Source organism: Methanobrevibacter oralis, from assembly GCF_001639275.1.
In the GTDB taxonomy this organism is placed as follows: domain Archaea; phylum Methanobacteriota; class Methanobacteria; order Methanobacteriales; family Methanobacteriaceae; genus Methanocatella; species Methanocatella oralis.
In genome coordinates this window covers 1-56,167 of sequence record NZ_LWMU01000103.1, presented here as the reverse complement: position 1 = coordinate 56,167, position 56,167 = coordinate 1, and the positions used below count along the sequence as shown (strand labels likewise).

Below are 56,167 nucleotides of genomic sequence, written 5' to 3'. Positions count from 1 at the left end.
TAATTCATTGAAAATATTATTAGCCAAAATATTTTCATTTTGTAAATTTATAGATGAATCGCGAGTAATAGAAATCATATTAAAGATCATCTCACTAGCTTTGTCTAAAATTATTTTAGAAACTTCATCTTTTACAAAATTTTCACAAAGTTGTAGTTCTACAGAACCTTCAAACATGAACCTCATTGAAAAATGTGTGAATGATTTTATTGTACAAACAAAATCAAATACTTCACTATCAGTATTTCGAAAATCTATCGCCCAATCAAAATCAAGTTGAACTTCCTGATTTTTTAGATTTTCTTTCTGTCTAATCATATCAATTTTTTCAATAAACAACCTCATGATATCACAATTTTTTATAAAGTTATCTCTTATAACACATTACCATCTATGAATATTAAGTAATAATAATATAAATCTTTTTCAAAATATTATTAAAAAAAAATTCTTTAAAAGAAACATAACTATTAATTAATGTTTAATAATAAAAATAAAGATATATTAATAATTATTAAGCCAATAAACTAATTTAAAACTCTTGATTAACTATAAGTATTAATAAAATTAAATCAAAGTTTTTTTAAACTTAAGATAAAAAATCTTAAAATACTTTATTTATAATATCATCGACAATAACATCTTAGATTATAAAAAATAAGTTTTATATCTAAATTTAATAAAAAAGAAGTTATTAGAAAAATAAAATAAAAAGTATTACTTTTTTATAAATTAATACTAACTAATTATTATAAATTTAGTAAAAAATAATAAAAAAAATAAAAAAAATAAGACATTTAAGAATGCCTTTCTAAAACAAAATTTGCAATGTCTGCAAGTGTTTGTTTACTTGAAGAATCAGGCAATATTTCAAGCACTTGCTTAGCCTTCATCACATTTTCTTGAGCAAGATTTCTTGCATATTCAATGGATCCACAGTCATTTAAAATACCAATAGCTTCTAGTACATCATCTTGTGAATTATTGCTATCTTTTAATATTTCAAGTAATCTATCAGAATTATCACAATTAGCTAAACCATTAATTGCAATAATAGTCATTTTACCCTTAGCAATATCAGAACCAATAGGTTTACCTAAAGTTTCTTCATCACTTACTAAATCAAGATAATCATCTTGAATTTGGAAAGCAAGACCAATTAACCTTCCATATTCATACATAGCATCAATGACTTCACTAGATGCTCCACCAATAATAGCTCCAGCTTTAGTAGCAGCAGCAATTAATGCGCCTGTTTTCTTGAAAATCATAGCCATATACTCATCTTCTGAAACATCAAATCTGTCTTCAAAACTCATATCAAAAGCTTGACCTTCACAAATTTTAACGCAAGCATCAGCAAGAGTAGCTAATGTTTGGTTAATTTGATTAGGAGTATTTGTTTGTTGATTTGAAGACATGATTATTTCAAAAGCTTTTGAAAATAATGTATCTCCAGCTAAAATAGCTACATCCTCACCCCATACTTTATGAACAGAAGGCATGCCTCTTCTCATGTCATCATCATCCATGATATCATCATGAATAAGTGAAAAAGTATGGATTAATTCAATAGCTGCAGCAGATTTTAATGCATTTTCACTAGAACCTCCAATTGCTTCGGATGTAATTAAAGTTAAAGCTGGCCTAAGCATTTTACCTCCAGCTTTAGTTAAATACAGAGAAGCTTCACAAAGATTATTTGGAGTAATAGTAGATAATTCTTCTTCAATTGTTTTAATAATATCAGTTGAATAACTCCCTAATACCGCTTTAACATCACTCATAAAATCATCTCCTTAATTTTTAAAAACTTGTGCTTGTGCATTTCTTAAAATATGAACATCATATCCAATTCTGTAACCTTCTTCTTCAGCTAATTCACCGTAAGCAGAAAGCATGGATAAATCTCCATGTGCTGGAATAATATGTTGCGGTTTTAACATGCGTAAGAATTCTCTATGATCTTCTCTTCCTGCATGTCCTGAAACGTGCGCATTAGGATAAATTCTTGCACCTTTTATTTTCAATCTTCTTTCCATAATATGCCTATTAGCAGCATTAGTTGGGTTAGGAATAATAGGCGCTGAAATAATTACATTATCTCCTTTTTTAATATTAAATGGAGTTTTACCACTAGCTATCCTTGGAAGCAACGCATCAGGTTCACCTTGGTGTCCAGTAGTTACAAGTAAATAGTTAGCTCTATCTTCATCAGCCTTCATTAAAGCCCTATTAATTGATTTTGGACTTCCATAAATAGTTGCATTTTTTGGCAATTTTAAAATACCTTGTTTTTGTGCAATACCGCAGAATCTTTCCATAGACCTTCCAAGGAAAAATATTTCCCTGTGACTTTTCTTAGCAATATCAGCAATAGCTTGAACCCTTTCAACATGAGACGAAAAGGTTGTAACAATCATACCAGTTTTTTCATATAAAGGTCCTTCCATAACATCTTCAAGAATGTTGCGTGCAACTCTTTCTGAATGAGTTTTTACTTCGTCAAAGTTTTTAGCATTTGTTGTCTCAACAATTAATGCAAGTACTCCTTTTCTTCCTAATTCCCTTAAACGTTTATAATCCGGTGGTGGAGATACTTTTTGATGGTTATCAAATTTAAAGTCAAGTGCATAAACAATAATTCCCTCAGAAGTATGTAAAACAGGAAATACTGCTTGAGGAATACTGTGAGTAGATTGGACAAATTCTAAAGTAATATCTTTAGAAAGTTTCAATTTACTTCCAGGATTTAAAGCCCTAATTGGATTGTTAACTTTAAATTTACGTTCTCCTTTAATTTGTTTTTCAATTAATGCAGCAGTATAAGGTGTCCCTATTAATGGTGCATCATATCTGTGAGCTAATTTAGCTACAGCACCTATATGATCTAAGTGTCCATGAGAAAATATTATTCCTTTAACTTTACCATCAACATCTTTCATTAATGTATCGTCTGGAATAACTCCCCTTTCAATCAAATCTAAGCTATGCATACGATCAATATCTGTATCTTCGTGCATGCTAATCCTATCAAGATGGATACCCATATCAAATATGATGACATCTTCACCAATACAAATAGCAGTCATGTTTTTCCCGACTTCTTCATATCCACCTATTGCAATTACTTCAACGCTCATATAATATTATCTCCTTGAATAATTTTGTGTGTTAATTCCTCTTTCATTAAGCCACTCCCTTGTTTTTCCACATATCACTATTTTTGATTGTTTAAGTTCTTCAATGCTATTTGCACCAACTAAAAACATTGCAAGTCTTAATGAATCATTGAATTTATTAATAAAATCTATTAAATGATCTTGAGAATTTGAATTCTTTAAAAATGGTAATGCCATACCCACAGCATCAGCTCCAAGAGCAATAGCTTTAGCAGCTTCAAGACCTGAACGAATACCTCCAGATGAAATAACAGGAACATTAACAGCATTAGTAACTTCTACCGTACTAACAGCTGTTGGAATTCCCCAATCCCAAAACAATTCGCCTAAATATTTATCTTCTGCCCTATAAGTTTCAACAGCGGCCCAACTAGTACCACCAGCTCCTTCAATATCAATAAAATCAATTCCAGATTTAACTAACATCTCAGCTGATTCGGCTGATATTCCACAACCAGTTTCTTTTGCAAGTACTGGAATATTTACAGCATCTGTTATTTGGCTAATTAAACCATTATATCCTCTTGCATCTAAGTCTCCTTCAGGTTGAATAGATTCTTGAAGAGGATTTAAGTGAATAGCTAAAATATCAGCATCTAAAATTTCAATAGCCTTTTCGGCTAAATTAAGTTGAGGTGCTCCAATATTTCCAACTAACAAACAATCTGGAGCATTATCACGAACAACAGTATAAGTATCCTCAAGTTCAGGATATTCACAAGCTGCACGCTGAGAACCTACTCCTAAAGCAATATTTTTTTCATCAGCCACAATAGCTAATTGTTTATTGATATTTTTTGCAACTGGATGACCACCGGTAATAGCTGTTATAAATAAAGGTGAGTCTAATTTTTTACCAAAAACTGATGTGGATAAATCAATTTCATTTTTATCAATTTCTGGAAGAACATTATGAATTAACTCCACATCTTCAAATCCAGTAGTTTTATTCTTAAACTCGACATCATAATTTTCACAAATTAATAAATGCTCTAATTTTCTATCTGAAATCATGTTAATTTCCCCTTGAAATTACAGTTCCTTTAACTTCCATATCTTCTAACGCTTTGAAAATATTATCTTCAACTTCAGCATTTATTATTTTAGATTCGATTCCTAAATCTGCTAAATATAAAAGTTCTTTAATTTTTCCAATCATCCCACCAGTTACATCAACATTAGTAGTTCCTTCTAAAGTATCCAAATCTTTAAGTGATGTGAATTTTTCAAAAAACATTGCATCATCATGTGTTTTAGGATTCTTATTATAAACACCATCTACATCTGTTGCTAAAATCACTTTATTAGGATTAAGATTTAAAGCTAAATATTGTACTAATTGATCTCCTGAAATTACACATATTTCTAAATCATTATCTAAAACAACATCCCCATAAATTATGGGAATAAATCCTTTATTTAAATATTTGTTAAACATTTCTAACTTACCATCAGTGATTCTTTTATTAGTAGCTGTCATGAAACTTGAAGCAGGAATAGCTACTACAGGTAATCCTTCTTTAATAAATTCATCACAAACATGCATATTTAACTTTTTAACAGAATTTTGTGTTTCACAAAATCCTATTCTTTTTTGGGGATACTCACAAGTGTCAAATTTTTCCCCAATTTTATATCTTTTAGCTGGAGGGTGTCCAAATGATCCTGCACCATGAACTATTATTAAATCTTTACAAGAATTGTCTAGTGAAGATTTAATCTCACGAGCAATTCTTAAAAGACCAGTGGTATTAACTTCACTTTTTTTTGAATCTTTAATAGTTAAGCTACTTCCTCCAATTTTTAAAATAATCATTTAAATCACTCATAAACCCTTGATGAAACTCCTTTACGAGTAAATCTAATTTTTAAAACATTGTCTGATTTATTTATTGCACGGGCCACTTCATTAACTTTATCTGGACAGAGTGCAATAATGCTTCCACCACCACCAGCTCCAGTAATTTTAGAACCAATGGCTCCTGCACCTCTTGCAACATAGACCATTCTAGATAATTCTAAAGTATTAACACCTAAAACATCTAAAAATCCATGATTAATGTTCATTAATTCACCAACTTTTTTAAAATCTCCTTTTAAAATAGCTTGTTTAGCATAATTAGTTAAATTACCCATTGAAGTAATAACTGGATTAATTATTTTAGGATTATTATTCTTTAGATTTCTAACATCTTTAACAATTTTACCTGTGTTTCCATGCTTATGGGTGTATCCTACAACAAAAGGAACATTAAAATTAACTTTAAAATGTTCAACTTTTTTATTTCTAGATAAATAAACAAGACCACCATAAGTAGAAACTAAAGTATCTAAAGGACTTGCAACTCCTTGAACTGCTTGTTCAACCATATGAGCATCATGAGCCAAAGATTTTTTATTAAAACGAATATTATGATATCTATATAATGCAGCAAGAGTAGCTACTGTAACAGCTGCAGAAGAACCTAAACCAGAACCAATAGGAACACTAGATGATAATGTCATCTCAATTGGTGTGTGATCGTGAACTCTATTAAGAGCTTCTAAAATGTATCTAATAATACCTGGTTTTCCTTTTTTTAAAATGTATTTTTTATGCTTAGTATCCAATTCTACTTCAAAATTTAAATCATAAGATCTTAAAATAGACTTATCTCTATCTGATTTAGTAATTTCAACATAAGCTCTTTTATTAACAGCACCAGCAATAGCAGGTTCATCATAAACAACTGAATGTTCACCAAATAAAATCGTTTTCGCTGGAGCAGAAGCAATAGCTTTCATAAAAACACCTTACTTAAAAATACCTGAAGCATATCCTACAACAGAGCTAAAATCTCCAGAAACATCCCCACTGGTCCCATATTTCAATATTTCTGAATTATTCTTTCCAGACATCTTAGAAAGAGACATAGTAGTGATAACTGGACCATAACCACACATTGTAATATTATATTGAATAATTTCCTCAAAGAGTTTGAATTCATCCATATTATCAATATCTTCCAATACAAAATTATCTAACTTATTAGCCATATCTTGAGTATTATAATGAGATAAATCTGTACTTGCAATAACACAGTAAGATTTATTTAATTTATTACCTGCTTCATAAATAGCTCTTGCTAAATCACTTGAAGCTGAAAAAGACTGAGAAGCCATAGTTATAGGTACAATTTTAAAATCATTAGAAAAATATTGTAAAAAAGGCAACTGAACTTCAATACTGTGTTCTCGAATATGAGCAGAAAAATCAGAAGAAGCAGTGTCTGAATTTGATATAATAGATTCAGCAAATTCATTGTCAACTTCAAGATTACCTAATGGTGTAATCCATTGCCCATCATCAAAAACGGAAATTTCACTGCCTAAACCTGTGTGATTAGGACTCAAAATAATAAAAACTTCAGGAAAACCAATTTTAACAATTTCACAGTAGCTATGAGAAGCTACTGCACCTGAATAATAATAACCTGCATGAGGAACCATAATATTTATAGGATAATCTGAAGAATCAAAATCATTGAGTATTGGAATTTCACCAACGCCCATTTTACTTAAAAAAGCATCTTCAACAGATTTTTTTAAATCTTCAGGATTATCTGGATAAAATATTCCAGCCACAGCAGGTTTTCTTAACATTTAAACCACTTAAAATTTAAGTTCGAAATCAGTTGCATCATAAACTAACTCGCCATCTTCAGGAATTTCTCCTCTTTCTCTTAAAATTTGTCTTGCAAGTAACCAATAAATTAAAGCAATGGCTTTTCTACCTTTGTTGTTTACAGGTACTGCAATATCAACAAAACTTAATAAGTTCTCTGTATCGCATAAAGCAACAACAGGAATACCATTTTGTTTTGATTCGATAACAGCTTGTGCATCAGATCTTGGGTCAGTTACAACAATAATTTTAGGTTCGATGAATTTAGCATAATTTGGATTAGTTAAAGTTCCAGGAATGAATCTACCTGGAATAGTTTTTGCACCAATAATCTCTCCGAATTTTTTAACAGGAGCTTGACCATATTGTCTTGTAGCTACTACTAAAATATCTTCTGGATCATACTTTGCTAAAAGTTTTGCAATATGTCTAATCCTTTCATCAGTTTTTTGAATATCTAATACATATAGACCATCAGATCTTACTCTGAATATGTATTTTTCCATATCGCTTGTTTTTTGTTGGGTTCCGATATGTAAACCTGCTGCTAAATAATTATCTAAATCAATTAAAAGTTCATTTGCCATAATAATCACCATTTATCTTTATTTTTAAAAATCATCTTCAATATGTATACAGTCGTTTGGACAAACATCCATACAAACTTCACAATAACTACATTCATCTGGGTCAACAATTTCAATTTTGTCCCCTTTAAGTACTAAAACTTCCATTGGGCAAACATCAGAACATTCTGCACAGTCTGCACCATCACATTTATCATATTCAATGATAACTTTTGCCATTACAATCCCCTCACAAAATTTAGAATACATTCATCTTTGGATTTGGAAGTTCTTCCTCAATACGTACTAATTCATTTAATTTAGCTATTCTTTCCCCGCCAATAGCTCCTGTTTTAATCATAGGAGAACCAAATGCAACAGCTAAATGTGCAATAGTATCATCAGTAGTTTCACCAGATCTATGTGAAACAACAGGCACAATATCATTTTCTTTAGCTAATTTTACAGTAGCATAAGTTTCAGATAAAGAACCAATTTGATTAGGTTTAATGATAATTGCATTAGCTGCATTCATCTTAATACCTTTAGCTAATATTTCTTTATTAGTTACGAATAAATCATCACCACAAATAAGACAGTCATCTTTAACTTTTGAGGTTAATTGTGAGAAACCATCAAAATCAGATTCATCAAATGGATCTTCTACATAGAACATGTTATAAGTTTCAATAATGTCTTTCACAAATTCTAACTGATCACCTGTATCTCTCTTAATACCATCTTGACCATAAACATATTTTTCTTCATCATCCCTCCAAAATTCAGAAGCAGCCATGTCTAAAGCTGGTCTAATTTCAATACCTAATTCATCACCCACTTCCTCACATGCTTGAGCTTGAATTTCAAGTGCAATATCATTTGTGATATTTGGAATCCATCCGCCTTCGTCTCCTTTTCCACCAGTGAAATTAGAGTCTTTGGTTTGGATTAATTCTTTTAATTTTTTATGGATTGCTGCATTAGCAAAAATACCTTCAACAATATTATTTGCTCCAATAGGAACAACTAAAAACTCTTGAATATCAGGTGCATTAATACCTGCATGAGCCCCGCCATTCATCATATTTCCTAATGGGAATGGCATCTCATTTACTAAATTACCTCCAAGATATTTGTATAAAGGCATATTATAAGAGGCGGCAGCTGCTTTAGCTACAGCCATGGAAACTGCTACAGTAGTATTACCACCAATAGCTGATAAATTATCTGTTCCATCTACTTCTCTTAAAACTTCATCAATAGTAGCAATATCTTCAGCATCCATACCAATGAGTTCACAAGCTAGTACTTCTTCAACTTCACTTACTATTACATCTACTCCACCTTCAGGAAAAGAAACTACTTCTCTTGAACCAGTACTTGCTCCACTTGGTGCAGCAGCTCTACCAAAACCGTTCCAAGTAATTACATCTACTTCTACAGTTGGATTTCCTCTACTGTCCAAAATTTTACGAACTTGGACATCTTCAATTATACTATCCAAAAAAAACACCTCAGTGTCATTTAATTTATTACCATATAATCTATACTCTTTAAAAAATCAGTAAGTTTCTTTATAGAGTTATGTTGGTATTTTTTATTTTTTTTAAATAAATTAATAGAAAAAATAGATAAAATCTATTCATTTCTAATAACATCTAATGGTAAAACTCCAGCTTCAAACTCTTCGTAAGCTATATCAATCGGATCTAAAGAAGCATCTAATTCAATTAATGGTTTAGCCCCCATAGATATTTGAATTGCTCTAGCTCCAATGAGTCTAGCTCTTTCAAACCTTGTTAAATTTTTTGTATTCATGAATATTACTTCCATTAGGCATATATTTTACCAAGATTAAATATTATAATAATAAATTTCTCCCAATTACAAGATCTATTCCCATGTTTCAACATGAGAAATTAACATTCTTCTACAACAATATCTAGTTAAACCTAAGTCATCTAAGACATCTTTTGACTTTTCACCAGCTGCCACTCTTTTGTTATATTCATCAAAATATGCAGATACTGGTTTTCCACAACTTAAGCATCTAATAGGAATCATTTATATCATCTTTTTTAATTTAAATAAAATTTAAAATTACAGAAGTATCTATCTGTAACTTTTTTGTTTACGTGCTCTTGCTCCAGGACCACCATATTTTTTAGGTTCAGAACGTCTTGGGTCACCTACTAACATAGTTCTGTCGTAATGAATGAATTTTTCCTTCAAATCCATATCTTGTGACCATTGTACAAGCCCCTTAGCAATAACCATACGTGCAGCTTCAGCTTGACCCATTACTCCTCCACCAACAACATGAATATTAATATCCACTTCATTAGCTAAATCACCAGCAATAGTCAATGGTTCTTGTAATTTTAAGTTAGCAAGCTCTGGAGAGTAAAGTTCTAAAGGAACTCTATTAATTCTAACTTTACCAGTTCCTTCTTTAACAGTACCTCTTGCAATAGCTGTTTTACGTTTTCCACTTGTATGAATAACTTTAACCATAATCACACATCCATTTATCTAAAAGGTAGCTCCTAAAAGTTTAGAGATTTCTCCTAACTCAACACCTTTTTTAATATTTTTGTATTCAGCTTCAGGAATTTTATCAAATTCAACATCAGCATATTCTGCTGGAACTCCAACAAATGCTTTTAAGCCTTTGTATGCGGTTTTACCTTTAGATTTTCTATAAGGTAACATTCCTCTTACAGTTCTTCTAAATATATCATCTGGTCTTCTAGGATATTTAGGACCTAAATCACGAGGGTTAGAGATACTAGCCCTGTCCACTCTTTGTTTATATTTAGCATAAGCCCAATCCCTGTTTCCAGTTAACATAATCTTTTCAGCATTAAGAATTACAACTTCTTCGCCTTCTAAAAGATTTTTACTAGTTACACTAGCTAATCTTCCTAAAACGCATCCTTCTCCATTAATAATCATCATAACACACATCCCTATTTATTCCATGATTCTAATGTTGCTTCCTTTAGGATTAGCTTCAAGTACTTCATCAATTGAGATGCATTCTCCACCAGCACTTTCAATTTTCTCTTGTGCTTTAGTTGAGAATTTAAATGCTACAACATCAACTTTTTCTGTTAAATCACCATTAGATAAAACTTTACCAGGTACTAAAACAGTTTCACCAGCTTCAGCATATCTGTTAATATCAGATAAATTTACTTCTGCGGTTCTTCTGTTGGACCTTGAAAGCCTATTAGCAACATCTTTCCAAATAGCTGCATTTTCACTTTTTGATTGTTTATTAAGTTTGTTAATAAGTTCAATAAGGTTAGGATTTGTTTTGTTAATTTTCTTAACCATTATTTACTTCCTCCTTCTTCACTAAATCTGATAAATTTATCTGTTTTATTCCCTAATTCTTCACAAGCTTTTAATAAAACTTCTTTAGGAGACATTGATCCATCAGTTTCAATTCTAAATATGAAATCATTCTTATGATACCCTACATTAATATATCCATTAGCAGAAGCTCTAACACAACTTTTACACATGCTACAATTTTCAATATCTAAAATTTTAATCTTTTTAGATCTTCTATCTGATTTTAAAACACCTCTAGGACATGCCAAAGCACAATCATAGTCAATGTCCACATCATCATTAAAAGTAATTTCAGGATACTGTTTATAAGCACAAACTGTGGTTGGTATCCATTTAGCATGCTCTTTTCCATAACCTAATTTTGCACTAGCTTCAATATTAATTTTTTCCCCTTCATTAAGTTTTACAAGAGGAATTGTATCATATACTGGTTTAATAATTGAGTCTGAAGATATTAAATCCTTAGAGTAAACTACTTTAGGCCCTTCTTCTTGTAAAGAAAACATAACACCTGGATGATCTTCATAGTCATCATCTTCAGGCAAAGGTAATCCTCCAATTGCATTAATATTAGAAACTAAAGGAGTTAAACCAAGTCTATGTGCAAGTACCTCATTAAACATTGCAGAATCATTTCTAATAATATTCACATCTTCAATAGCTAATTTAGAAACATTTACTATGGCACATCTTCTAATAGCATTGATAAAAGGCACTTCTGCATCGCGGACAATGAAAACCATTTCATCATCAGTTTTGCTTTTAATTTCTATCTCCATATTAAACCCTTCTTAGACTCTTCTTCCTCTTTTACCACCAGGTCTTCCAGTACCGTCGTGAGGAATAGGAGTAATATCTTCAATTTTACCTATTTTAATTCCAGCTCTTGCTAAAGCACGAATAGTAGCTTGTGCACCAGGTCCAGGGCTTCTAGGCCCATTTCCACCAGGAGCTCTTACTTTAATATGTAATCCAATGAATCCTTTTTCTTTAGCATCGTCAGCTATTCTAGTTGCAGCAGCCATAGCTGCAAATGGTGAAGCCTGTTGTCTGTCAGCACGAACAACTTTTCCACCAGACCATTGAGAAATAGTCTCAGCACCAGTAATATCTGTTACAGTAATAATAGTGTTGTTGAATGATGAGTAAATATTAGCTATACCCCATTTTTCATCTTTTGCCATAATTACACCCTTTATTCTTCTGTATTAGCTTTGTTGTACTCTTCAATTTGTTTAGCTACAGGTGAAGAACGGTAGAAACCAATTTCGTCTTCTTGACCTCTTAATACTACATAACTTGGTGAATTAATCTTTTTACCATTTAAAGTTATGTGACCATGTACAACAAACATTCTAGCTTCTTTAGGAGTACGAGCTAAACCTTTTTTATATACAATAGTTTGTAATCTTCTTCTTAAGATATCTTCAACATTTAAATCTAAAATATCCTCAAGTGCAGCACTTTCAGGCAAAATACCGGTTCTAGCTAAGTGTCCTAATAATTCTAATTTTTCTTCTTGCATTTGATCTTGAGAGAAACCAAGTAAATATCTTGCTTCCCTACTGTATCTTCTAACTAAAGTATCAGCTTTCCAAATTTCTTTTTTATTTTTTAAACCGTATTTAGTCATTAATTTGTTTTCATCTTTAATTCTTTCTGCATTCCAAGGATGAGGTGGTGTATTATACTTTTTCCTTGATTTTCTAGGTTGTCCCATTAAAATATCTCCTTATAAAATTGATTAAATTATTATAAAAAAAGTTCTGATTATCTTGAACGTTTTACACCAACTGAAGAACTTTTTCTGAAAGTAGATTTAGTTCTTTGACCTCTAACAGGTAAACCAACTTCGTGCCTTCTACCTTTATAACTTCTGGTTTTCTTCATCCTGTTTAAATCATCTCTTAAAATCATGTCAAGATCAGATTCAATTAAATGAATATTATCTCCAGTTTCATAATCTTCTCTACGATTTAACATCCAAGTTGGAATGTCAAATTTTTGAGGATTTTCTAAAATTTCTTCAATTTTTAAAACATCTTCATCAGCAATGTATCCAATTTTAGCATCTAAATCTAAGTCTAATGTACGACACATGGATTTAGATAAAGATATTCCAACACCTTTAATTTCGGTTAAAGCTTGTTCGATGGTTTTATTACCATTTACATCCTTTCTTGAAATACGCACCAAGTGCTTAAAGTCGTCTTCCATTAAATAACCTCCGTTTATAGAGCGAACCTACGAGACGTAAAATATAGATTCGAATGTTTTAGATTTTCTAAAACACAGTTCTCTCAACAATATAAAACTTAGTATAAAAACTAAGAGTGCAATAAAAATATCAGTTTAACAAATAATTTAATAATCATGAAAAAATTATAAAATCTATGTTAAAAACTAATAAACGCCGAGACTGGGATTTGAACCCAGGAGGGCTGAACGCCCACGAGATTTCCAGTCTCGCGCCTTACCAGGCTAGACTATCTCGGCAGAAAATATAGTTAATATATTTTAAAAATTATTTGCACGCATATCAATCAATATTAATATGATAAATAAATATCTAAAACTTAACATATATAAATGTATTGTTTTCTAAAATTTTTTTAAAAAGCAAATTAATAATTAATTTAGAAATTAATAATAAATAAAACTAATGGCTATTATTAGATATAAATTAAATAAATATATTAAACACAAATTCAAAATATTCAAATAACACACTATATGAGGTAAATAAAATGGATTTAATGATTGTATTAATATTAATAATAATTATTATAATAGCGATAGTTTTAGTTAAAATTTATAATGACTTAGTAAATCTTAAAAATCGTGTGAAAAATGGTTATTCACAAATTGATGTTCAACTCAAAAGAAGAACTGATCTTATCCCCAACTTAATTGAAACAGTGAAAGGATATGCTGCACACGAAAAAGGAGTATTTGAAGAAGTAACCAAAGCAAGAAGCAATATTATGAATGCAACTTCTGTTAAAGAAGCTAGTGAAGCTAATAACCAATTAACTGGTGCTTTAAAATCATTATTTGCCGTTGCTGAAAACTACCCTGAATTAAAAGCAAATGAAAACTTTGTTCAACTTCAAAACGAATTAACCGAAACCGAAGATAAAATTTCCTATTCTAGACAGTTTTATAATGATACTGTTTTGATGTATAATAATAAATGTGAACAATTCCCAAGCAATATTATAGCTAATGCATTTAATTTTAATGAAGCAGATTTCTTTGAAGCTGCAAGTGGTGATAGAGAAGCTCCAAAAGTGCAATTTTAGGTGAATTTTATGAAAATAAAAAAAATAATATGTATAATATTACTATTTTTACTATTATTTTCTACACTCACCCTTGTCTCAGCCGATGATGATGACAGAAGCTACACTATTGATTGGGGGCATATTGATTTAGATGTGGGAAATAATGGGATGTTACACGTTAATGAAACGTATTATTATACATTCAAAGGAACTTATAATGGAGTTTACAGAGACATACCGTTAAAAGAAGGAGAAAGTATAGAAAATATCCAAATATGGGCAGATGGTGCTTATCCTGTTTTAGAAGAAAGTGATGTTGATGGTAAAAAGCATTTAAAAATATATTTATATGCAGATGAAGAACACACCCAACCAATTTCAGATACATCAGTAACAATATACATTAGCTACAACATGAAGCATGTTATTACATTATTTAATGATGTAGGAGCGCTTCAGTTTAAACTTTGGGGTGAAGAATGGGATGTTGATATCGGAGAATTAACAGCAACAATAAATCTTCCAGGAAAAACTGGAAATAGTTACTATTTAAATCCACAAGAATTCAATGTAAGTAGCTCATTAACAAATGGAAAAATTGAAGCCACAACTACATCAATTCCAAAAGGAGACTTTTATGAATTACTTGTTTTAATGCCTTTATCTGATTTTAATAATGCAACTTATGCAAAACATGTTAATTCAGATGGAAAAGCAATGATTGAAAAAAACTTAAATGATAGTATTAATAGCAGAGAAATGTGGAATAACATATATCTTATTCTAGGATTATTATCCCTGTTAAGTCCAATATCTGCAATAGTTGTATATTTAAAATATGGTAGAGAACCAAAAGTTAATTATAATGGAATCTATGAACGAGAATTACCTAGTGATGATCCTCCAGCCGTAGTTAATGCAATGTTAAATAATAAAATTGGAAACCCTGATATGCATGGATTCGAAGCAACAATACTGAATCTTATTGATAAAAAAGTAATAGATTTAGAAACACAAAACAATGAAAAAAGCGACACTAAGGAATTGATATTGAAATTAGATAAAAGTAAAAATGAAAACTTATCTCTTAATGAAAGAACTGTAGTGAATACATTGTACAGATTTTCAACTGACGGTATATTGAATTTATCTGCATTAAACAGTCAATTATCCAATAAAAGTGATGCAGAATGGTTTTTAGAACAATTTAATGCTTGGCAATCAAATATTAAAAATGAGTATTTGAGTGACAATATACTATCTAGCTATTTCAATGATTCTGGCAGCACCATAATGAGTATTATATCCGTAGTTGGATTTATAGCTGCGATAATTATGATTATCTTAGGATTCAACAGTACACTTAGTTCAGGAGCATATACTCTTTTAGGAGGAATATTTTTAATTATTTTCTCAATAATAACCTTTGTTGTTCCAGATGATATTTTTGGTCAATGGACCGAAAAGGGAAGATTGTTCTATCTCAAATGGAAAAATTTTAAGAAGTTTTTAAATGATAACAGCTTAATTAAACAACACCCTCCGGAATCTATTGTTGTTTGGAATAAGTATTTAATATATGGAAGTGCTCTTGGAGTAGCTGAAAATGTTTACAAGTCTATGAAACTACAAGTTCCAAATATTGATGAAAGAGATGATAATTTATACATGTACCATTATTATGGTGGATATTATCTGATGTATAACGCATTCGAAACAAGTCATGAAACCGTTAATCCATCTTCCTCTGATTCTGGTAGCTTTGGTAGTATTGGAGGAGGATCTGGTGGTGGAGGTGGAGGTGCATTTTAACCTCTTTCTCTACTTTTTATTTTTGATTTTAAATAGAATAAGAAGTAACAACAGTTAAAAAGTTTTTACCAAACTCTTGGATATATGTTTGGTTGCATAAATACTTTAGAAGTATTAACAGCGAATCCAGAATCTGCTTCTAAAATTTCATTAGCTGATATTAATGCATTACCTGAAGCAACTAACTCACCTTTTAAAGTTTCAATAGCTACTATGTCATTTTTTTGAATATTATCTGCAAGTGAAACAATACCTCCACAAGCTAAATCAGCACCATGACATATTGCATCAACAGCTGAATCTTTAATGAAAATTTTAGGTAAATAATCCGCAGCTCTCTCCATTGGCATGATAGCTTCACGTAAAAATGATTCATCACCATCTTCAAGATAAAAATGATACGCATCAGTAACATCATGTAATGTCACCAAGTTATTTTTTTCATTAAAAGAACCTACTTGTGTCCTTCTAAGCTCAGCCATATGTGCTCCAACACCAATAGCTTCCCCAATATTATGACAATAAGTTCGAACATAAGTACCTGCTTCACAACCAATTCTAAATAGAACATCCTTACCATCTATTTCATAAATAGTAGAATAATAAATATTACGAGTTCTAAGTTCACGTTTTACAGCAGATTTCACAGGCGGAAGTTGAAAAATTTTACCTGTGAATTCCTTGAAAGTTTCACGAATCTTATCCTCATCTACATCATGATGAAAAGTCAATAAACAAACATATTCTTTAGGAGCTGTTAAAAGAAGTTGAATAACTCTAGTAGCTGCATCTAACCCAACTGGTAAGACACCAGTAACCTTAGGATCTAAAGTTCCACCATGACCAGATTTTTCTAAATGTAAAATACGTTTAATCCATGAATCAATTTCATGAGAAGTTGGACCAGAAGGTTTATCTAAATTAATAACTCCTTTAGAAATATACTCATTAATTCCCCTTTTTTCAGGAACACAACCAAAATCAGGATTTGTAAAAGCCTCAGTCTTACTAATCATGTTAAACTTCATGAAAAAACCTTGTAAATTATAAAAATAAGTAAATAAAAATAATAATGAATAATCAAATTGAATTATTCACTTATAAATCAGCTAAAGCTGCTTTGATAGAATCAATATCGCCAGATACATCGATAGAATCTTCAGTTGGTTCTAAGTGAGCAATATTACATCTTCTGTTTTTAACATCTTCACCTACTACTTCAACATAGTTTTCATCGATAATTTCAATGATCGCACATTTTTTTCCAGCTTCTCTACCACTAGTTTTAACACAAACTCTTCCTACTTCAATTGATACCATTTATATCACCTTTAATGTTGTTAAAATGATTTCTGATAAACTTTCAGGATTAAAGCTATCAGTATTTATAATTAAATCATAAATATCCATATTATGAATATTAATATTATGAATATCTAAATATCTTAAAGCCTCACTTTTCTCACGAATGATAATTTCTTCTTTAGCCACATCTACAGTTTTAGATTCTCTGACACTGATTCTTTCAGATCTTATATCAAATGGTGTGATTAACCACACTTTTAAATCAGCGTCAATAAAATACGCAGATAATCTACCTTCAATTATTAAATTTTTAGAAGATTTCGCAAGTTCAGCTTGTCTTTTATCAATTTCTTTATCAATATCATCATTACCTTCGGCAAATTCACTAAATTCTAAAACACTCATTCCTTTCTCTTTAGCCATCTCTCTAAATATAGATCCAGCAGAAATGTAAGGAATATCTAATTTTTTACTGAGAATTTCAGCAGCAGTAGTTGTTCCAGTTCCAGCTAATCCACCGATTGTAATAATCATTATTTTCTAGCCTCGTTTTTAAAATGTTTACGAGAACAACTTGAGCATAAGTACCCACCAAATGGACGGTTAGGTCTTTTGCTAGTTTTTGATAATTTTCTAATTTCATATGGACGTCCACGAGGAACACCATGTAATACTGCACCACATTCAGCACAAACATGCTTAGATGGTTTTTTCTTTTTGTATCTTAAAACATTATCTCCACCAGGAGTGTTTTTATTAACTCTTTTATATGATCTTGATCTAAATCTGTTTTCAGACATGTACTCACCTAATAATTGAATATCTCTAAATTAATAAATCAGAGAATTCAGATAAAAATTTAAATAATTGTGTAATAGCGTATTCAAAATAGAATATTATAATATATTCATTTCATTATTAATAAAGTTATAGTTTTAAGCTGATTAAAATCCTTGTTTGAAACCTAAGAATTTTCTTATAATTTGACTCATACCAAAAGTACAAATCATATACCATAACAACCAACCAATACCATAAGGAATTGTAGCCTTTCCTCCATAAATAAATCCACCTAAAGCATGCCACATTGGAGTTAAAGTAACCCAATACACACTTTGCGGTAAAATAATAACTAAATCATGAATAGCAGAAGTTCTCATCCAGAAAAATATTAAAATAATTGGAATAAAAGTTACAAACATGGGTTTAAATGAATTAGTCATCATAGCACTTTGTTTTTGCATCATTTCAGTTTGTTGAGCTTGAAGTTCAGCAACTTTTTTTCCGTCTCCCCTTTTTTGAGCTTCTCTTAGTTCCTTTTGGAACTCTTTCATTTCAGCTTGCACACGATTCATTTCATCTTGGTCGACTAATAACTTATTAGCAATAGTAGTGATTAATGAAACAATAAATGCAATAACTAAAACTGTTAAAGCAGGATTAGTTGGATTTGGATCCATTGCTAATAATGGATTAAAAATAGCATTTAAAACATTAATAACTGCATCACTAATCAATGTAAAAAAATCAGCCATATATCATCACCTATTTCAACACATTTACTAATTTTGAAACTGAAGAATCCAAATGATTATCATGATTCTCAACAATTTTAACAGTAGCTCCAGTCAATGTAGCATATGCCATTGAAGCTGCTCTGTTCATTTCTTGATGTAATTTGATTTCGTTCGCTTTTTGAACATCACGAGAACGAGTTTCATCATTTAATCTCCTATATATAATTTCATCAGGGTTAGCTTCAATTAATACAAACAAATCTGGTTGTAATTGTTCTAAAACCCAAATAGGAAGACCCGGCAAAAATCCGGATGGAGTGTTAATTGTACAATGAGTATCTACTATAACATTATCCCTTTGAGATCTTTCTTTAATTCTTTTTGCTGCTTTAGCTTGTATCTCTTTTTGAGTTTCGGCTGGTAATTTTCTTAAAGAATCTCTATCATCAACAATTTTTTCTTCAATTGCAATTTCAGTCATTATGTCTCCATAGTTTAAATGTACATAGTCAACTTCTTCAAGTGCCCTATTAAGTAAAGTGGTACTTCCTGAACCTGGAATACCTGTTAATACTGCTAATTTCAATTTAACCCCTCTAATTTAATAAATATATAAGAAGAAGATTAATCTCCTCCTAATACTTTTCTAATAAGTGGATTTGATGACATGAGTTGTTCTTCTGCCATTTCTTCATAAAGTTTATGAATAATACCTACAGTAAGTAACACACCAGTACCTCCACCTAAAGCACCAGTTAAATCTGCAAGAAATGCAATGAGACCTACATAAATACCACTTATAATAGTGAGTGCAGGTATATATTTTTTCAATATTTTAAATAATTGACGTTTACTACTTCTGAAACCTGGAATTTGAATACCTGACTTATAAAGTTGTTCAGATATTTTTTTAGCATTTAATCCACTGATTTCTACCCATAAGTATGAAAATATAATACAACATATTAAAAAGAATAATGCATAAACAAGAACATGTAACGGTTCTGTATAGAACATACTTAAATTGTTAGGAGTTGATAACAGCCATGCAATACCATCAACAGCTTTACCATTTTCAACACGACCTAAAATAGGATAACCTATTTTTTGGAAAACATTAGATAATAAAGTTACATTTACAAGTAATGCACTTGTTAAAATAACTGGCATGTTACTAGCATAAACAAATTTTAATGGGTATTTACCAACAGCTCCCCTAACTCTTCCATGTCCTCTTACACTACCTTGAGAAATAGGAATTTCCACTCTCATAGCTTCTCCATATAAAACAATTAAAAATACAATAATTGTAGCAAATAATGGAATTAACACTGAAAAATCAGGTGTACCTGCCATAGATGCTTGAATAAGTCCTGGAATAATACCAGGGAGAGTACCATCAGCAGTTGGGAAAAAGTTAAATGTTCCAACAATAATAGCTTGACAAACACCAGCTGCAATGAATAAACCTATACCACTACCGAAACCCCATTTAGAAACAACTTCATCAAGGTAAATAATTACCAATGCACCAATAACAAGTTGAACTAATAAAACTAACATATAAGAATTATCGATAGGCATTAAATTTCCAGTTAATACTAAAACACCAGCTTCAAATACTGTAAAAACAATAGATAAAACCTTTTGAGTAGCTTGGAAATGGGATTTATCCTTATGAGATGAAAGATCCAAATCTAATAAATTTGAACCTACTAACAATTGTAAAACAATAGAAGCAGTAACAATTGGACCAATTCCCAATGTAAGAATTGAACCAAAATTTCCAGCCATAACTGCTCTTAATTGAGCAAATTGATCAACTGCACCTGGAGCTAAACCATATAATGGAATTTGTGTTAAAATAAAATATAACACTAAAACAATTGCAGTCCATTTGAGTTTTTCATTAAACTCTTCAGTGTGAACTGGAGCTTTTACTTCAGGAATAAGTCTAAATATAGGCTCTAAAACTTCTAATGATGACATTTTTTTTTCCTCTATAAAAAAAAGAGAAAAAGCTATAATTCTATAGCTTCTCCTCCTAATTCTTCAATTTTTTCAATAGCAGATGATGAAAAATTATGAGCTGAAATTATGAAAGGTTTAGTAATTTTACCTTTAGCTAAAACCTTATCATAACCTAATTCAGTTACATCAATAACAATAGAATCACCATCTTTAGATGCTTTACCATTAGCTATTAAATTATTAGCTTGTTCTTCTAAATAGCCTAAGTTAACAGCATTAATTTTTTTAATCATTTTTTGAGGTCTTTTAAAACCGTGTTTACCATAGTGATCAGGATCAAACTTGACAGTCCAAGTCCAATGTTGTTTACTTGCACCAGCATTACCCTTACCCCCTTTGTTACCTGCACCTCTACGTTTTTTAGTACAGCCACCACCGTTAGATCTAGAACCTCTAAGTTTATTAATTTTACGTTTTGTTCTAATCATATTAATACACCTAATTTAAAGCATTCTTTTTGCAAGGTCTTTTATTTCTTCTCCCCTGTAACCTAAGGTTCCTCCCTCTCTGAAAGATAAACGAATATCTTCATAACCTTTTCTTGGAGGATGTAAACGGAATACAGGTTTGATGTTTACATCAGCTAATTTAACTTCAGAATTGATTAAAGCTTCAGCTAATTCTGAAATATTATTATAATCAGAATTTTCAGCTAAAAATTCATCAGTGACTTTATCATTACCAGAAATTCTTCCTCTTTTTGCAATAATATCTGCTAAAAGTTCAGAATCGATTTCACCCCATGTAATGTAATCCTTAGCTTTTTGAAGCATGCCTTCATAACTAGGATTTTCTTCAATTAAAGTTGCATGGCTGATTCTTGTAAGATTTAACATGTCTAAGGTGTCTGCAATACCTTTAATGACACCAGTAGTTCCTCTAACTCTAATAACTAAAAACATATTAATCACCAACTAGTAATTTACTCCCATTTTTTTAAGGTCAGATTTACTAGCTTTAACTTTACTTGATTCTTTTAATGCATCGAAAATTGCATTAGCAAAGTTTACAGTAGTTTGAGTTTGTCCAAAAGATTGTGACCATACATCTTTAATACCAGCAAGTTTTAAGATAGTTTTACCAACATCTCCAACTGCTAAACCTACTCCAGCAGGTGCAGGCATTAAAGTTACCCTTACACTACTAGTTTTACCTTGTACTTTAAAAGGTACAGTGTGTTCTCTTCCACAAACACAACCCCAATCTCCACAACCTCTTCTAACTTTAATAATGTTATACTTAGCATTATCAACAGCTTTTCTGATTGCAGGACCAACTTCTTTAGCTTTACCTTGTCCTAATCCAACATAACCATCTTTGTTACCAACAGCAACAATTACTCTAAAATTAACTTTTCTACCAGATTTATGCATCCTTTGAACTAAGTTAACATCCATTACTTCTTCTTCTAAATCAGGAATTAACGCATCAATAATCTCTAATTCCATAATAGGGAGACCTTTTTCAAAGATTTCATCGATATCAGTAATGGTTCCATCCTTAACTAATCCACCTATCTTAGTTTTAGGTTCCCATTCATCCATATTAAAACTCATATTTATTCCTCTGCCTCATCTATTTTATTTTTAGTTTCATCGAAGTTTTCAGGTAAATCTACAGGCTGAAGACCTCTTTCTAAATATTTTGAGAATTTTTTAGCAACTTCTTCATCATCTAAAGATTCAGCATAATTTGCAATATGTTCTCCACGAATACGTTCATCATCTGGGAAAATGAACTCCCCATGAGGAACTTCTAAACCAGCATCTACAGCACCTTTAAGAGCTGCAAAAACTTTTGACCCTTTAATAGGTGCTTTTAAACCAATGTCTAAAATTGCAGATTCTACACCATTAGCTAATGCCCTTTTAGCACATAAATATGCTGTTAAATAGAATGCTGGAAGGTTAGCTGTACTTCCTAAATATCCATAGTCAGCTAATTGTTTACTGACTGCAGAAGCAACAGTAATATCCCCTTCAGGAGCATAATCAACAATTTGAACAGTTGCATGAGCATTAGAAATTCTAACAACTAAACGAGATTTATTATAGTCAACTAATTTCATTCTTGCTGAATAATCAGTTTTTCCTTCTCTTCTTCTTCTAAATGCTACTTTATAATTTGATCCTTGTGCCATGTTTATTCCTCCTATTTAATCAAATCATGGTCACGAGCATATGTTTTCATATAAGATTTACTTCTGAATGCTCCACCTTTAGCCATTTTATATAACTTACGATAGGTAGTGGCATCAATTTCATTAGCATCACGCATTTCTTTAAGGTCTTTTCTTAAAGCCCTAATAGTAGTCATCCATGCTTTCTTTTTAGGTTTACGAGCATTTTTAGCCCCTTTAATACTACCACTACCTTTTCTTTTACCTTTTGCTTTTTGTTCCGCGATTTTTTTAGATCTGTAGCTACTAATACCTTTTTGAGGTTTTGCTTTAATAGCTCCATCATCAATTAACTGCTTAACTCCTTCTCTAGTCATCATTATAGAAACTTCTTCCATCCTTTCAGGATCAATCCATACACGATTAAGACCTACTTTAAGGATGCTAGCAGCTAATCTTTTTTGAGTTGTAAGATTCATATATATAATCCTCCGTTTTCAGCATAGCTGATAAATTTAGACATAAAATCTAAATTCCCTTAAATATTATTTAAATAGAAAAATCAATTCATAAAACCCGGAATTGATTAATCTTGATAAAATATGAATAAATTATTTATTTAAAACTTTAATTCCTAATTCTGATGCTTTTTCTAACATCAAATCTTTTTTCCTTTTTCCAACAGAAGCACTTATTCTTGCAGCATCACATGCTGGATCTATGCTTTCTAATTCAGACATATTATGAACAAGAACATCATTGTATCCAGATGGATGTAAATCCCTAATAGCTCTAGGAGTTCTGTAACCAATAGCTGGCATATCAGGTTTACCTGCTTCATATCTTCTCATTTTACTGGTTTTACCTCTAGGGCGTCTCCATTTGATTCCAAGCTTTTTATAACGAGCATATTCTTGTCTTTTAAATCTTTTATTAGCCATCTAAATCACCAAATTATTCTTTGCTTGTTAAATATATTCCATCTTGGAATACTCTAGGATCTCTTCCTTTAATTTTAGTTGCTTGTTCTAAGTTAGCCATAGTTTGACCAACATGTTCCTTATTAATACCAGTAATTGTTACTTCATCACCTTTTACTGCTACTTTAGCACTACCTACTATTTTAGCATTTCTTGGGTGTTTTTCCCCTAAGAAGTTATCAATTACTACTTTATCACCGTTAACTTTAACGGTCATTGGAAAGTGAGCAAATACTATTTTCATGTGGTACTCGAAACCATCAGTTACACCTTTAATCATATTGTTAATGTGTGCTTTTGTGGTTCCAATCATTGCTTTATCTTTCTTTTTTGGAAATGCAGTTTCTAAAATAACTACATCATCATTTTTATTAATACTTACATTAGGATAAGTAAATACTCTGGAGTCTTCTCCATTAGGTCCTTTTACTGAGACCTCATTATTTTTAATTATAACTTCAACGCCTTCAGGGATTTCTAATTCTTCCCTTATAGCTGCAGCTACTACCATTATATCACCTAATACATGTAAGCCAACAAACGTCCACCAATTCCTCTTTCTTTAGCATCATGATGGGTCATGATCCCTTCAGGAGTAGTTAGTATTAAAATACCAAAATTTTTTGCTGGCAAATATCTTTTTTCAAATTTTTCAAATTCATCTTTTTTAACAGCATGACGAGGTTTAATAACACCACATTTGTTGATGTTACCTTCTAATTCTACTATGAATTTTCCTGCCCTGTTATCATCAATATATTCAAAATTACCAATGTAATTCTCTTTTTGCATTGTGCTTAAAACTTCTCCAATTAATTTAGAAGCAGGAGAAATAACGCATGAATCATTTACTTGTAATTCATTATTTCTAATATTAGTTAAAGCATCTGCAAGAGGATCCATAAGACTCATATTTAAAACCTCTAATTATATTTTTTAAATCCTATTTTAGGAGCTATTTCTCTAAAACATTGTCTGCATAAATTTAAACCGTATCTACTAATCATTGCAGAATGGTCTCCACAGCGACTACATTTTTTTGAAGCTTTTCCGTATTTTCTTGGCAAGTAATCACCTATTCAGTTACATAATTAACATTAAATTCGTTTTCCATAAATTTCATAGTTTCTTCTTTAGTGATTCTATGTTTTTGTGGAACTTTCTTTTGTTGGATTTTTCTTCTGGCTATCCTATAACCTGGTTTTTCAAAAGTAACAGATACATTCATTCCAAAAATACCAATATCTGGATTATATTTCATTCCAGGAATATCAATATGTTCCTTAATACCAAAAGAAAGGTTACCTTGTGCATCGAATTGAGTAGGTTTAATATTTCTACTAATACCTTCTAAAACCATGTCAATAGCTTTATCAGCTTTGTCGCCACGTAAAGTTAATTTACATGCAATTGGTTGACGTTTTCTAATACCCCATTCTGGATTAGTTACTTTAGAGTAAGTTTTTACAGGAATTTGATTAAACATTTCTTCTAAAAGAGTAATAGCACGGGATAACTTTTCACCTGCTTCTCCAACACCAATACTAATAGTAGCTTTTTCAATTTTAACTTCATTCATTGGGTTCATTTGTTAACCTCCAATAAAGAAATTACAGATGAATCTTCGCCAATTACAAATGCGTAATCTTTTAAAGTTAAAAATTCTTCTTTAGCACTATTTTCAATAATAATAGTGTTAGGGTTAGAAGATTTATTTTCAATTATTTCACTTACAGTACCTAATTCCCCAGTATGTTTACCTCCAGTTACAAGAACAATCGCACCTTCTTTTAATGGATAAATTTCATTAATTTCATTTTCAGGTACTTTTAAAGAAATTACATCTCCAACAGAGTATACATCTTCATCAACTATTAAATTTTTACCATCATGGAAGTTTAATTGAGTTTTACCACCTTTAATGGTTGATTTGTTAACAATTTTGGATAATTTTAAAGTATTATCTTCAATTAAATCTAATTGTAATCTAGATTTTCTATCTAAGAGAACTCTGTAAGATTCACCAGTTTTAGGAATATCAACAATATCCATAAAACCAACAGGGAATTTATAATCTTTAACTACTTTTCCATCTACTAAAACATTACCTGAGTTAATAATCCTTTTAGCTTCTCTAGAGTTATCAGCTAATTTTAAGATATCTCTAATAACTAAAGTTAAAGGAATTGAATCTTCAATAGAGTGTGAACCTGCAGAAGGTTTTACAGTCCAGGTATCTTCTTTAGGATGAATTGGCCAAGATTTTGGTGCTTTATATCTTTTAAGATGTTTTCTAGATCCCATTTTAGCCATATTAACTATCTCCTTTATTTTTAATTCTTCTATCGTCATCTAAGTCTGCGTCAATAATCATTAAGTTAGAAGGGTCTACTGGGAGAAAAGTGGTAGTTCCATCAGGTTTAGCTAAAGTAACTTCTTCAATTGTTACTTTATATGAAGAATAATTTACATCAATAACCTTTCCTTCATGTCCGTCGAAATCTCCACGGAGAACTCTAACTGTATCTCCTGATCTGATTGGTAAAGATCTCTTACCAATATCTGCCCTTAATTCTTTACTTAAGGTAACATTTAAATGTTTACCACGAGTGTGAGCAGGAGCATTATAAAGAGCTTTTCTTTGTTTTCTTGGTTGTTTTGACATTTTTTCACCTTATACTAATATACTTGCTGCACTACCAACACTAGGCCATCTATCAGCTGCTTCTTTAGCTACAGGACCTCTTACTTCAGATCCTTTTAATATTCCTTCAGGAGTAATAATAACTGCTGCATTATCTTCAAATTTAACACGAAGCCCATCAGCACGTCTGTACTCTTTTTTTTGCCTAACTACAACTGCATTAACAATTTCTCTTCTCATATCTGTAGTTCCTTTTTTAACAGAAGCAACAACTAAATCCCCAACTCCAGCAACGTCGAGTCTTCTTCTTACACCTTTGAATCCTTTTACGGATATGATTTCAATTTCACGTGCTCCAGTATTGTCAACACATTGAAGAGTAGCTCCAATAGGTAATGCTTTAGATACACTTGAGGTTAATGGTTTCATATATTTACTCTCCTTTAACTTCAATTAAAACAAAATGCTTTGTTTTACTTAATGGTCTACATTCTGCAATTTTTACAGAATCACCAACATTCACATTAAAACAATCTGGTTTGTGAACATTGATTTTAGATTTCCTTTTTTCGTATCTTTCATACTTTCTAATGAATTTATAGTAACTACGTTCAACACTAATAGTTCTTTCAGCTTTGTTACTCACAACAACACCTTCAAGAACTTGACCCCTTACTGGTAAAGTCCCATGGAAAGGACAGTTAGGATCATCGCATGTAGTTTCTGGTTCTTGAACATTAAGTCCGACCATATTATCACCATTTATATTTTTTTAAACCTTTTTTTTATTCTATCTTCAGGACGAATAGACAAAATATTACCATCAACTTCAACTTTTTCCCCATTAGAAAGTTCAAAAGTAAATATTGAACCTTTCTTTGGAATAATCTTTTCAGATTTATCCGATTTTTCTATTTTAATGGTATTTTTTGTCTCATCAATAATAATCCCATTTAATTTAAGAGATTTATTTTTAATACTTGATACATAAACATTTAATCCAATAAATTCATGATGAACTAAATTATTCGACGTAATCATAATTTCAATCTCTTATAATATTTACAATAAATAATGCAGAAAATTACAATATGTTATTGAAAAACATAAATATCGAATAGATGAATTATTTCCTTTTCTTATTACTCTTTTTAGATTCACGGATCTCAATAGTATCAGATGAAAACCCTAAATCAGATAAAACTTTCTTTACTTTAACTTTATGATCTCCTTGAAGTTCTATTTGACCATTTTTAGCTGTTCCTCCACAAGCACATTTTGCTTTAAGAGTCTTAGTAAGTTCTTTGATATCTATATCATGTTCATCTATACCTTCGATAATAGTCATGAGTTTACCGAATCTTCTCCTGACAGTGAAAACTTTTAGAGACTGAACTTCACGTGCTATTTCTTCGCAAACACAAAGTTCTTCGGGAAGCCCACATACATCACAGATTTTTGACATTTAATTCTCCTTTTGTTTTTCATTTAATATTGTAAGAACACGAGCAATTGTTCTTTTTAATTCTCTAATTTTTCCAGGGTTTTCACTTACCCCGGCAGCTGCACTTTTAGAAACATTTTTGGATAATTCAATTTTGAGTTCAACTAATTTTTCTTGAATCTCATCAACTTCCATATCCCAAATTTCTTTACTTCTTAAAATCGCCATTGTTCCAACTCTTTAAGATAATTAAATTAATTTTAACTATCATCATTTTCTACTTCTTCAGCAGATTCTTCTTCGACAACTTCTTCTAATTCGTCAAGATCTTCTACTTCTTCAATGATATCATCTTCAATGATTTCTTCGCTTTCAATATCAATTTCTTCCTCTTCAACAACTTCACCATTTTCAACAATGGTTACAGTTGAAGGTAGAATCTCAACTGAATCAGGTAATACGGTTTCAGGTGGCATAATTCTTACATAAATTCCCAAAACACCAGGTTTTAATTTAACAGTAGCGAATCCTTCTTCAACAAATCTAATGGAAGGTTCTCCACATTTTTTAATATAACCTTCGACAAATTTAGCTACAGCAGATCTTGAACCTCTGATTTTACCAGAAATAGTAATTTCTACACCTTGAGCTCCTGCACCCATAATTCTACGAATAGTAGAGTAAGCTACTCTTCTGAAGTGCATTCCTCTTTGTAACATGTTAGAAATTTTATAAGCCATAATTTTAGGATTGAGTTCAGGTACATCAACTTCTTTAACTTCAATTTGAGGATTATCTAATCCAAATTCATCTTTTAAAGTGTTAGTAATAGTTCTAACATTTTTTCCACCTCTACCTATAACCATACCAGGTCTTTCAGCATAAACAACGACCATAGTACCTAAAGGTGTGATTTGAACATCCATACCCCCGTATCCTGCTCTCTCCAATTCTTTTTCTAAATATTCGTCAATTCTGGTTCTTCTAAGACCTTCTGTGACAAAATCTTTTTCTATCATTAGTTAGCCTCCTGTAAGACTATTTGAATATGAGTAGTTGATGTATTGAAAGGAGTTGTTCTACCGAATGCTCTTGGAATGTAACCTTTAATTACTAATCCTCTATGACTAGAAATATGTTCAATGAATAACCTTTCAGTATCCATACCTTTGTATTCAGCATTAGCTTCAGCATTTTCTAAAACTCTTAAAATTTGCTCAGCTGCTTTTACAGGATACCTACCAGAAGGCCATCCTTCTTGTCCTTTTCTATGACCAACTTTTTTATTATGTCTTTTGAAAGGAACTGATTTTTTCATCGCAATAACATCATTAAGGTAATTTTTAGCTTTTTCCACATCCATTCCTCTGATTGCACTGCAAATCTCAACACTGTGTTTTGGAGAAATTTTAAGAGAACTTGCCATAGCACGTGCAGTTTTTGCTTCGTCAACATCTTTATTATAAGCGTATTTTTTAGCCATGATCTAATCTCCTTATTTAAGTGGTACAAACATAGATGATCTTGTAGCACCCATACCTGGGTCTCCATGTTGAACTCTTTGTCTAGTTGGTGCAAATTCACCAAAATAATGACCAATCATTTCTGGTTCAATAGTTACTTCAACAAAATTATGACCATCATAAATACCAAAAGTAGTTCCAACCATTTCAGGTATAACAATCATATCTCTACAATGGGTCCTAATTACAACAGGACGACCATTTTTACTTCCTTCCTTATTTAATTTTCTCATTTTATCCAAAACAATTTGTTGTCTTGGTAAAAATCCTCTTTTTAAAGATCTTCTTTGTCTTGCTGGGAATAATTTCATTACATCCTCTAAAGACATTTCTTGTAGTTCTTCAAGAGTATAACCTTTATATTTAAATACTTTTCTTGCCAATGAAACACCCTCTATCTATCTTTTTAAACCTGTTCTTTTAGCTGCAATTGAACCAACTTTTCTTCCCGGTGGTGCATGTCTTGAAACAGTAGTAGGACGACCAGGATGTTGTCTGTTACCTCCACCATGAGGGTGGTCAACAGCATTCATTGCTACTCCTCTAACAGTCATGAACTTCTTACCTTTAGCTTTGTAAGCATGCCATTTTTTACCTGCTTTAAGGAATGGTTTTTCTTTTCTTCCTCCACCAGCTACAACACCAATACTTGCACGACATTTAGGATTTAAATATTTTAATTCCCCAGATGGCAATTCTACAACAGCTTGATTTGCATCATGAGTGATAACTGAAGCATAAGTTCCAGAAGATCTTACAAAACGACCACCATCTCCAGGTGTGTTTTCAATATCATAAATTGGAGTACCTTCAGGAATTTCAGCAAGAGGTAATGTATTTCCAAACTTAATAGGAGCAGAAATACCACATTCAATTTCATCATCAATTTGAATGCTTTCAGGTGCTAAAACAAATTTCTTTTCACCATTTTCAAATTTTACTTCTGCAATAGGAGCAGTCCTTGCTGGGTCATGTACAATGTCTATGACTCTCCCTTTAATACTACCTTTTTTTTCTAAAGCATCATAAGATCTGTATCTGATTTTATCTTTGAAACGATGAGAAGCAACACGGTGTACAGGAGTTCCTTTTCCTCTTCTTTGATGAATTAATCGTTTTCCCATTATAATTTCTCCTTAGAATAGTCCTAATCTGACAGCGAGTTCTTCTGCCCTTTCATCTTCAACGAGTTTAATATATGCTACTTTTACACCTTTAGGAGTAATATGAGTATTAACTTTAGCTACTTTTTCTTCGTATAACTCTTCAAAAGCTCTTTTAATAACATTTTTATTAGCAGTACGCCTAACAACGAAAGCAATCTCATTATTTTCATCTATTAAATTCATTGTTTTTTCACTAACATGAGGTTTAATAATAATTGAATATGAATCCATAATAATCACCTTATTTATCCAAATTATTGGAATAAACCTCCTAATTTTTCAACAGCTGATTTTGTGTAAATAGTAAGTCTTCCTGGGTGAGTACCTGGTGCTAATAATTCAGCATTTAAGTTTTCAACAACCACAACATCTAAACCTGCATGGTTTCTTGCACTTAAACTGATACCATCATCTTCACCAACAACTAAAAGGGGTCCTTTTACTTTTTTGTATTTTCTTCCTCTAGTTTTACCTCTACCCGCTCTTATCCTTTTACCTTCTTTAGCACGGATAATATCATCATAAACTCCTAATTTTTCAAAGATTTCACGAGTTTGTTTAGTAGTTTTAACAGAACATATTTCATCTTCAACAATAATAGGTACTTGTTCTAAATCTGCAACTTTGTGACCTCTGTTTTCAACAATTTTTCTATTAGTAGTTGCTGCTATAGCAGATCTAATTGCAAATCTCCTTTCTTTTATGTTGATTTTTTCGTGATGATTTTTTTCAGCTCGAGTAGGGTGAGCTCTCCTACCACCAACAGCCATTGGTACAAAAGCTGCTTTGGAACCATTTTTAATCCTAGGTACTCTTGCAGTTCCTCTACCAGAACCCCAACCTTTAGCGGTGGTTCTTTTACCAGCTTCAGGATCATTACCCCAAGGTTGTACTCTAGCAGATTGTGCAGAAAGTACAGCTCTTTTGATTAAATCTGGTCTGTATACCTCATTAAAAATAGCTGGAAGTTCAATTTCTTCTTTAACTTCCCCATTAATTGAATAAACATTAACTTTCATGATTATACCCCTTGTTTAGATTTAGTACTAATGTAATTAATTTGAGGTATATCCTCAGCTTTGTTATTAGGTCTAATAGGTTGTCTTAAGATTACTAACCTTTTAGATGGTCCTGGAAGAGAACCTTTTACTAAAACATAATCATTTTTAACAACACCATATTTCACAAATCCCCCATCAGGGTTAATCTGATCGACTTCGTCAGCAGATGCGATTTTTAATATTCTTTTATTGAATTCAGTTCTTTTATGGTACCCCATTTGACCTGCTTGAGCTACAGTCCACATAGTCCTACGTGGAGTCCAAGGACCAATAGAACCAACGTGTCTACCTTTACCTGCCCTTACAGCTTTACCATATTGAATCCTAATTCCCCATCTTTTAACTACACCTTGGAATCCTTTTCCTTTTGTAGTAGCAATTGCATCTACAAATTCGCCTTCATTAAAGATTTCATTAGCTTTTACCTCATTACCTAATAATTCTAATGCGGTATTTAATTTTTCTTCAGGATTTGCTCCCCCAATACCACATTCAAAAATATCTGGTTTTTTCTTAGGTACGCTAGTTACTTTTGGATTTGTGTGTACTAAGACCTTAATATCTTCTGTGTTTTCTAATACACCTTGTATTTTTGCAATAGCTTCAGATTTATTGTACTCTTTAGGAAGAGAAATTTTCCTAGAAAGTTCTTCATCCAAATTATCTGCAATTACTTCAGTGATAACTTTTAAACCACGAGAAGTTTTTTCATATGCTCTAATTCCCATTACTACGACTGGAGGTACTTCTAATACAGTTACTGGAGTGAAAACTTCCATACCATTTGTTGGAGAGTTTTTATCAGTATCAATGACTAAAGCATGAGTCATACCGACTTTGTAACCTGCTAGGCCGAGTAATTTAGGTTCATCATTTTGAGGCCAAGATTTTACACTAGGAGTTTCTTTAGCTGCTCTTTTTCTTGGACTAAAAGCAACTGACCCTTTTCTTGGCTGGTGATGTCTTACCATTTATTTTAACCTCCTAATTTATATTTTCCTTTTATTTTTTAATTAATTTAATTTAAAGTTGATAATAACCAAAATAATAGTTATTATTCTAGTTGATAAGATTATTAATAATACAATCCCATCTGAAATAATAAATAGTTACAAAAAAAACTTGTAACTAGATAAATATTAAATTTAATATATTCTATCGAGCTAATCTAAATTGAAGCACAAATAGAAACATGTTTAATGTATAAATCATCTGTGCTAAGTATTTTTTAGGTGAGTCCCAAAAACACAATGTATAAAAAGTTGAGCGAATCATCTATTAGCAAGTGATAAAAACTAATAAACAATAGAGAATTAAAATCTCATAAAGTTAAATAAAGAAAGTGTAGCGACAACCGCCTCTTCAGTCCTAACAGTTTCAGTACCTTGATTGGGAATAGAATTTAATTTAATATAATCCCAATTTCCATTAGATACATCTTCAAGAATTGAAGAATATGGGCCACCAAATAAAATAGCAATACTTTTACATTCATCTACTTTATTTTTTAATTCATCAAAAATAGAATCAATATAATCTCCATACTTCGTAGTTTCAACTACAAAATCTGGTTTTATTAATTTTAAGCTATTTTTAAGACTCTTATAAGAAGATATTACATTATATCCCCAGTAAATGTCATCTGGTTTATCAGGTGTGACTATTACTTCTTTCTTAGCAATTTTAGTTATCTTAAAGTCAAAAATTTTTTTAACTGAAAGTTGTTCTTTGCAGAATGCAAGTTTATCCATACCTATATCTACAAAAGTTCCTTTCTTATTTCTTTTAACGGTAAATCCTTGTCTATAATCACCCACGTCTGGTTGATCATTAACAGGATGATTCGGAGTCCTAAGTGGTGGAAGAATACCAACATGCTTTAATTTTGCTTTAATAGGAAATGCTTGTTTCCTTAAATACTGTGGAGTATTCATAAAATTCAAAATTTCAGCAATAAATTCCCCATCATTTTCTCCATCTTCATTTTTAATATGATTATCATTATAAATAACCGCATTATCAACCTGAAATACGCCTAAAGCTCTTCCTAAAATTCCTACTTTATAAGTACGAACTTTTTGATCTTTAGACTCAGAAAGAAATGAGTTTGGAATAAATATAGATAGCTCATCTTTATACATTATTACTATGTATTCGTAAATAAAGTATATAAAGATTATCCTACATTTATATAGCTATCACTAAAAGACTAATACATTTACAAAATATTATATCACTTATAATATCTGTAGCTTCTTTTCATGCTACCAACTTTTTTTATACTCAGAGAATATATTAATATAAAATATATATAAAATAGTATATAAAGATATTGATTTTTAGGCATGCTAAATAAAAAATTAAAATAATTTAAAAAAATAAAGATTAAACAATCGCTCTAAACACTATTACATCAATGTCTTTCTTTTCTTTTGTGTGAAATTCATAAATATTTGGAATAGGGAATTTGTATCTAAAAATATGAGTAATTTTTAAATCATTATTTTGATAATAATTTATAAGATATTCCTCTGTTGAAGCCATGTGAAATGAATATAATACATTAGCAGAAAAACCTAATGCTTTTTTTACAAATTTTAAATCTCGACCTTTTTTAGCTTTTCTTTGAGATCCAAATGGAGGATTTTGAAATATAGTATCTACATCAAACATTTCATCTAAATCACAAATATCTTTATTGATAAATTTTACAAAATCAACATTTAACTTATCTGCAACCTCACGAGCCAATCTAACTGAATTAATATCTATATCTACACCAATTGCAAAATTTGCACCAAGTAATACTGGAGCTATCGTAAATATCCCAGTTCCACAGCATAAATCCAAAATGTTTTTATTTTCAATATCCCCCAAAGAAAATGCATTCCATAACAAATCAGATGCAATAAAAGATGGAGTAGAATACTGTTCAAGACCTACATCAGGTTTAGGGTGATTTGGAATAGATTGAATCATCATTTCCAAATGTTTTTTACGAGTAATCTTTTTCATAATCAACATCTTTAATTATTATTTAATATATAATTATATTATCTAAAAAAATTACTTTGAGGTTTCCTATGTTTGAAAAAATTTTGATTGCAAATAGAGGAGAAATTGCAATAAGAGTTATGCGAGCATGTCGCGAACTTGATATTAAAAGTGTAGCTATCTACTCTGATGCAGACACTACTTCCCTATATACAAATTATGCAGATGAAAGTTATCCTTTAGGTAATCCTTCCCCTGCAAAATCATATTTAAATATTGAAAAAATTATTAACATTGCTCTTGAATCTGGTGCTGATGCTATACATCCAGGTTATGGATTCTTAGCTGAAAATCCCAAATTCGGAGAAGAATGTGAAAAAAATGGAATTAAACTTATCGGACCAAGTGGAAAAGTAATAAACCAAATGGGGGATAAAATTACATCAAAAGCTCTCATGAAAAAAGCAGGAGTTCCTGTTATTGAAGGTACACCTGAAGGTATTACTGACCTTGATGAAGCTAAAGAAATAGCTAGACAAATTGGGTATCCTGTAATTATTAAAGCATCAGCAGGTGGTGGAGGTATTGGAATGCGTGCAGTTTATGAAGAAGATGAACTTGTACGTGCAATTGAATCTACACAATCTGTTGCTTCTACAAACTTTGGCGATTCAACTGTTTTTATTGAAAAATACCTTGAAAAACCTCGACATATTGAATTCCAACTTTTAGCTGATGAACATGGAAATGTTATTCATGTAGCAGATAGGGAATGTTCTATTCAAAGAAGGCATCAAAAATTACTTGAAGAATCTCCTTCACCTATTATGACCGAAGAACTAAGAGCAAAAATGGGTGAAAGTGCTGTAAAAGCTGCTGAATTTATTGGATATTCAAGTGCAGGCACTGTTGAATTTTTATATGACAATGGAAAATATTACTTCCTTGAAATGAACACACGTATACAAGTTGAACATCCAATTACTGAAATAGTTACTAATACTGATTTAATTAAAGAGCAAATTAAAATAGCTAATGGAGATGAACTTAACTATGTTCAAAATGATATTCAAGTTACAGGTCATGCAATTGAATGCCGTATTAATGCAGAAGACCCACTTAATGATTTTGCACCAAATCCTGGAAAAATAACCGGTTATAGATCTCCAGGTGGTCCTGGTGTACGTTTAGATAGTGGTGTTTATATGAATTATACTATTCCAACATTTTATGATTCAATGATTTCAAAACTAATAACCTACGGAAGAAACAGAAATGATGCTATAAACAGGATGAGAAGAGCATTAAGTGAATATATCATTTTAGGAGTAAAAACAACAATACCGTTCCATAAAGCTATTATGAGAAATCCTAATTTCATTTCAGGAGACTTAAACACTCATTTCATCGACCAATATAAAAAAGGAATTGAAAGTGAGATGATAAATGTAATTACAGAGGATTTAGAAACTGTGAATAAGTTAAAATCTACATTTATGCCTAGTAAAAAGATTGCAGCTATTTCTGCTGCTGTTGGATCATATTTAAATACTGCTAAAAATCAACAAATGCAAAAAAAATAAAAAAAAATAGGAGAATTATATGCAAAACGAAATTCTAAAATTATTAAAAAAGGAGAATAAGCTTTCAGATGATACTCTTAATGAAATAAAAGACATTGATATTAATGACTTTTATAATACTATAAAGGAAATTGGTAAACAAAAAACCGATTATATCAATGTATCTAAAATTTTAAAAGATTTACAAACAACTTATATTGGTAAAAACATTTATGCTTACAAAGAAGTTAATTCAACAAATACTGTAGCTAAATTTTTATCAATGAATAATATTGAAAACGGCTCTGTTATCATATCTGAAAAACAAAGCAATGCAAAAGGAAGATCTGGAAAATTTTGGGAATCACCTTTAGGAGGAATATGGTTATCTATCGTATTAAATCCTCAAGTTGAACATTCTAAACTTCCATTTATCACATTAGCTACAGGAGTTGCCGTTGCAAATGCATTGGAAAAAATTGGAATAGATAATGCTGAAATTAAATGGCCTAATGATATATATATTAATGATAAAAAAGTTTGTGGAATCCTTACCGAAGCAATAGCTCAATTTAACACCATTGAAAATGTTATTATTGGTGTAGGTATTGATGCTAATTTTGATTATGAAGAATTCCCTGAAGTTTTAAAAGAAGATTCGACAACTTTAAAAGAGGAACTTGGAGAAGAAGTTGATATCAATTATTTAATTAAAATCTTTTTAGAAGAATTTGAAAAAATTGGAGTATTATTTACCGAAGGAGAATTTGAAAAAATCTTAAAAGAATGGAGAAAACGTTCTTACACAATCGGTAAAATTGTCGAAGTAAAAGAACCATTTAATAAAACATATGATGCTTATGTAATAGGTGTTGATAAAGATGGTGCTTTAGTTGTTGAAAAAATTGATGGAACCTTAGAAAAAGTAATATCTGGAGAATGTATTATTAAAAAATAATTAGTAATAATAGGAACCCTCAATTTATTAGCTCTTTGACATGTTTTTTTAATTTTTTTTCTTTTACTTTGATTTATTATGTGTTTTTAGATGAAATTATAATTTTCATTGTAAGCATTGTTTCATGATATTATTAATAGTTTATATTTTACTAAAAGTAGTTTTAACATTTTCTTAAATCCAACTTTGGTTAAGTATGTTCTGAATTGAAAGTAAATACAATTTCCCTACATTTATCCTCATTTGTAACTACTTCACATAGTTTATTAAATGAGGATTCTATTTTTTTATTTAAATCTGATAAATTTAAATTAAAAGCATCTTTTGTTGAAACATCGAATCTTACTGTTGCTGATGCACCTGGCATTGAAACCGATGGGATTGTTATGATACCATGTTCTTTTAATAAAATAAATGCAAAAACAAATACTAAATCACTATCAGATAAATTATGATTAACATTAACTTCATTAGCTAATCCCTCAGGAGTAATCATGACTCCTGTTGGAGTAGTTTTAAATAAATCAAAATTCTTAGAAAGTAACTTTGCTAATTCATCTTTTCTAGAAAAACCTTTGATTAAATTTTCAGGATTAAAATTCTTAATACCATTTACCATCGCTAAAACAACAGGAGCTTGGGCTTCAAGACCGAATTGATTAACTTTGACTTTAATTTTATTAATTAAATCTTTTTGACCTGCCATTAATCCTCCTCTAGGACCTGGCATTAACTTATCAGTACTTGTTATTGCAATATCTGCTCCCAAATCACATGCTTTCATTTGATTAAAAATAACTGTTCTGAGTCTAGCTCCTGAAGCATCATCAACCATTACTGGAATATTTTTACTATGAGCCATTTCAATGATTTTTTTAAATTCATCCTCATCAATAACATCTAAATCCATAGTAGAACCAGTAACAACAACTAATGAAGTATTATCTGGAATAGAAAATTCTTCAAAATTATCAGTTTCACTATAATTCGCCCCAACTAATTCGCAACTTCTTGGAATTGATGGATGGGAAGGTAATTTTGAGAGATAATGGACAACATTAGAATTTTTTTCAACAAGCGCCAAAATTGTTGCTAAAATACCTGATGAAGTTCTATTTAAAGCTAGAACTTTTTCACCACCCATATGATCTATTCCAACTTTTTGAAGTTCTTCTTCAAAAATAGCTGGACCCACATAAGTTTCCAAAAGACTTATTTGTGATGTAGAAGCAATGAAACCTCCAGAAAGACCAGTTAAATCAAATAATTCACTACGTCCTTTAGTTTCAACAATATTTTTTATAATTAAAAGTGCATTTTCACGTTTTTTAATTTCATCGAAAGAATTATCAACGATCATCTTAATCAGAGTCATCTAATTCTAATTTAAAACCATTAAATGCCTCAGCAAAGGCTTTTAAATCTTTTTCAGAAACGGGTATTGATACAAATTCTTCATTATCCGGTTCTTCATAAGAATATTCAGCATAAGTGATTTTACCTTCAGGAGTTGTCCAAAAGACTAAACTATCACTAAGTTCTTCTGGTTTTTTATTAGGGAAAAATATTTCCACAGAAGCTCCTAATTGACTAAAGAATTTTTCTTTTTCTTCATCACTTTTAATACATTTTTTAATTTTTCTAACTCTAGATTTCAACTTTTTTTCTGCAACTTCATTAATATCAGCCATTATTGCACATCCCAAAATTTTTTATTTAACTTCTATGACTCTTTAAAAGTCACTTCCACTATATGTGGAAACTTTACTAAACAATCTCCTATAATAGGGGTTTTTATCCTTGATTACAATGTATTTATCACAATTTCAAGTATATTCATAAATAATTCTTAAGTTTTAGTTTTAAGTTTTTTTATTTAAGTTAAACACATTATTAATACTTAAAGGAAAAAAACTGTCGTTTTGTATAAATATTTTTCCATTGAAATAACATTTATACTTTACCATTTCTTATAAGATAATCTTTTGCAAATCATCAAATTAATAATGAATTAATAGTCTTTAAATCCCATCTACATAATATTTACTTTAGTATTAGTATTATCTTTAATAAAACCACCAATAGATAAAGCGATTAATAATATAAAAAAAGGATATGAGCTAATATATGCTTTAAAGATATTACTTAATCATATAAACTATTACCATGACTATCCATTGCAACAATAAGAGGTCCAAAATCAACTACTTTTAAATTCCACATAGCTTCAGGCATACCTAAGTCTAACCAGTTCACACTTTCTATTTCGTCGACACAATCAACATATAATGCAGCGCAACCTCCAGTAGCAACTACATAAATAGCTTTATGTTTAACTAAGGCTTCTCTTACACTATCATCCATTCCACCCTTCCCAATTATGATTTTAGACCCCATTTTTATAACATCGCTTTGATATGGATTCATTCGCATAGAAGTGGTAGGACCAATAGCTACCATATTATATTCACCATCTTTTTCAGTTATAATGGGTCCTGCATGAAAAATAGCTGCACCATCAATATCTAACGGAGCACCTTCTTCCAAAATTCTTTTATGAGCCTGATCACGAGCAGTTAAAATATTACCAGTTAAATATACAACATCCCCAGCTTTAAGATTGCTTAAATTCTCACCCTTAACTGGAACATTAATTTTTCTTTCCATTCATACACCTTATTTAAGAAAACATATTTATTAAATAAAAAATCTATACATATATTAATACTTTTAGCTTTATTAAATTTATTGCTATAATTTAAATGAGGAAAATTATGTCGAGTATGAGTAGTGTCGCAGGATTGTCAAAATATATCACAACTCTGCCAAAAACTGAAAAATCAATTTTATTAATTGCTATTGTGAGTTTTATAAGTAGTCTCATATATTTTTCAATACAACCACTTGAAAATATGGGATCTTTAGAAAATCTAATCTATGGGGGATTACTTGGATTAATTGTATTTGGATTAAGTTCAGTTATGAGTGGTGCAATAAACCAACAGGTGATAAGTGGACTTCATGGAATTAATCTTAAAATAAAACATTCAATGTTTTTATCATTTCTTTCTATGACTGCATTATGTATATTGATGATAATAGGAGGATTTATCTCTAAAATACTCCATCAAACTTTATACATTAATTTTATTTTATTTGGTTGTGTATTAGTTTATGGATTTAACACTCTTGTTTTTTGGACTACAGCTAAAGTTAGATTTGTAAAAGCAGCTACTACTGGTTTAGTTCAACCATTATTAATAATTGCAATGTTTGTTTTAGTTTTATTTTTAACTACTGATACTATTTTCGTAGGATCATTAATTCTTCAAATAACATTGAAAGTAATAATTGCTGGAATAATTTTTATAGCAGCCATTTATGCTTTTATTAGAATTATTGCTTCCCCATTTAAAAAGAATTTAAGTATTGGAGTTTTAGATTTATTAAGTTTATTTATTGCACATATTAATGAAGGATCTAATTCTCTTGAAGGATTATTTGAAAACATGAGCGAAGCTATTGATACAATCGTTACTTTTGTAAGTTTTAAAACTGAAAATGGAATTAAATCATTATTTATTTCACCATCTGTTCATCCAGGACCATTAGGAAATCTTGGTGGGTCTAATATGCCTACAATACTTGCAAATAAATTTGATAATTTTACAATGGTTGCTCATGGACCTTCAACACATGATTTTAATCCAATAGCTGTATCAGAAATTGATAAAATTGAAAAAGCAATAAAAAATGGCTTAGAAGATGTTGAATATTCAAAAAGTGCAAGTAAATTTATTAGATATTCAGCTGAAAAAGCAAACATTGGAGTTCAATTTTTCAACGAAGGAATGGTAATATTATCTACTTTTGCACCTGAAGGAAGTGATGACATTGAATTCGGTGTTGGTCTTACAATGATGACTCAAAGTAGGAGTAAGTGCAATATTAAAGATTCTGTGATTGTTGATTGCCATAATTCTTTTACAGAAGAAAGTGGAGAGGTATTACCTGGTAATGCTGAAGTATTCCATTTAATTGATGCAATTGATAAAATTGATTCAAATCAAGAAAAATATTCTATCAAAGTTGGTTGCTTTGAAGATGAAATGAAGACTCTTGATAAACAAAAAGGTGTTGGAGATAGCGGTATAAAAACCATGATTATTGAAGTAGATAATCAAAGAACTGCATATGTCTTATTTGATGCAAATAATATGGAAATTGGATTTAGACAAGAAATAATAGATGCAGTTAAAGATTTAGAAATTGATGAAATTGAAGTTATGACTACTGATACTCATAGTGTTAATACATTATCCAGAGGATATAATCCAATTGGAATTGAAAAAAGAGAAGAAATTATCGAATATATAAAAATAAGTATTAATGAAGCTATAAATGATTTAGAAGAGGTTGAAGTTGGAACTGGAACTAAAAAAATTAAAAATTTAAACACATTCGGTCCAACACATTCAACAGAACTAATCTCAACAATTAGCTCAGTAGTTGCAGTAAGTAAAATTATAGCTCCAGTTTTATTAATTACTGCATTAATAATAGTATTTATTTGGATATTCGAAACAGGATTATAAATACATTGTAAATAATGTATAACAAATAACCCACATAAAATAGAACGGTAAAATTCCATCCCATACCCATTGGCTAGTTCCGGAGATTTCTCCGTGAGCTACCTTTTGAGCAAGTTTACCTACTCCATATAGGATGATTAATGCAGCAAAAAATGCAAAAACATCATTTTTAAATCCAAACCAACCTAAAGTTAAAGCGGTTGAAATAAGACTCGCAATAAGACCAAATAAAATATGAATACATGTAACTTTAACAGTTGCGTCCATTAATATCCTCCATTATAAATTAAATATATTAATATTAATTTACAATTAATTATATATTAAAGTTTTGATATTTGAAAGGTGTTTAAATGAAAGCTATGTCTAATGTAGATGTTTACACAATAAGTGATGAACTAAATAATTTATTAAGTGGTGCAAGAGTTGATAAATCCTTTCAACCTACTAATGATATTGTTGTAATAAGATTTCATGTTCCTGGAACTGGTAGAATCGATTTAGTAATGCAATGTGGATCTAGAATACATACTAGCCAATATCCTCTTGAAAATCCAACAACACCACCTACTTTCCCTATGCTTTTAAGAAAAAGAATAAAAGGAGCAAATGTAGTTAGTATTACTCAACATAATTTTGATCGTGTCATTGAAATTAAAGTCAAAAAAGATAAAATATACACAATCATTGTAGAATTATTTGACAAAGGAAATATAATTCTTTTAGATGATGAAAATAACATAATATTACCCCTTAAACGAAAACAATTAAGTAGTAGAAACATTAGCTCTAAAAAAAAATATGTATTCCCTGAAGAACGTGGAATTAATCCAATAAGCATTACAGAAAGGAAATTTAAAGAACTATTTAATGATAATGAGAGTGATGTTGTTAGAACACTTGCAAGAAATGGACTTGGAAGTTTATATGCAGAAGAAATTATTGAAAGAGCTAATAATTTTGAAAAAATTGATAAAAATACTCCAAACTCCAAATTAACCGATTCACAAAAAACTATCATTTACAAGGAATTTAAAAAATTATTTGATAATTTAAAAAATAAATCTGTAAAAGCACAAATAGTTAAAAAATATGGAAAAGAAGATGTTATTGCTCTTGATTTGGTAAAATACAAGGATTTTGAAAAAAAATATTATGATAGTTTTAATGAAGCTTGTGATGAATTTTATTCTAAAAAAATAAATACTGGAATAAAAGATGTGAAAGAAGCAGCTTGGAATAAAAAAGTAAATAAATTCGAAAAAAGATTAAAGTTACAACAAGAGACACTCGATAATTTTGCTAAAACAATTGAAGAAAGCCAATATAAAGGAGAATTAATTTATTCTAATTACACAAGTATTGAAAATATGGTTTCTACTGTTAACTCAGCAAGGAGTAAGGACTATTCTTTTAATGAAATTGGAAAAACCTTAAAAAAAGCTAAAAAAAATGGAATGCAAGATGCTCAAATTTATGAATCAATTGATAAAATGGGTGTTTTAACATTAAATATTAATAATACAAAAATTGATATCAATCCAAAACTTACCATACCTGAAAATGCTGAAGTTTACTATGAAAAAGCTAAAAAAGCAAAAAGAAAGAGAAAAGGTGCGTTAATAGCTATTGAAAACACTAAAAAACAATTAGAAAAAATCAAAACTAAAAAAGACATAGCAATGGAAAACATAACTACTCCTAAAAAAAGAGTTAAGAAAAATTTTAAATGGTATGAAAAATTAAGATGGTTTATCTCATCAGAAGGGTTCTTAGTTATTGCTGGACGTGATGCAAACAGCAATGAGATGATTGTAAAAAAATATTTAGAAACAAATGACATTTATTTACACGCCGATATACATGGTGCATCATCAACAGTAATAAAATTAAATAAACAAGAATTAACTGACCAAGTCATTAAAGAATCCGGAGAGTTTGCAGCCTCATTTTCATCCGCTTGGTCAAAAGGTTTTTCTACTCAAGATGTTTACTGGGTTCATCCAGAACAAGTTTCAAAAACACCTGAAGCAGGAGAATTTGTAAAAAAAGGATCATTTATTATACGAGGACATCGTAACTATATTCGTAGTGCAAAAGTAAAATTAGCAATTGGTATTGTTGATTATGAAGGAAAAAGAATTATGGTTGGTCCAATTGAATCAGTTGAATCTCATTGCCAAAATTATATTGTTATAAAACCAGGTTATACTAAAAAAGAAGCAATAGCTAAAAAAATACTTCATAAAATAAATGAAAATGACATATTAACTCTTGATGATATTATAAGAGTTTTACCTTCTGGAAAATGTGATATTGATGAAGAATACCATCAAAGAAAAAAATACGAAAAAAATTAATCTTTAAAATCGAAATATTCACCAGAATTCATTACAACAACATCAATATTTGGATTAAATTGACTAACAAAGTTAGCAAAAATAGCTGGATCTTGTTCAATAGGTGGGAAAGTATTATAATGCATTGGAATAACTACTTTTGGATTTAACCACATTGAAGCTAAAGCTGCTTCAAATGGACCCATTGTAAATTTATCACCTATTGGGACCATCACAATATCTGGCTTATAAATATCTCCAATAATATCCTTCATATCTTTAAATAATCCAGTATCTCCTGCATGGAATATTTTAGTTCCATCTTCAAAGGTAATTAAAAAACTAGCTGCAACTCCACCTGGAACTACTTCTTCTACAACATCAATATCTGACGAATGCTTAGCTTCGAGCATTGTAAATTTAATATTTCTAAATACAAATGATCCTCCAATATTCATACTAATATTTCTTATACCTTGTTTTGATAAAAATAATGAAATTTCATGAATACATGCTATAGGTGCATTAGTTAAATTAGAAATTTCCATTGCATCTCCAAAATGATCAGAATGACCATGAGTAAGTAAAATTATATCTGGATTTAACTCCTCAATAGGAATTTGACAAGTAGGATTATTGCTTATAAAAGGATCAATTAATATTTTAACATTATCATCACTAATTATTTCAAATGCAGAATGACCTAACCATCTAATTTCCATAGTTAACGCCACCTTGCATACTGTTCATGATAAATTCTTCATCTAAATTAGAAGCTATATTCCAAGTTTTTTCAAAATCAGCCCTAATATTAGAAATAGAAATTCTATCATTGAAAATAGCCCCATATTCTTCATTATCTTGACCTTGAGAAATAATCATTGCATAAGAATCATCTGTTATTAAATTAGTAGAATATACTTTAGGAACTGTTTTAATATGAACTCCTTGTTTTAAAAGAGAGGATATTAAAAATGTGTATGACATGTCAGATAAATTAAATTCACTTATAATAACTCTTGAATAAATAGTAGGAACATGGGATAAAAACCTATCAGATAATTCATTTAATGAAGGAATTTCTAACATCAATTCTTTATTAATTTGGAAAGACAATTGATCAAATGCTTCTTCAGTAGATAATAATCCTTCATCAGTGATAATATTTCCTTTAAGGGATCTAGGAACAGGTAAACTTTCTGGATTATTTAAATCAATTTTAATTTCTCTATGTTCAGGAACAATCTCTTCAACAGCAGGATTAGTGTTAATACTTTCATCGTTTTGTGTTAAAGCACGTTGAATTCCAGATTCTCTATCACTATATTGAATATTATCATTAATAGTACGTGTACTACGCTTTTTAGGAGCACGAGTGACTTTTAGTGGTTTTCCATAATATGGCGTGAAATCAAGTTGATTATCTAAATCAACTTCTTTTTCTTTTTGTTTATTAACCCTCAATACTGCTTTAGGATTCTCTTCTTGAGCTGTGAAAAAATCACTGAAAGAAGATCCATTGTTCTCGTGAGAAACTTGATAATCTTCAACATTTAATTCTTTATACTCATCATCATTATACTCATCATATTGTCTGTGAATTTTTAAAGGTCCTTCATTAGAATTATTAGACCTTTCAAATCTCGGAAAAACATCAGAATTAATCTGATTTGAATCTAAAAATTCTTTTAAAATATTATTAGTTCTATCTGCATTATTATCAACAAAATAAACGATAACAAATACAATACCAACCATTGCTATAATAAAACCAATAATTAATAAAATATCTAACAAATTATATACTACTGTTTCATATGCAATTATAACACCAATTGCAAATAAAATAATTCCTGAAATTAATTTTGATTTATTCCCCACGATTTCACCCTTATAAAATTATCACTCTATTATTAAACTAATAATAGATTATATTTTAAATTATTTATAAATATAACTGATAAAACAATGAAATAAGAAGCAAATATCGAAAATAAGAAAATGTATTACTTTTTTAATAAATAGTAATATTAATATAATGGAAAACCCATAATAAATATGGGTGAAAATATGAAAATTTTGAAAACAATCATCACAGAAAAATCGGGACAAGGAGCTGCAGAATACATTTTATTATTCGGAGGCGTGTTAGTAATAGCTTTATTTGCTTTAACAATATATAGATCTTATATGGAAACAAGTGATACAAGTTTAAAAGCAAAAGATGACATAATAGATGTTAGAAACACCATTTTAGACAACCGAACCCATGTATAGAAAAATAGATTCAAAAGGACAAAGCAGTGCAGAATTAATATTAATAGTTGGAGGATTAATAGTAATCGTACTATTTGTTGGAAGCTATATTACTAATATAACAATAAATGCACAAAATAGCTTTGAAAAATTGTTAAATCAACAAAGAAATTATTTAATAAATAAATTATAATAGAGAGAAGTTATCTCTCTATTTACTAACTAATAAGCTGTTTAAAATTTCATTCCATGATTCAGAATTAATATTATTCAATTTCATACTAGTTCTAGATAACACCCTGATATTTTGTGGACATGCAATAACACAAGTCCCACACAAGTTACAGAAATCAAGATTAACTACTGCTTTTTCATCAATTAGTTCAATTGCATTACATGGACAAACATCTATGCAAGCATGACAAGAATTATGTTTACATATTTTTTCATCAGTTTCAACTAATTCTAAAGTACCTTCAAATGGTTTTGTAACATTAATTGCATCAACAGGGCAAACTTCCAAACACCATGAACAATTTACACAAGAACTTTCAGTAATAAATGTATTTCCAGTTATTTCAGGAACTTTAATTTCATCATGCATCATGCATGTAGAACAAACTTCCATAATTGCATCTTGAGGACATACTCTCTTACATACCCCACAAAAGACACATCTTGATAAATCAACATCAATAGTTTTATTTAATTTATCATTAGTGAATCCTGGAATTTCTTTAATTGAAATAGCTTGTGCTGGACACAACTCCTCACAAAATGCACAATAAATACATTTTTCATCATCTATTGTAATTTCACCCCTAACTAATTCCTGAGGATTTGGAAGGATTCTTTCAAAAAGTATTGCATCACGAGGACATGCAGAATAACATCTTCCACAGTAAATACACTCTTCATCATTAACTTTAGATTCAACATCCCAAATTGGATATAATCCTGTATCTTTAATATTCTCCTCATTTATTTCCAATGTTAAAGCCTCAAATGGGCAAGCTGTTGAACATAAACCACATAAAACACAAGAATTAGAATTTATTGAAATTAAATCCATTTCAATTAATCCTCTTGCAATAGGCACAATTGGGCCTGTTCTTAAAGAATTAGTAGGGCATACATCCACACATATACTACATCCAATACAATTATTATCTTTATAAGATAATTTACGGGTTTCATTACCCTCTCTCTTGACATTGAACATTTTTATCCCTCAGGCTTTTAAAATAGCTTGATTTGGACAATTTTGTAAACAAAGATCACAATCATCACAGTTTTCTGGTTTTACTACCACATCACCGTCTTCTTCAACAATTGCTCCTTGTTCACAAAGTTTAATACATAAACCTTGCACTGGACAATCATTAATATGTCCACACAAATTTGAATCAATTTTTACTACCATATAACCACCTCATTATTAAAATATATTTATCAAAAAATAAATATACCTACATAGTATTTTATCGAAGTGCAAATATAAACATTTCGATTTATTTTTAACTATTTCAAAAAAATACCATTTTGATTAATTTCACCACGCCTAATTCGGGTGGAAGAAATAGGAGTACCATCATAAGCCAATACAAAGCTAACAACAACAATATCTAAAGGTTTCATTCCTTTAGAAACACGAATCTCATTAATTTTAACTGCAGTTGGTTCTGTTTCTTCACTAACTACGATTGCTTCAATATCCTCATCATAAATAGTAGTTCCATATGGATCATCTAGGGAAACAACATGAAAATTAGATTTATCAGAAAAAAAAGATTTAAGATTTTGCATCCTCTCTTTACAAGAATCTATATCTCCTTTAAGACCTCCAAACTCATTAGAAGTCACACCAATCTCAATATGATCACCAATCTCGAAAGCTGTACTTAATAACTTTTTGTGTCCATCATGGAATTTATCAAAAGTCCCTCCAACAGCCACTTTTTTATATTTTTTAGAATTCATGATTATTATCCAAATAGCTTTAAATAGAACTTTTCTAAAGTATATGCCTTAGAAATTCTTAGGTAATCCATAATTTAATGAAAATTGACTAAGCTATCCCCCCATGTTCAATAGGTTCACATGACTACACTAAAAACTTAGTAGTGTACTTATATATTTAAAATAAAGTTTTATTAAAACTAGTATAAATTATTAGCTATAAAAAAATAAATAAAAAAAGAAAAAATTAAATTAAAATGAAATACTTGAATAATATCCATGAAGTTTATAATTCTTAGTATTCCAACTAACGATTTTTCCAAATGAGTTTCTAGAACTTGTTGCATCACAAGATATCCAAGTATCACCAATCAATACTTGAGTCCAAACATGTCCATATGTACTTCCACTACTGAATGTACATTTACCATGAGCATATCTTGCTGCAATACCTGCGTTTCTAAACATAGCCACTAATAAATGAGAATGATCAACACAATTTCCTGCTTTTTTATTTAGTGTACCTACAGCTCCATATTTTGTATCATAATAAAAACTATATGAAATTTTATCTCTAACATAGTTATATAAAGCAGTAGCTTTTTGCTTATCAGTTTTTAATCCTTTTGTCAATTTTGTAACTAATGCTTTAATCTTTGGACTATTAACTTGACAATTTTTAGAAGCTGCTAAAAATTCTTTTAAGTCTTTAATATTATTATGTGTATTTGCACTAGAACTTGAAGATGAACCAACATTATCTATTGATACATAAGATGGCATTCTTGAATTATCACCATAAAACGCAATGACACGTGAAAGTGCATACACTAATCCATTATAACCAATAGTTCCAACATCAGAATCTACAGAATTAGGCATTTTACCTTTAGATTCTGCGGTCTTAACAATACTTTTTGCAACAGAAAGATAATTAAATAAATTACCCATATTATATGCAGAACCCGGTTTAGTTGGATCATCAATACTTTTAAGAGTAATTGGAGCTTTATTTCCATTTTTTAAATTAACAATAGCTTTAGAAACTAAATAAGTATATTCTGCAGTAGGTAAAGTAATATCTCCTATTTTAACAGTTTTTGGTAACCTGTTATTGCTTTTAATGAATTTATTCACATTTTTTGAAGCAGAAATAATATTATTAACAGAAACTTTGTTAAAAACATGGATTTTAGATGAACCTGCAAATTTACCATTATGATATTTAACAATATAATCACCTAATGATAATCCAGACCAAGATTCTTTAGCAACACCCTTTGAATTAGTTTTAACAGAATAATTTTTATTGTTAAATGTAAATACAACAACGGAATTTTTAATTGGATTGTTTTTACCATCAACTAACTTAATAGAATAAGTAGCTTTATTTCCAACAGTTATATATAAATCATTAGCAATAAATTTAGTTCCATTAACTAATACATGTTTTGAAATTGTTTTGGATTGATAGTAATTATCATTAATCTTGGATGTGATATCATAATAACCAACACCAAGTTTAATACCTAATTTAGCCACTCCATTTGAATCAGTTTGAACATTGTAGGTTTTACCATTAATTTTAAATTGAACACCAGTCTTTTTAAGAAGGTTTCCATATTTATCTTTAATAATAGCTTTATAAACAGAACCATCATTATGGTTCATTTCCAAATTATCTACTAAAACAGAACCTGTTTGTTTAGAAATTATAATCTTATTTGCCCCTGTTTTATAATAACTTGAACCTAGGGAAGAATAGGAATATTTGACTTTGTAAGTACCTGGCTTCAAATCACCAACAGTTAATTTAGCAATTCCATTACTATTGGTCTTGCAAGCAGTAGTTTTACCATTTAACGTGATTTTAACAATTTTATTTGTTAAAGCTTTACCATTATTATTGGTTAGTTTAACACTAAATTTAGATCCATCTTTATATTGCATTTTTAAAGTTGATGCTTTAAAAACAGACTGAGAATCCTTAACATATATCTTTCCATATCCATAAGCATTATAAAATCCTTTGTTTCCTTTAAAGTTAAAATTAATAGAGTAAGTACCTTTAGAAAGAGCAGGAATAGTTATAGTAGCTTTCCCATCCTTATTAGTCTTAGTAGTTACTTGCTTATTATTATACTTAAAGTATACTTTTTGCCCACTAATTGGAGCATTATGTTTGGATAATAAAGTAATAGAGTAAGAATATTTCTTTTTAGGTGCAATATATGTTTTTGCTTTAGCATTAATTTTAGAACTATCTTTTTTAACTACGACATTATTATAAATTTTTTCCCCAGAATGCAAATTAGTTGCAGTCATAACATATTTTCCAGGTAAAAGATTAATATCTAATGTAGCAACACCTTTACTATTGGTTTTAACATAGTAAGTTTTTCCATTTATTTTAAGAGAAACTTTAGTATTTGCTAATACTGCATTATCTTTCCAAAATATTGCAGAATATTTATTTGAAGTACCATAATATTTTGTTAAACTGTTTCCTTTTAAAGAAGCTAACACTTTAACATTTTTTGAAATGGAAGAAGCATAATATTTACTATTACCTGAAAATTTAACTTTAACAGCATATGAACCTTTAGATAATGAAGCTACTTTAATAAAAGCTATTCCACTATCATCTGTAGTTCCTTTATATGTTTTCCCATTAATTGTTAAAGATATTTTTTGATTTTTTAAAGCGTTATTACTTTTATCAAGTAATTGGACTTTAAAATAAGTAGCTAATCCACCATAATGAGTATCACCAACACTGATTGTAGTTGCAGTTTTACCGCCACCTAATTCAGATTCATTTGAATTAATAGCTAAAGCAGAACTATTTGAATCAATAGAAACAACAGATGTATTTTCATCTGCAGATAAAGTATTAATTTCAGAGTTTGCTCCTAAAACATCACTATCATAGTTGGACTCATAAGTAGATTCTTCGGAAACTTGTAAATTCCCAGAATTATCCTCATTTGATGAATAATTGCTAACTAAAGCATCATCATCCGAATAACTTGTTAAATTATCATTATGAGAATTAACTATATTACTAGTTTCTGAGATAGAAAGCTCGTTAGAAACTTCTAATTTTTCTGAAGATAATGAATTATCAATATCTTGTATTAAATTCGAATCTTCTGTATTTGAAACATTATCCAGTTCAACTGCACATGCAGATCCTAATGCAAGGAAAAATACAAGTACAAATGAAAAGATTAATGTTTTATTTTTTATCGAAATTTTTCCACCTCTTGGTTCTCATTACGAAAATTTTATAGTAAAAATATGATATATACTAATTAATAGTATTCATAATGAGTGGATTATACTTTATAATTTTTTCATATATAAATGTTTTTACAACTTTATTAATAAAAAAACCATTGTAAATTACTTAAATTTACTATAAAAAGCTAGAATAATATAGAAATTATTAAAAAAAGACAAATAAAAGCTAAATTTAATATAAAAAACAAATAAATCTTAAATTTAAATTAAAATTTTAACAATATAATGAAATTGACAATTTTAATAATTTGTCCTTTTATATTAATAATCACGATGTTTAGATATTTTATAGTGAAAATTAGTAAAAATTTGTATTATTATGAAAAAATAAAACTATAAAAAAAAATAATATTGAAAATAACCAATTTAAGAGAAAAAGAAAAATTTAGTAATTTTTTAAAAAAAGTTGATAAAATGTTATATGAAAAAAACGTGTTTCTAAAAAAGCATGAAAAAATTGATGTACGATTTGGATTATGCTATCCCAACATTTATCGAACTGCAATGTCCTCCTTAGGTTATAATATACTTTATAATTTAATAAATGAAAGAAAAGATACTTGGTGTGAAAGAATAATATACCCTAATACTAATTCAATTGAATCTAATACTCCAAGCAAATATTTTGATATAATAAGCTTTACTCTTCAATTTGAAGAAGATTATTTTCATTTATTGGAAATGTTAAAAAATACTGGAATACCCATAAAACGTGAAGACAGAAGTGAAACAGATCCCCTAATAATAGCTGGTGGGCCTTGTGCAACATCAAATCCAATGCCTTTATCTGATTATATTGACATTTTTATTATTGGCGAAGGAGAATCAAATATTAATCAACTAATTAATAAATATAAAGAAAATCCGAATCATGATTTAGAAAAGTTTTTAGAGATACCTGGAATATACATTCCCGAATATAATAATAAATGTAATATAGCAATTGTAGATATGGATGAAGCTTATCATATAACTCAACCAATCATGAGCGAAAGTGATGAAGAGGAATATCAAACTATTTTTAATAACACCATAATGTTGAATGTTTCAAGAGGATGCACAAGAGGTTGTAGATTCTGTATGTCTAGCTATCTATACCGCCCTATGAGACAAACAGATTGTGATAAATTAATAGATATTGCAATTAAAAGTCGTGAAAATACAGGAATAAATAAAATCACATTAATTGGTGCAGCCGTATCTGATTACAAGGATTTATCTAATTTAACAAAAGGACTTGAAAAAGAAGGTTTTCAAATTTCAACACCCTCACTTAGAATAGAATCCATAACTAAAGAAACACTAGAAACACTTAAAAGAAGTGGATTAAAAACAATTACACTCGCTCCTGAATCAATTGAAAAATTACGAAAAGTAATAAATAAAGATATTTCTGATGAAAAAATATTTTCAATAATAAAAGATGCTGTTGAACTTGATTTTAAAATCAAATTATATTTTTTAATTGGAATTCCAGAAGAAACAAAAGAGGATATAAAAGAACTCGTTGAATACATGAAAAAAATAGCTAGTATGCATAAAAATATTAAAAATATAAAATTTAGTGTCAATCCAATAATTCCAAAACCACAAACACCCCTGCAATGGGAAGGTTATGATTTTAAAGATATAAAACAAAAGACAAGATATCTTAAAAAAGAATTAAAAAGATATAACTTAAAATGTGAAAGTCCTAAAAAAGGACTAATTCAATATATACTATCTTGTGGAAATAGCAAAGTCGGTGAATTAATTGAAAAATCACTAACAAAAAATATAACATTAAATGACTGGAAAGAAATAACTCCTAATTATGAAATAAATGATGATTTACCCTGGGATAATATTAATGTAGGTGTAAAAAAGAAATTTTTAGAAATTGAAAATAAACGATTAAGAAACTTAAAACAAACCCCCTGGTGTGAAAAATCACCATGTTATAAATGTGGTTCATGTGATGAAAAATAATTACTAGAAAAAAATAGAATTACTATAATTAGATATAATATAAAAAATTAAGTGAGGAAAAATTTATGATTAACCCTGCAAATAGAACAAAATCAATTAAATTATCACAAATAAGAAAAATGTTTGAAGTGACAAATCCTAATGCCATCAATTTAGGAATTGGAGAACCTGATTTTGATGTTCCAAAAAATATCAAAGATGCAATGAAAAAATCAATTGATGATAATGATACTCATTACACACCAAACAAAGGATATATTGAATTAAGAGAAGCAATATGTGATAAATTTAAAAAAGACAATCAAATTGATACAACACCTGAAGATGTTATTGTTACAGTAGGAGCTAGTGAAGGATTGTATCTTTGTGCCCAAGCATTTATCGAAAAAGGAGATGAAGTTATACTTCCAAATCCTAGTTTCTTATCTTATGAAGCATGTATCAAACTATCTGAAGGAATTGTAAAACCTGTTGAATGTTTGATGGAAAATGATTTTAAACTAAAATCTAATGATGTGGAAAATAAAATTACAAAAAATACAAAAGCTATTATTCTTAACTCTCCATCTAATCCAACGGGAGCAGTTATGGAAAAAGAAGACATAAAAGCAATTGCAGATTTATCAATGGATAAAGATTTTTTAATAATATCTGATGAAATTTATGAAAAAATAATTTATGATAAAAAACATTACTCTCCTGCAAAATATAGTGATAATGTAATTACACTAAATGGATTTTCAAAAACATATGCAATGACAGGATTAAGAATAGGTTATTTAACTGCAAAAGAACATATTACAGAAGAATTATTAAAAATACATCAATATAATATAGCTTGTGCTAGTACAACATCTCAAAAAGGTGCTTATGAAGCATTAACTGGATCGCAAAATGAAGTTAAAAAAATGGTTAATGAATTCAAAAATAGACGAGATTTAATTATTAGTAGCTTAAATGAAATGGAATATGAAACTGTAAATGCTGAAGGAGCATTTTATGTATTTCCAAAAATAGATGATGAAAATTTTGTTCAAAAAGCAGCTAAAGCAGGAGTAATAACTGTTCCTGGAATTGCATTTGGAAATAATGGAAAAGGACATGTGAGAATGTCATATGCAAATTCTTATGAAAATATTGAAAAAGCTATGAATATAATAAAGAGGATTAAAAATGGATGAATTTAGAAATAAAGATGGGAAAAAAGTAGTTATAGTTGCAATAATTGCAAATACCTTTTTAACTGTAACAAACATATTTATAGGGTTAATATCAGGAAGTTATGCGTTAATTTCTGAAGGAGCACATACATTATCAGACATAGCTACAACATTTATTGCATATGCAGGATTTAGAATTGGTCAAAAACCAGCTGACACAGATCATCCTTTAGGTCATGGCCGTGCAGAAGCAATAAGTGGCCTTATTATAGTACTATTTTTAGCATTTGTAGCTTTTGAAATCATTACAGGAGCTATTGAAAAAATATTTGATCCTAAAATAATTACAATTCCAGATCACTATGCAATACTAATGGCATTGCTTGGAGTATTTATTAACTATTTTGTTAGTAAGTACATTATTAAAATCGGTGAATCCATTAATAGTCCAGCCATTACAGCTGATGGATATCATCAAAGAACCGATGTTTACTCATCCATGGCAATATTAATAGGTGTTACAATAGCCAATAGTGGATTACCAATTATAGATCCAATTATTGGATTAGTAATCGGATTATTAATTTTAAAAACTGCTTACAACATAGGAAAAGAGAATATCGATAATATTATGGGAAAAGTACCTTCAAAGGAATTAATAAATAAAATTAAAGAAGTAGCTAATAACACTCAAGAAGTTGAAAATGCACATAATATTAAAGTAGATTATTTAGGTTCTTATGCAGTAGTTTCACTACATGTTGAACTTGATGGTAATCTAAGTTTAAACAAATCTCATATAATTGTACATCAAGTACAAAAAAATGTTGTTGAAGAAATTCCAATAATAAAATCAGCATTTGTACATGCATGTCCAATAGGTTTAAAATATGATCATCAAGAAGAATTAGATAAATAAAAAACGCCGGGAACGGGATTTGAACCCGTGTGATCATAAGATCATCGGATTAGCAGTCCGACGCCGTACCAGGCTGGGCCATCCCGACAATATAAAATATAAGATAGTAAACTATATGTTTATACTTATTTATAAAGTTAATTATTTTATGACCTTGTTGAAATCCTAATTTAAAATTTTCACTACTCTGTCAATGTTGTAAACTGTTGTTTTGAGTCTTGTTTCTTTGTTTTGTTGTCTTGTTTTTTTTTTGCTTTTGTTTGTCCCTGAGAATTTTCTTTTTATTACGCTGAATACACTTTTTACGTTGTTTCTTCTTGAATATATTTTTTTATCGAAGGTTTTTATGCTTAATCCTTCTGTACCATTCGTGTTTGAAGTTGGATTTGAGTGGTATTTGGTTTGATGCTTTTATTTCTTCGTTTATGCATTCTCTTATTTTATTGGTGTCGTAAGCTTTGTCTGCTATTATGTATTTAATGTTGTATTTTTTTTA

At 29.8% G+C, this 56,167-nt stretch carries 73 protein-coding genes and 2 tRNA genes (1 of these 75 cut by a window edge); 11 read left to right on the top strand and 64 right to left on the bottom strand.

Annotated features, from left to right (window positions below):
- From MBORA_RS08640 to MBORA_RS08545, 20 genes are all read right to left on the bottom strand, one after another.
- A protein-coding gene (locus tag MBORA_RS08640; protein ID WP_147659518.1) for a hypothetical protein crosses the window boundary here: on the bottom strand, positions 1-318 show its 5' portion. Its footprint begins 6 nt before the window's first position; the window shows 318 of its 324 coding nt (coding positions 1-318); its start codon is at positions 316-318; the stop codon falls past the left edge of the window.
- A 479-nt stretch (positions 319-797) separates the two neighbouring features.
- Positions 798-1,787 (bottom strand): short chain isoprenyl diphosphate synthase IdsA, encoded by a 990-nt coding sequence (gene idsA / locus MBORA_RS08635; protein ID WP_042694526.1) that lies wholly within the window; start codon positions 1,785-1,787, stop codon positions 798-800.
- A 12-nt stretch (positions 1,788-1,799) separates the two neighbouring features.
- Positions 1,800-3,143, bottom strand: a complete 1,344-nt coding sequence (locus MBORA_RS08630; protein ID WP_042694528.1) for an RNase J family beta-CASP ribonuclease — start codon at positions 3,141-3,143, stop codon at positions 1,800-1,802.
- 6 nt (positions 3,144-3,149) lie between these two features.
- Positions 3,150-4,196, bottom strand: coding sequence for a type 2 isopentenyl-diphosphate Delta-isomerase (gene fni, locus MBORA_RS08625; RefSeq protein ID WP_042694529.1), 1,047 nt, complete (start codon positions 4,194-4,196; stop codon positions 3,150-3,152).
- A gap of 1 nt (position 4,197) precedes the next feature.
- On the bottom strand, positions 4,198-4,998 hold the full coding sequence (locus MBORA_RS08620; protein ID WP_042694530.1) for an isopentenyl phosphate kinase: 801 nt from the start codon (positions 4,996-4,998) through the stop codon (positions 4,198-4,200).
- Positions 4,999-5,003: 5 nt separating this feature from the next.
- Positions 5,004-5,966 (bottom strand): mevalonate kinase, encoded by a 963-nt coding sequence (mvk, locus tag MBORA_RS08615; RefSeq protein WP_063720547.1) that lies wholly within the window; start codon positions 5,964-5,966, stop codon positions 5,004-5,006.
- A 9-nt stretch (positions 5,967-5,975) separates the two neighbouring features.
- Positions 5,976-6,824, bottom strand: a complete 849-nt coding sequence (gene amrB / locus MBORA_RS08610; protein WP_042694532.1) for an AmmeMemoRadiSam system protein B — start codon at positions 6,822-6,824, stop codon at positions 5,976-5,978.
- 9 nt (positions 6,825-6,833) lie between these two features.
- Entirely contained in the window at positions 6,834-7,433 is a 600-nt protein-coding gene (gene rpsB / locus MBORA_RS08605) for a 30S ribosomal protein S2 (protein ID WP_042694534.1), read from the bottom strand.
- A gap of 24 nt (positions 7,434-7,457) precedes the next feature.
- Positions 7,458-7,652, bottom strand: a complete 195-nt coding sequence (locus tag MBORA_RS08600) for a 4Fe-4S dicluster domain-containing protein (protein ID WP_042694657.1) — start codon at positions 7,650-7,652, stop codon at positions 7,458-7,460.
- Positions 7,653-7,671: 19 nt separating this feature from the next.
- On the bottom strand, positions 7,672-8,916 hold the full coding sequence (eno, locus tag MBORA_RS08595) for a phosphopyruvate hydratase (RefSeq protein WP_063720546.1): 1,245 nt from the start codon (positions 8,914-8,916) through the stop codon (positions 7,672-7,674).
- Between the two features lie 134 nt (positions 8,917-9,050).
- A complete protein-coding gene (locus MBORA_RS08590) occupies positions 9,051-9,245 on the bottom strand; it encodes a DNA-directed RNA polymerase subunit K (RefSeq protein WP_042694537.1) in 195 nt (64 codons plus the stop codon).
- Positions 9,246-9,305: 60 nt separating this feature from the next.
- Entirely contained in the window at positions 9,306-9,476 is a 171-nt protein-coding gene (locus tag MBORA_RS08585) for a DNA-directed RNA polymerase subunit N (protein ID WP_042694539.1), read from the bottom strand.
- Positions 9,477-9,524: 48 nt separating this feature from the next.
- Complete coding sequence (locus MBORA_RS08580) at positions 9,525-9,926, bottom strand: 30S ribosomal protein S9 (RefSeq protein ID WP_042694541.1); 402 nt, start codon at positions 9,924-9,926, stop codon at positions 9,525-9,527.
- Positions 9,927-9,944: 18 nt separating this feature from the next.
- Positions 9,945-10,367: a 50S ribosomal protein L13 gene (locus tag MBORA_RS08575; protein WP_081738419.1), complete on the bottom strand. Its 423-nt coding sequence runs from the start codon at positions 10,365-10,367 to the stop codon at positions 9,945-9,947.
- An 18-nt stretch (positions 10,368-10,385) separates the two neighbouring features.
- Entirely contained in the window at positions 10,386-10,751 is a 366-nt protein-coding gene (locus MBORA_RS08570; RefSeq protein WP_042694543.1) for a 50S ribosomal protein L18e, read from the bottom strand.
- Complete coding sequence (locus tag MBORA_RS08565; protein ID WP_042694545.1) at positions 10,751-11,551, bottom strand: DNA-directed RNA polymerase subunit D; 801 nt, start codon at positions 11,549-11,551, stop codon at positions 10,751-10,753. Before MBORA_RS08565 ends, MBORA_RS08570 begins: the two co-directional genes overlap by 1 nt.
- Positions 11,552-11,563: 12 nt before the next feature.
- Positions 11,564-11,956 carry a 30S ribosomal protein S11 gene (locus MBORA_RS08560; protein ID WP_042694547.1) on the bottom strand — a complete coding sequence of 131 codons (393 nt, stop codon included), beginning with the start codon at positions 11,954-11,956 and terminating at the stop codon, positions 11,564-11,566.
- An 11-nt stretch (positions 11,957-11,967) separates the two neighbouring features.
- Positions 11,968-12,492, bottom strand: a complete 525-nt coding sequence (locus MBORA_RS08555) for a 30S ribosomal protein S4 (protein ID WP_063720545.1) — start codon at positions 12,490-12,492, stop codon at positions 11,968-11,970.
- Positions 12,493-12,542: 50 nt separating this feature from the next.
- Complete coding sequence (locus MBORA_RS08550; protein ID WP_042694551.1) at positions 12,543-12,989, bottom strand: 30S ribosomal protein S13; 447 nt, start codon at positions 12,987-12,989, stop codon at positions 12,543-12,545.
- Positions 12,990-13,183: 194 nt separating this feature from the next.
- Positions 13,184-13,268: transfer RNA gene (locus MBORA_RS08545), tRNA-Ser, on the bottom strand.
- A 251-nt stretch (positions 13,269-13,519) separates the two neighbouring features.
- Here MBORA_RS08545 and MBORA_RS08540 point away from each other — a divergent pair.
- Both MBORA_RS08540 and MBORA_RS08535 read left to right on the top strand, forming a co-directional pair.
- Positions 13,520-14,074, top strand: coding sequence for a LemA family protein (locus tag MBORA_RS08540; protein WP_042694553.1), 555 nt, complete (start codon positions 13,520-13,522; stop codon positions 14,072-14,074).
- A gap of 9 nt (positions 14,075-14,083) precedes the next feature.
- Positions 14,084-15,868: a DUF2207 domain-containing protein gene (locus MBORA_RS08535; protein ID WP_042694555.1), complete on the top strand. Its 1,785-nt coding sequence runs from the start codon at positions 14,084-14,086 to the stop codon at positions 15,866-15,868.
- 65 nt (positions 15,869-15,933) lie between these two features.
- Here the strand turns inward: MBORA_RS08535 and MBORA_RS08530 are convergent, their stop codons facing one another.
- The 33 genes from MBORA_RS08530 to MBORA_RS08370 form a co-directional block, all read right to left on the bottom strand.
- Positions 15,934-16,884, bottom strand: a complete 951-nt coding sequence (locus MBORA_RS08530) for an RNA-guided pseudouridylation complex pseudouridine synthase subunit Cbf5 (protein ID WP_394296262.1) — start codon at positions 16,882-16,884, stop codon at positions 15,934-15,936.
- 82 nt (positions 16,885-16,966) lie between these two features.
- Positions 16,967-17,188 carry a 50S ribosomal protein L14e gene (locus tag MBORA_RS08525; RefSeq protein ID WP_042694559.1) on the bottom strand — a complete coding sequence of 74 codons (222 nt, stop codon included), beginning with the start codon at positions 17,186-17,188 and terminating at the stop codon, positions 16,967-16,969.
- Positions 17,189-17,707 (bottom strand): (d)CMP kinase, encoded by a 519-nt coding sequence (gene cmk, locus MBORA_RS08520; RefSeq protein WP_042694561.1) that lies wholly within the window; start codon positions 17,705-17,707, stop codon positions 17,189-17,191.
- A complete protein-coding gene (locus tag MBORA_RS08515; protein ID WP_063720544.1) occupies positions 17,707-17,973 on the bottom strand; it encodes a 50S ribosomal protein L34e in 267 nt (88 codons plus the stop codon). The genes cmk and MBORA_RS08515 overlap by 1 nt, the downstream gene beginning before the upstream one ends.
- A gap of 144 nt (positions 17,974-18,117) precedes the next feature.
- Positions 18,118-18,708 carry a DUF106 domain-containing protein gene (locus MBORA_RS08510; RefSeq protein WP_042694563.1) on the bottom strand — a complete coding sequence of 197 codons (591 nt, stop codon included), beginning with the start codon at positions 18,706-18,708 and terminating at the stop codon, positions 18,118-18,120.
- A gap of 10 nt (positions 18,709-18,718) precedes the next feature.
- The gene (locus MBORA_RS08505; protein WP_042694565.1) at positions 18,719-19,276 is read right to left on the bottom strand and encodes an adenylate kinase; all 558 of its coding nucleotides are present in this window, start codon (positions 19,274-19,276) and stop codon (positions 18,719-18,721) included.
- A 38-nt stretch (positions 19,277-19,314) separates the two neighbouring features.
- Positions 19,315-20,679 carry a preprotein translocase subunit SecY gene (gene secY, locus MBORA_RS08500; protein ID WP_042694566.1) on the bottom strand — a complete coding sequence of 455 codons (1,365 nt, stop codon included), beginning with the start codon at positions 20,677-20,679 and terminating at the stop codon, positions 19,315-19,317.
- 32 nt (positions 20,680-20,711) lie between these two features.
- Positions 20,712-21,149, bottom strand: coding sequence for an uL15m family ribosomal protein (locus MBORA_RS08495; RefSeq protein ID WP_042694567.1), 438 nt, complete (start codon positions 21,147-21,149; stop codon positions 20,712-20,714).
- 15 nt (positions 21,150-21,164) lie between these two features.
- Entirely contained in the window at positions 21,165-21,623 is a 459-nt protein-coding gene (locus tag MBORA_RS08490) for a 50S ribosomal protein L30 (RefSeq protein WP_042694568.1), read from the bottom strand.
- 12 nt (positions 21,624-21,635) lie between these two features.
- Positions 21,636-22,277, bottom strand: a complete 642-nt coding sequence (gene rpsE, locus MBORA_RS08485) for a 30S ribosomal protein S5 (protein ID WP_042694570.1) — start codon at positions 22,275-22,277, stop codon at positions 21,636-21,638.
- A gap of 2 nt (positions 22,278-22,279) precedes the next feature.
- Positions 22,280-22,861, bottom strand: coding sequence for a 50S ribosomal protein L18 (locus MBORA_RS08480; protein ID WP_042694572.1), 582 nt, complete (start codon positions 22,859-22,861; stop codon positions 22,280-22,282).
- 11 nt (positions 22,862-22,872) lie between these two features.
- The gene (locus tag MBORA_RS08475) at positions 22,873-23,319 is read right to left on the bottom strand and encodes a 50S ribosomal protein L19e (protein WP_042694574.1); all 447 of its coding nucleotides are present in this window, start codon (positions 23,317-23,319) and stop codon (positions 22,873-22,875) included.
- A 132-nt stretch (positions 23,320-23,451) separates the two neighbouring features.
- Positions 23,452-23,781 (bottom strand): 50S ribosomal protein L32e, encoded by a 330-nt coding sequence (locus tag MBORA_RS08470; protein WP_042694576.1) that lies wholly within the window; start codon positions 23,779-23,781, stop codon positions 23,452-23,454.
- A 13-nt stretch (positions 23,782-23,794) separates the two neighbouring features.
- The gene (locus MBORA_RS08465; protein ID WP_042694578.1) at positions 23,795-24,331 is read right to left on the bottom strand and encodes a 50S ribosomal protein L6; all 537 of its coding nucleotides are present in this window, start codon (positions 24,329-24,331) and stop codon (positions 23,795-23,797) included.
- Positions 24,332-24,339: 8 nt separating this feature from the next.
- Positions 24,340-24,732, bottom strand: a complete 393-nt coding sequence (locus tag MBORA_RS08460; protein ID WP_042694580.1) for a 30S ribosomal protein S8 — start codon at positions 24,730-24,732, stop codon at positions 24,340-24,342.
- 11 nt (positions 24,733-24,743) lie between these two features.
- Positions 24,744-24,887 (bottom strand): 30S ribosomal protein S14, encoded by a 144-nt coding sequence (locus MBORA_RS08455; protein ID WP_042694582.1) that lies wholly within the window; start codon positions 24,885-24,887, stop codon positions 24,744-24,746.
- 8 nt (positions 24,888-24,895) lie between these two features.
- Positions 24,896-25,408 carry a 50S ribosomal protein L5 gene (locus tag MBORA_RS08450; RefSeq protein WP_042694584.1) on the bottom strand — a complete coding sequence of 171 codons (513 nt, stop codon included), beginning with the start codon at positions 25,406-25,408 and terminating at the stop codon, positions 24,896-24,898.
- The gene (locus MBORA_RS08445) at positions 25,405-26,133 is read right to left on the bottom strand and encodes a 30S ribosomal protein S4e (RefSeq protein ID WP_042694585.1); all 729 of its coding nucleotides are present in this window, start codon (positions 26,131-26,133) and stop codon (positions 25,405-25,407) included. Before MBORA_RS08445 ends, MBORA_RS08450 begins: the two co-directional genes overlap by 4 nt.
- Position 26,134: 1 nt before the next feature.
- Positions 26,135-26,485: a 50S ribosomal protein L24 gene (rplX, locus tag MBORA_RS08440; protein ID WP_042694586.1), complete on the bottom strand. Its 351-nt coding sequence runs from the start codon at positions 26,483-26,485 to the stop codon at positions 26,135-26,137.
- A 9-nt stretch (positions 26,486-26,494) separates the two neighbouring features.
- Entirely contained in the window at positions 26,495-26,893 is a 399-nt protein-coding gene (locus MBORA_RS08435) for a 50S ribosomal protein L14 (protein ID WP_063720543.1), read from the bottom strand.
- 4 nt (positions 26,894-26,897) lie between these two features.
- On the bottom strand, positions 26,898-27,215 hold the full coding sequence (locus MBORA_RS08430; RefSeq protein WP_042694659.1) for a 30S ribosomal protein S17: 318 nt from the start codon (positions 27,213-27,215) through the stop codon (positions 26,898-26,900).
- 11 nt (positions 27,216-27,226) lie between these two features.
- Positions 27,227-27,505, bottom strand: a complete 279-nt coding sequence (rnp1, locus tag MBORA_RS08425) for a ribonuclease P protein component 1 (protein WP_063720542.1) — start codon at positions 27,503-27,505, stop codon at positions 27,227-27,229.
- 85 nt (positions 27,506-27,590) lie between these two features.
- A complete protein-coding gene (yciH, locus tag MBORA_RS08420) occupies positions 27,591-27,929 on the bottom strand; it encodes a stress response translation initiation inhibitor YciH (RefSeq protein WP_042694590.1) in 339 nt (112 codons plus the stop codon).
- On the bottom strand, positions 27,930-28,136 hold the full coding sequence (gene rpmC, locus MBORA_RS08415) for a 50S ribosomal protein L29 (RefSeq protein WP_042694591.1): 207 nt from the start codon (positions 28,134-28,136) through the stop codon (positions 27,930-27,932).
- Between the two features lie 32 nt (positions 28,137-28,168).
- Positions 28,169-28,927: a 30S ribosomal protein S3 gene (locus MBORA_RS08410; RefSeq protein ID WP_042694593.1), complete on the bottom strand. Its 759-nt coding sequence runs from the start codon at positions 28,925-28,927 to the stop codon at positions 28,169-28,171.
- Positions 28,927-29,391 (bottom strand): 50S ribosomal protein L22, encoded by a 465-nt coding sequence (locus MBORA_RS08405; RefSeq protein ID WP_042694595.1) that lies wholly within the window; start codon positions 29,389-29,391, stop codon positions 28,927-28,929. Before MBORA_RS08405 ends, MBORA_RS08410 begins: the two co-directional genes overlap by 1 nt.
- A 12-nt stretch (positions 29,392-29,403) precedes the next feature.
- A complete protein-coding gene (gene rpsS / locus MBORA_RS08400; protein WP_042694596.1) occupies positions 29,404-29,814 on the bottom strand; it encodes a 30S ribosomal protein S19 in 411 nt (136 codons plus the stop codon).
- A gap of 15 nt (positions 29,815-29,829) precedes the next feature.
- Positions 29,830-30,555: a 50S ribosomal protein L2 gene (locus tag MBORA_RS08395; RefSeq protein ID WP_063720541.1), complete on the bottom strand. Its 726-nt coding sequence runs from the start codon at positions 30,553-30,555 to the stop codon at positions 29,830-29,832.
- A 12-nt stretch (positions 30,556-30,567) separates the two neighbouring features.
- Complete coding sequence (locus MBORA_RS08390; RefSeq protein ID WP_042694598.1) at positions 30,568-30,828, bottom strand: 50S ribosomal protein L23; 261 nt, start codon at positions 30,826-30,828, stop codon at positions 30,568-30,570.
- A gap of 23 nt (positions 30,829-30,851) precedes the next feature.
- A complete protein-coding gene (rpl4p, locus tag MBORA_RS08385) occupies positions 30,852-31,616 on the bottom strand; it encodes a 50S ribosomal protein L4 (RefSeq protein WP_042694600.1) in 765 nt (254 codons plus the stop codon).
- A 2-nt stretch (positions 31,617-31,618) separates the two neighbouring features.
- Positions 31,619-32,629 (bottom strand): 50S ribosomal protein L3, encoded by a 1,011-nt coding sequence (gene rpl3p, locus MBORA_RS08380; protein WP_042694602.1) that lies wholly within the window; start codon positions 32,627-32,629, stop codon positions 31,619-31,621.
- Positions 32,630-32,971: 342 nt separating this feature from the next.
- A complete protein-coding gene (locus MBORA_RS08375; RefSeq protein WP_063720540.1) occupies positions 32,972-33,799 on the bottom strand; it encodes a putative RNA uridine N3 methyltransferase in 828 nt (275 codons plus the stop codon).
- Positions 33,800-34,043: 244 nt separating this feature from the next.
- A complete protein-coding gene (locus MBORA_RS08370) occupies positions 34,044-34,673 on the bottom strand; it encodes an METTL5 family protein (protein ID WP_042694603.1) in 630 nt (209 codons plus the stop codon).
- A gap of 68 nt (positions 34,674-34,741) precedes the next feature.
- Here MBORA_RS08370 and MBORA_RS08365 point away from each other — a divergent pair, with 68 nt between their 5' ends.
- On the top strand, positions 34,742-36,235 hold the full coding sequence (locus MBORA_RS08365; RefSeq protein ID WP_042694605.1) for an acetyl-CoA carboxylase biotin carboxylase subunit: 1,494 nt from the start codon (positions 34,742-34,744) through the stop codon (positions 36,233-36,235).
- A 19-nt stretch (positions 36,236-36,254) separates the two neighbouring features.
- The gene (locus MBORA_RS08360) at positions 36,255-37,172 is read left to right on the top strand and encodes a biotin--[acetyl-CoA-carboxylase] ligase (protein ID WP_042694607.1); all 918 of its coding nucleotides are present in this window, start codon (positions 36,255-36,257) and stop codon (positions 37,170-37,172) included.
- A gap of 190 nt (positions 37,173-37,362) precedes the next feature.
- On the opposite strand, the gene MBORA_RS08355 is transcribed toward MBORA_RS08360, so the two are convergent.
- The 3 genes from MBORA_RS08355 to MBORA_RS08345 form a co-directional block, all read right to left on the bottom strand.
- The gene (locus MBORA_RS08355) at positions 37,363-38,532 is read right to left on the bottom strand and encodes a TIGR03576 family pyridoxal phosphate-dependent enzyme (RefSeq protein WP_042694609.1); all 1,170 of its coding nucleotides are present in this window, start codon (positions 38,530-38,532) and stop codon (positions 37,363-37,365) included.
- Position 38,533: 1 nt separating this feature from the next.
- Positions 38,534-38,863, bottom strand: coding sequence for a hypothetical protein (locus MBORA_RS08350; RefSeq protein ID WP_063720539.1), 330 nt, complete (start codon positions 38,861-38,863; stop codon positions 38,534-38,536).
- 454 nt (positions 38,864-39,317) lie between these two features.
- A complete protein-coding gene (locus MBORA_RS08345) occupies positions 39,318-39,839 on the bottom strand; it encodes a FumA C-terminus/TtdB family hydratase beta subunit (protein WP_042694611.1) in 522 nt (173 codons plus the stop codon).
- 107 nt (positions 39,840-39,946) lie between these two features.
- Between MBORA_RS08345 and MBORA_RS08340 the strand changes: the two genes are divergently transcribed.
- Positions 39,947-41,767, top strand: a complete 1,821-nt coding sequence (locus MBORA_RS08340) for a DUF2070 family protein (protein WP_042694613.1) — start codon at positions 39,947-39,949, stop codon at positions 41,765-41,767.
- On the opposite strand, the gene MBORA_RS08335 is transcribed toward MBORA_RS08340, so the two are convergent.
- Entirely contained in the window at positions 41,762-42,034 is a 273-nt protein-coding gene (locus MBORA_RS08335; protein WP_042694615.1) for an EMC6-like membrane protein, read from the bottom strand. The two genes, MBORA_RS08340 and MBORA_RS08335, sit on opposite strands and share 6 nt — an antisense overlap.
- An 86-nt stretch (positions 42,035-42,120) precedes the next feature.
- On the opposite strand from MBORA_RS08335, the gene rqcH reads away from it, so the two are divergent.
- Complete coding sequence (rqcH, locus tag MBORA_RS08330; RefSeq protein ID WP_063720538.1) at positions 42,121-44,127, top strand: ribosome rescue protein RqcH; 2,007 nt, start codon at positions 42,121-42,123, stop codon at positions 44,125-44,127.
- Here the strand turns inward: rqcH and MBORA_RS08325 are convergent.
- Positions 44,124-44,828 (bottom strand): metal-dependent hydrolase, encoded by a 705-nt coding sequence (locus MBORA_RS08325; protein ID WP_063720537.1) that lies wholly within the window; start codon positions 44,826-44,828, stop codon positions 44,124-44,126. The genes rqcH and MBORA_RS08325 overlap by 4 nt on opposite strands.
- On the bottom strand, positions 44,818-45,987 hold the full coding sequence (locus MBORA_RS08320; RefSeq protein ID WP_042694617.1) for a DUF3784 domain-containing protein: 1,170 nt from the start codon (positions 45,985-45,987) through the stop codon (positions 44,818-44,820). Before MBORA_RS08320 ends, MBORA_RS08325 begins: the two co-directional genes overlap by 11 nt.
- Before the next feature lie 189 nt (positions 45,988-46,176).
- Between MBORA_RS08320 and MBORA_RS08315 the strand changes: the two genes are divergently transcribed.
- Both MBORA_RS08315 and MBORA_RS08310 read left to right on the top strand, forming a co-directional pair.
- A complete protein-coding gene (locus MBORA_RS08315; RefSeq protein ID WP_042694619.1) occupies positions 46,177-46,383 on the top strand; it encodes a class III signal peptide-containing protein in 207 nt (68 codons plus the stop codon).
- Positions 46,376-46,555 carry a class III signal peptide-containing protein gene (locus MBORA_RS08310; protein WP_042694622.1) on the top strand — a complete coding sequence of 60 codons (180 nt, stop codon included), beginning with the start codon at positions 46,376-46,378 and terminating at the stop codon, positions 46,553-46,555. Before MBORA_RS08315 ends, MBORA_RS08310 begins: the two co-directional genes overlap by 8 nt.
- An 18-nt stretch (positions 46,556-46,573) precedes the next feature.
- On the opposite strand, the gene fwdF is transcribed toward MBORA_RS08310, so the two are convergent.
- The 4 genes from fwdF to MBORA_RS08290 all read right to left on the bottom strand — a co-directional run bounded on the left by fwdF (position 46,574) and on the right by MBORA_RS08290 (position 50,847).
- A complete protein-coding gene (gene fwdF, locus MBORA_RS08305; protein ID WP_042694623.1) occupies positions 46,574-47,584 on the bottom strand; it encodes a tungsten-dependent formylmethanofuran dehydrogenase subunit FwdF in 1,011 nt (336 codons plus the stop codon).
- Between the two features lie 9 nt (positions 47,585-47,593).
- Positions 47,594-47,785 (bottom strand): 4Fe-4S binding protein, encoded by a 192-nt coding sequence (locus MBORA_RS08300; protein ID WP_042694624.1) that lies wholly within the window; start codon positions 47,783-47,785, stop codon positions 47,594-47,596.
- Positions 47,786-47,883: 98 nt separating this feature from the next.
- A complete protein-coding gene (locus MBORA_RS08295; RefSeq protein ID WP_063720536.1) occupies positions 47,884-48,342 on the bottom strand; it encodes a phosphopantetheine adenylyltransferase in 459 nt (152 codons plus the stop codon).
- A 231-nt stretch (positions 48,343-48,573) separates the two neighbouring features.
- Complete coding sequence (locus tag MBORA_RS08290; RefSeq protein WP_052331862.1) at positions 48,574-50,847, bottom strand: transglutaminase domain-containing protein; 2,274 nt, start codon at positions 50,845-50,847, stop codon at positions 48,574-48,576.
- A 1,191-nt stretch (positions 50,848-52,038) separates the two neighbouring features.
- Between MBORA_RS08290 and MBORA_RS08285 the strand changes: the two genes are divergently transcribed.
- The 3 genes from MBORA_RS08285 to MBORA_RS08275 all read left to right on the top strand — a co-directional run bounded on the left by MBORA_RS08285 (position 52,039) and on the right by MBORA_RS08275 (position 55,671).
- Positions 52,039-53,592, top strand: coding sequence for a radical SAM protein (locus MBORA_RS08285; RefSeq protein ID WP_042694625.1), 1,554 nt, complete (start codon positions 52,039-52,041; stop codon positions 53,590-53,592).
- A 65-nt stretch (positions 53,593-53,657) separates the two neighbouring features.
- On the top strand, positions 53,658-54,773 hold the full coding sequence (locus MBORA_RS08280) for a pyridoxal phosphate-dependent aminotransferase (protein WP_063720535.1): 1,116 nt from the start codon (positions 53,658-53,660) through the stop codon (positions 54,771-54,773).
- Entirely contained in the window at positions 54,766-55,671 is a 906-nt protein-coding gene (locus MBORA_RS08275; RefSeq protein WP_042694627.1) for a cation diffusion facilitator family transporter, read from the top strand. The genes MBORA_RS08280 and MBORA_RS08275 overlap by 8 nt, the downstream gene beginning before the upstream one ends.
- Before the next feature lie 4 nt (positions 55,672-55,675).
- On the opposite strand, the gene MBORA_RS08270 is transcribed toward MBORA_RS08275, so the two are convergent.
- Positions 55,676-55,759: transfer RNA gene (locus MBORA_RS08270), tRNA-Ser, on the bottom strand.
- Between the last annotated feature and the right edge of the window lie 408 nt (positions 55,760-56,167).

What these genes read in the sequence shown, in the direction of transcription:
- idsA (WP_042694526.1), bottom strand. Translation starts at nt 1,787, where the DNA reads ATGAGTGATGTTAAAGCGGTATTAGGGAGTTATTCAACTGATATTATT.
- MBORA_RS08630 (WP_042694528.1), bottom strand. Translation starts at nt 3,143, where the DNA reads ATGAGCGTTGAAGTAATTGCAATAGGTGGATATGAAGAAGTCGGGAAA.
- fni (WP_042694529.1), bottom strand. Translation starts at nt 4,196, where the DNA reads ATGATTTCAGATAGAAAATTAGAGCATTTATTAATTTGTGAAAATTAT.
- MBORA_RS08620 (WP_042694530.1), bottom strand. Translation starts at nt 4,998, where the DNA reads ATGATTATTTTAAAAATTGGAGGAAGTAGCTTAACTATTAAAGATTCA.
- mvk (WP_063720547.1), bottom strand. Translation starts at nt 5,966, where the DNA reads ATGAAAGCTATTGCTTCTGCTCCAGCGAAAACGATTTTATTTGGTGAA.
- amrB (WP_042694532.1), bottom strand. Translation starts at nt 6,824, where the DNA reads ATGTTAAGAAAACCTGCTGTGGCTGGAATATTTTATCCAGATAATCCT.
- rpsB (WP_042694534.1), bottom strand. Translation starts at nt 7,433, where the DNA reads ATGGCAAATGAACTTTTAATTGATTTAGATAATTATTTAGCAGCAGGT.
- MBORA_RS08600 (WP_042694657.1), bottom strand. Translation starts at nt 7,652, where the DNA reads ATGGCAAAAGTTATCATTGAATATGATAAATGTGATGGTGCAGACTGT.
- MBORA_RS08590 (WP_042694537.1), bottom strand. Translation starts at nt 9,245, where the DNA reads ATGGAAGTAATATTCATGAATACAAAAAATTTAACAAGGTTTGAAAGA.
- MBORA_RS08585 (WP_042694539.1), bottom strand. Translation starts at nt 9,476, where the DNA reads ATGATTCCTATTAGATGCTTAAGTTGTGGAAAACCAGTATCTGCATAT.
- MBORA_RS08580 (WP_042694541.1), bottom strand. Translation starts at nt 9,926, where the DNA reads ATGGTTAAAGTTATTCATACAAGTGGAAAACGTAAAACAGCTATTGCA.
- MBORA_RS08575 (WP_081738419.1), bottom strand. Translation starts at nt 10,367, where the DNA reads ATGATTATTAATGGAGAAGGATGCGTTTTAGGAAGATTAGCTAGTGTA.
- MBORA_RS08570 (WP_042694543.1), bottom strand. Translation starts at nt 10,751, where the DNA reads ATGGTTAAGAAAATTAACAAAACAAATCCTAACCTTATTGAACTTATT.
- MBORA_RS08565 (WP_042694545.1), bottom strand. Translation starts at nt 11,551, where the DNA reads ATGGAGATAGAAATTAAAAGCAAAACTGATGATGAAATGGTTTTCATT.
- MBORA_RS08560 (WP_042694547.1), bottom strand. Translation starts at nt 11,956, where the DNA reads ATGGCAAAAGATGAAAAATGGGGTATAGCTAATATTTACTCATCATTC.
- MBORA_RS08555 (WP_063720545.1), bottom strand. Translation starts at nt 12,492, where the DNA reads ATGGGACAACCTAGAAAATCAAGGAAAAAGTATAATACACCACCTCAT.
- MBORA_RS08550 (WP_042694551.1), bottom strand. Translation starts at nt 12,989, where the DNA reads ATGGAAGACGACTTTAAGCACTTGGTGCGTATTTCAAGAAAGGATGTA.
- MBORA_RS08540 (WP_042694553.1), top strand. Translation starts at nt 13,520, where the DNA reads ATGGATTTAATGATTGTATTAATATTAATAATAATTATTATAATAGCG.
- MBORA_RS08535 (WP_042694555.1), top strand. Translation starts at nt 14,084, where the DNA reads ATGAAAATAAAAAAAATAATATGTATAATATTACTATTTTTACTATTA.
- MBORA_RS08530 (WP_394296262.1), bottom strand. Translation starts at nt 16,884, where the DNA reads ATGATTAGTAAGACTGAGGCTTTTACAAATCCTGATTTTGGTTGTGTT.
- MBORA_RS08525 (WP_042694559.1), bottom strand. Translation starts at nt 17,188, where the DNA reads ATGGTATCAATTGAAGTAGGAAGAGTTTGTGTTAAAACTAGTGGTAGA.
- cmk (WP_042694561.1), bottom strand. Translation starts at nt 17,707, where the DNA reads ATGATTATTACAATCGGTGGATTAGCTGGAACTGGAACAACTACTGCT.
- MBORA_RS08515 (WP_063720544.1), bottom strand. Translation starts at nt 17,973, where the DNA reads ATGTCTGAAAACAGATTTAGATCAAGATCATATAAAAGAGTTAATAAA.
- MBORA_RS08510 (WP_042694563.1), bottom strand. Translation starts at nt 18,708, where the DNA reads ATGGCTGATTTTTTTACATTGATTAGTGATGCAGTTATTAATGTTTTA.
- secY (WP_042694566.1), bottom strand. Translation starts at nt 20,679, where the DNA reads ATGTCATCATTAGAAGTTTTAGAGCCTATATTTAGACTTATTCCTGAA.
- MBORA_RS08495 (WP_042694567.1), bottom strand. Translation starts at nt 21,149, where the DNA reads ATGATTAGAACAAAACGTAAAATTAATAAACTTAGAGGTTCTAGATCT.
- MBORA_RS08490 (WP_042694568.1), bottom strand. Translation starts at nt 21,623, where the DNA reads ATGTTTTTAGTTATTAGAGTTAGAGGAACTACTGGTGTCATTAAAGGT.
- rpsE (WP_042694570.1), bottom strand. Translation starts at nt 22,277, where the DNA reads ATGAGTTTTAATATGGATGAATGGGAACCTAAAACTAAGATAGGTGGA.
- MBORA_RS08480 (WP_042694572.1), bottom strand. Translation starts at nt 22,861, where the DNA reads ATGGCACAAGGATCAAATTATAAAGTAGCATTTAGAAGAAGAAGAGAA.
- MBORA_RS08475 (WP_042694574.1), bottom strand. Translation starts at nt 23,319, where the DNA reads ATGAATCTTACAACTCAAAAAAGATTAGCTGCTAGCATCCTTAAAGTA.
- MBORA_RS08470 (WP_042694576.1), bottom strand. Translation starts at nt 23,781, where the DNA reads ATGGCTAATAAAAGATTTAAAAGACAAGAATATGCTCGTTATAAAAAG.
- MBORA_RS08465 (WP_042694578.1), bottom strand. Translation starts at nt 24,331, where the DNA reads ATGGTAGTAGCTGCAGCTATAAGGGAAGAATTAGAAATCCCTGAAGGC.
- MBORA_RS08460 (WP_042694580.1), bottom strand. Translation starts at nt 24,732, where the DNA reads ATGAGTCTTATGGATCCTCTTGCAGATGCTTTAACTAATATTAGAAAT.
- MBORA_RS08450 (WP_042694584.1), bottom strand. Translation starts at nt 25,408, where the DNA reads ATGAACCCAATGAATGAAGTTAAAATTGAAAAAGCTACTATTAGTATT.
- MBORA_RS08445 (WP_042694585.1), bottom strand. Translation starts at nt 26,133, where the DNA reads ATGGCTAAAATGGGATCTAGAAAACATCTTAAAAGATATAAAGCACCA.
- rplX (WP_042694586.1), bottom strand. Translation starts at nt 26,485, where the DNA reads ATGTCAAAACAACCAAGAAAACAAAGAAAAGCTCTTTATAATGCTCCT.
- MBORA_RS08435 (WP_063720543.1), bottom strand. Translation starts at nt 26,893, where the DNA reads ATGAAACCATTAACCTCAAGTGTATCTAAAGCATTACCTATTGGAGCT.
- MBORA_RS08430 (WP_042694659.1), bottom strand. Translation starts at nt 27,215, where the DNA reads ATGGTCGGACTTAATGTTCAAGAACCAGAAACTACATGCGATGATCCT.
- rnp1 (WP_063720542.1), bottom strand. Translation starts at nt 27,505, where the DNA reads ATGATTACGTCGAATAATTTAGTTCATCATGAATTTATTGGATTAAAT.
- yciH (WP_042694590.1), bottom strand. Translation starts at nt 27,929, where the DNA reads ATGTCAAAAATCTGTGATGTATGTGGGCTTCCCGAAGAACTTTGTGTT.
- rpmC (WP_042694591.1), bottom strand. Translation starts at nt 28,136, where the DNA reads ATGGCGATTTTAAGAAGTAAAGAAATTTGGGATATGGAAGTTGATGAG.
- MBORA_RS08410 (WP_042694593.1), bottom strand. Translation starts at nt 28,927, where the DNA reads ATGATAGAAAAAGATTTTGTCACAGAAGGTCTTAGAAGAACCAGAATT.
- MBORA_RS08405 (WP_042694595.1), bottom strand. Translation starts at nt 29,391, where the DNA reads ATGGCTAAAAAATACGCTTATAATAAAGATGTTGACGAAGCAAAAACT.
- MBORA_RS08395 (WP_063720541.1), bottom strand. Translation starts at nt 30,555, where the DNA reads ATGGGAAAACGATTAATTCATCAAAGAAGAGGAAAAGGAACTCCTGTA.
- MBORA_RS08390 (WP_042694598.1), bottom strand. Translation starts at nt 30,828, where the DNA reads ATGGATTCATATTCAATTATTATTAAACCTCATGTTAGTGAAAAAACA.
- rpl4p (WP_042694600.1), bottom strand. Translation starts at nt 31,616, where the DNA reads ATGAAAGTTAATGTTTATTCAATTAATGGGGAAGTTAAAGAAGAAATT.
- rpl3p (WP_042694602.1), bottom strand. Translation starts at nt 32,629, where the DNA reads ATGGTAAGACATCACCAGCCAAGAAAAGGGTCAGTTGCTTTTAGTCCA.
- MBORA_RS08375 (WP_063720540.1), bottom strand. Translation starts at nt 33,799, where the DNA reads ATGTATAAAGATGAGCTATCTATATTTATTCCAAACTCATTTCTTTCT.
- MBORA_RS08370 (WP_042694603.1), bottom strand. Translation starts at nt 34,673, where the DNA reads ATGAAAAAGATTACTCGTAAAAAACATTTGGAAATGATGATTCAATCT.
- MBORA_RS08365 (WP_042694605.1), top strand. Translation starts at nt 34,742, where the DNA reads ATGTTTGAAAAAATTTTGATTGCAAATAGAGGAGAAATTGCAATAAGA.
- MBORA_RS08360 (WP_042694607.1), top strand. Translation starts at nt 36,255, where the DNA reads ATGCAAAACGAAATTCTAAAATTATTAAAAAAGGAGAATAAGCTTTCA.
- MBORA_RS08355 (WP_042694609.1), bottom strand. Translation starts at nt 38,532, where the DNA reads ATGATCGTTGATAATTCTTTCGATGAAATTAAAAAACGTGAAAATGCA.
- MBORA_RS08350 (WP_063720539.1), bottom strand. Translation starts at nt 38,863, where the DNA reads ATGGCTGATATTAATGAAGTTGCAGAAAAAAAGTTGAAATCTAGAGTT.
- MBORA_RS08345 (WP_042694611.1), bottom strand. Translation starts at nt 39,839, where the DNA reads ATGGAAAGAAAAATTAATGTTCCAGTTAAGGGTGAGAATTTAAGCAAT.
- MBORA_RS08340 (WP_042694613.1), top strand. Translation starts at nt 39,947, where the DNA reads ATGTCGAGTATGAGTAGTGTCGCAGGATTGTCAAAATATATCACAACT.
- MBORA_RS08335 (WP_042694615.1), bottom strand. Translation starts at nt 42,034, where the DNA reads ATGGACGCAACTGTTAAAGTTACATGTATTCATATTTTATTTGGTCTT.
- rqcH (WP_063720538.1), top strand. Translation starts at nt 42,121, where the DNA reads ATGAAAGCTATGTCTAATGTAGATGTTTACACAATAAGTGATGAACTA.
- MBORA_RS08325 (WP_063720537.1), bottom strand. Translation starts at nt 44,828, where the DNA reads ATGGAAATTAGATGGTTAGGTCATTCTGCATTTGAAATAATTAGTGAT.
- MBORA_RS08315 (WP_042694619.1), top strand. Translation starts at nt 46,177, where the DNA reads ATGAAAATTTTGAAAACAATCATCACAGAAAAATCGGGACAAGGAGCT.
- MBORA_RS08310 (WP_042694622.1), top strand. Translation starts at nt 46,376, where the DNA reads ATGTATAGAAAAATAGATTCAAAAGGACAAAGCAGTGCAGAATTAATA.
- fwdF (WP_042694623.1), bottom strand. Translation starts at nt 47,584, where the DNA reads ATGTTCAATGTCAAGAGAGAGGGTAATGAAACCCGTAAATTATCTTAT.
- MBORA_RS08300 (WP_042694624.1), bottom strand. Translation starts at nt 47,785, where the DNA reads ATGGTAGTAAAAATTGATTCAAATTTGTGTGGACATATTAATGATTGT.
- MBORA_RS08295 (WP_063720536.1), bottom strand. Translation starts at nt 48,342, where the DNA reads ATGAATTCTAAAAAATATAAAAAAGTGGCTGTTGGAGGGACTTTTGAT.
- MBORA_RS08285 (WP_042694625.1), top strand. Translation starts at nt 52,039, where the DNA reads ATGTTATATGAAAAAAACGTGTTTCTAAAAAAGCATGAAAAAATTGAT.
- MBORA_RS08280 (WP_063720535.1), top strand. Translation starts at nt 53,658, where the DNA reads ATGATTAACCCTGCAAATAGAACAAAATCAATTAAATTATCACAAATA.
- MBORA_RS08275 (WP_042694627.1), top strand. Translation starts at nt 54,766, where the DNA reads ATGGATGAATTTAGAAATAAAGATGGGAAAAAAGTAGTTATAGTTGCA.